The organism is Nocardia sp. CC227C, from assembly GCF_030767025.1.
In the GTDB taxonomy this organism is placed as follows: Bacteria; Actinomycetota; Actinomycetes; order Mycobacteriales; family Mycobacteriaceae; genus Nocardia.
Genome location: NZ_JASITE010000017.1, coordinates 1 through 57671 on the forward strand (window position 1 = coordinate 1; position 57671 = coordinate 57671).

55 protein-coding genes are annotated in these 57671 nt (G+C 68.6%); 36 read left to right on the forward strand and 19 right to left on the reverse strand.

Annotated elements, in window-relative coordinates; all coding sequences use genetic code 11:
• Positions 1-2261: transglycosylase domain-containing protein (locus QMO76_RS28420; RefSeq protein WP_372342110.1), on the forward strand; the 2261-nt coding region annotated here is incomplete at its 5' end.
• 93 nt (positions 2262-2354) lie between these two features.
• Entirely contained in the window at positions 2355-3983 is a 1629-nt protein-coding gene (locus QMO76_RS28425) for a glycosyltransferase family 87 protein (protein ID WP_306364544.1), read from the forward strand.
• Positions 3984-4058: 75 nt separating this feature from the next.
• Here QMO76_RS28425 and QMO76_RS28430 read toward each other — a convergent pair whose 3' ends face one another.
• The gene (locus tag QMO76_RS28430; RefSeq protein WP_306364417.1) at positions 4059-5531 is read right to left on the reverse strand and encodes a TerD family protein; all 1473 of its coding nucleotides are present in this window, start codon (positions 5529-5531) and stop codon (positions 4059-4061) included.
• A 126-nt stretch (positions 5532-5657) separates the two neighbouring features.
• Here QMO76_RS28430 and QMO76_RS28435 point away from each other — a divergent pair, with 126 nt between their 5' ends.
• The 7 genes from QMO76_RS28435 (at position 5658) to QMO76_RS28465 (ending at position 11333) form a co-directional block, all read left to right on the forward strand.
• Positions 5658-6281 carry an AIM24 family protein gene (locus tag QMO76_RS28435; protein WP_306364418.1) on the forward strand — a complete coding sequence of 208 codons (624 nt, stop codon included), beginning with the start codon at positions 5658-5660 and terminating at the stop codon, positions 6279-6281.
• A 13-nt stretch (positions 6282-6294) separates the two neighbouring features.
• Positions 6295-6996, forward strand: a complete 702-nt coding sequence (locus tag QMO76_RS28440; RefSeq protein WP_306364419.1) for an AIM24 family protein — start codon at positions 6295-6297, stop codon at positions 6994-6996.
• 160 nt (positions 6997-7156) lie between these two features.
• A complete protein-coding gene (locus QMO76_RS28445; RefSeq protein WP_306364545.1) occupies positions 7157-7909 on the forward strand; it encodes an AIM24 family protein in 753 nt (250 codons plus the stop codon).
• A 96-nt stretch (positions 7910-8005) separates the two neighbouring features.
• A complete protein-coding gene (locus QMO76_RS28450; RefSeq protein ID WP_306364420.1) occupies positions 8006-8824 on the forward strand; it encodes a hypothetical protein in 819 nt (272 codons plus the stop codon).
• 76 nt (positions 8825-8900) lie between these two features.
• Complete coding sequence (gene dhaK / locus QMO76_RS28455; protein ID WP_306364421.1) at positions 8901-9902, forward strand: dihydroxyacetone kinase subunit DhaK; 1002 nt, start codon at positions 8901-8903, stop codon at positions 9900-9902.
• Positions 9902-10519, forward strand: coding sequence for a dihydroxyacetone kinase subunit DhaL (dhaL, locus tag QMO76_RS28460; RefSeq protein ID WP_306364422.1), 618 nt, complete (start codon positions 9902-9904; stop codon positions 10517-10519). Before dhaK ends, dhaL begins: the two co-directional genes overlap by 1 nt.
• A gap of 58 nt (positions 10520-10577) precedes the next feature.
• Positions 10578-11333: an isocitrate lyase/phosphoenolpyruvate mutase family protein gene (locus tag QMO76_RS28465; RefSeq protein ID WP_306364423.1), complete on the forward strand. Its 756-nt coding sequence runs from the start codon at positions 10578-10580 to the stop codon at positions 11331-11333.
• 4 nt (positions 11334-11337) lie between these two features.
• On the opposite strand, the gene QMO76_RS28470 is transcribed toward QMO76_RS28465, so the two are convergent.
• From QMO76_RS28470 to QMO76_RS28485, 4 genes are all read right to left on the reverse strand, one after another.
• Complete coding sequence (locus QMO76_RS28470; RefSeq protein ID WP_306364424.1) at positions 11338-12183, reverse strand: HAD family hydrolase; 846 nt, start codon at positions 12181-12183, stop codon at positions 11338-11340.
• On the reverse strand, positions 12183-14873 hold the full coding sequence (locus QMO76_RS28475) for a phosphoribosyltransferase domain-containing protein (protein ID WP_306364425.1): 2691 nt from the start codon (positions 14871-14873) through the stop codon (positions 12183-12185). The genes QMO76_RS28470 and QMO76_RS28475 overlap by 1 nt, the downstream gene beginning before the upstream one ends.
• Positions 14870-16027, reverse strand: a complete 1158-nt coding sequence (locus QMO76_RS28480; protein ID WP_306364546.1) for an HpcH/HpaI aldolase/citrate lyase family protein — start codon at positions 16025-16027, stop codon at positions 14870-14872. Before QMO76_RS28480 ends, QMO76_RS28475 begins: the two co-directional genes overlap by 4 nt.
• Before the next feature lie 95 nt (positions 16028-16122).
• On the reverse strand, positions 16123-17322 hold the full coding sequence (locus QMO76_RS28485) for a hypothetical protein (protein ID WP_306364426.1): 1200 nt from the start codon (positions 17320-17322) through the stop codon (positions 16123-16125).
• Positions 17323-17524: 202 nt separating this feature from the next.
• On the opposite strand from QMO76_RS28485, the gene QMO76_RS28490 reads away from it, so the two are divergent.
• The 3 genes from QMO76_RS28490 (at position 17525) to QMO76_RS28500 (ending at position 19996) form a co-directional block, all read left to right on the forward strand.
• Entirely contained in the window at positions 17525-18100 is a 576-nt protein-coding gene (locus QMO76_RS28490; RefSeq protein WP_306364427.1) for a TerD family protein, read from the forward strand.
• 94 nt (positions 18101-18194) lie between these two features.
• Positions 18195-19304, forward strand: a complete 1110-nt coding sequence (locus QMO76_RS28495; protein WP_306364428.1) for a DUF475 domain-containing protein — start codon at positions 18195-18197, stop codon at positions 19302-19304.
• A gap of 92 nt (positions 19305-19396) precedes the next feature.
• Positions 19397-19996 carry a Tellurium resistance gene (locus QMO76_RS28500; protein WP_306364429.1) on the forward strand — a complete coding sequence of 200 codons (600 nt, stop codon included), beginning with the start codon at positions 19397-19399 and terminating at the stop codon, positions 19994-19996.
• Between the two features lie 26 nt (positions 19997-20022).
• Here QMO76_RS28500 and QMO76_RS28505 read toward each other — a convergent pair whose 3' ends face one another.
• Positions 20023-21336 carry a glycosyltransferase family 87 protein gene (locus QMO76_RS28505; RefSeq protein WP_306364547.1) on the reverse strand — a complete coding sequence of 438 codons (1314 nt, stop codon included), beginning with the start codon at positions 21334-21336 and terminating at the stop codon, positions 20023-20025.
• A gap of 267 nt (positions 21337-21603) precedes the next feature.
• Between QMO76_RS28505 and rpsF the strand changes: the two genes are divergently transcribed.
• The 9 genes from rpsF to QMO76_RS28550 all read left to right on the forward strand — a co-directional run bounded on the left by rpsF (position 21604) and on the right by QMO76_RS28550 (position 29406).
• The gene (gene rpsF / locus QMO76_RS28510) at positions 21604-21894 is read left to right on the forward strand and encodes a 30S ribosomal protein S6 (RefSeq protein WP_306364430.1); all 291 of its coding nucleotides are present in this window, start codon (positions 21604-21606) and stop codon (positions 21892-21894) included.
• 102 nt (positions 21895-21996) lie between these two features.
• Positions 21997-22557 carry a single-stranded DNA-binding protein gene (locus QMO76_RS28515; protein WP_306364431.1) on the forward strand — a complete coding sequence of 187 codons (561 nt, stop codon included), beginning with the start codon at positions 21997-21999 and terminating at the stop codon, positions 22555-22557.
• A 58-nt stretch (positions 22558-22615) separates the two neighbouring features.
• On the forward strand, positions 22616-22867 hold the full coding sequence (gene rpsR / locus QMO76_RS28520; RefSeq protein WP_306364548.1) for a 30S ribosomal protein S18: 252 nt from the start codon (positions 22616-22618) through the stop codon (positions 22865-22867).
• Between the two features lie 17 nt (positions 22868-22884).
• Positions 22885-23349: a 50S ribosomal protein L9 gene (gene rplI, locus QMO76_RS28525; protein WP_306364432.1), complete on the forward strand. Its 465-nt coding sequence runs from the start codon at positions 22885-22887 to the stop codon at positions 23347-23349.
• A gap of 690 nt (positions 23350-24039) precedes the next feature.
• Positions 24040-26703: a replicative DNA helicase gene (locus tag QMO76_RS28530; protein ID WP_306364433.1), complete on the forward strand. Its 2664-nt coding sequence runs from the start codon at positions 24040-24042 to the stop codon at positions 26701-26703.
• A gap of 80 nt (positions 26704-26783) precedes the next feature.
• Positions 26784-27974 (forward strand): NAD(P)/FAD-dependent oxidoreductase, encoded by a 1191-nt coding sequence (locus tag QMO76_RS28535; protein ID WP_306364549.1) that lies wholly within the window; start codon positions 26784-26786, stop codon positions 27972-27974.
• Positions 27971-28888, forward strand: a complete 918-nt coding sequence (gene sigJ, locus QMO76_RS28540) for an RNA polymerase sigma factor SigJ (protein ID WP_306364434.1) — start codon at positions 27971-27973, stop codon at positions 28886-28888. The genes QMO76_RS28535 and sigJ overlap by 4 nt, the downstream gene beginning before the upstream one ends.
• Positions 28889-28944: 56 nt before the next feature.
• A complete protein-coding gene (locus tag QMO76_RS28545; RefSeq protein WP_306364435.1) occupies positions 28945-29118 on the forward strand; it encodes a hypothetical protein in 174 nt (57 codons plus the stop codon).
• A gap of 90 nt (positions 29119-29208) precedes the next feature.
• On the forward strand, positions 29209-29406 hold the full coding sequence (locus tag QMO76_RS28550; RefSeq protein WP_306364436.1) for a hypothetical protein: 198 nt from the start codon (positions 29209-29211) through the stop codon (positions 29404-29406).
• 56 nt (positions 29407-29462) lie between these two features.
• Here QMO76_RS28550 and QMO76_RS28555 read toward each other — a convergent pair whose 3' ends face one another.
• Complete coding sequence (locus QMO76_RS28555; protein ID WP_306364437.1) at positions 29463-29873, reverse strand: RidA family protein; 411 nt, start codon at positions 29871-29873, stop codon at positions 29463-29465.
• 78 nt (positions 29874-29951) lie between these two features.
• Here QMO76_RS28555 and QMO76_RS28560 point away from each other — a divergent pair, with 78 nt between their 5' ends.
• The 3 genes from QMO76_RS28560 (at position 29952) to QMO76_RS28570 (ending at position 32148) form a co-directional block, all read left to right on the forward strand.
• Entirely contained in the window at positions 29952-30362 is a 411-nt protein-coding gene (locus QMO76_RS28560) for a helix-turn-helix domain-containing protein (protein WP_306364438.1), read from the forward strand.
• A gap of 393 nt (positions 30363-30755) precedes the next feature.
• On the forward strand, positions 30756-31178 hold the full coding sequence (locus QMO76_RS28565) for an Hsp20/alpha crystallin family protein (RefSeq protein WP_306364439.1): 423 nt from the start codon (positions 30756-30758) through the stop codon (positions 31176-31178).
• 622 nt (positions 31179-31800) lie between these two features.
• Complete coding sequence (locus tag QMO76_RS28570; RefSeq protein ID WP_306364440.1) at positions 31801-32148, forward strand: DUF1330 domain-containing protein; 348 nt, start codon at positions 31801-31803, stop codon at positions 32146-32148.
• 94 nt (positions 32149-32242) lie between these two features.
• Here QMO76_RS28570 and QMO76_RS28575 read toward each other — a convergent pair whose 3' ends face one another.
• The gene (locus tag QMO76_RS28575) at positions 32243-32449 is read right to left on the reverse strand and encodes a CsbD family protein (RefSeq protein ID WP_306364441.1); all 207 of its coding nucleotides are present in this window, start codon (positions 32447-32449) and stop codon (positions 32243-32245) included.
• A 165-nt stretch (positions 32450-32614) separates the two neighbouring features.
• On the opposite strand from QMO76_RS28575, the gene QMO76_RS28580 reads away from it, so the two are divergent.
• The 9 genes from QMO76_RS28580 to QMO76_RS28620 all read left to right on the forward strand — a co-directional run bounded on the left by QMO76_RS28580 (position 32615) and on the right by QMO76_RS28620 (position 36692).
• On the forward strand, positions 32615-33181 hold the full coding sequence (locus QMO76_RS28580; protein WP_306364442.1) for an RNA polymerase sigma factor: 567 nt from the start codon (positions 32615-32617) through the stop codon (positions 33179-33181).
• A complete protein-coding gene (locus tag QMO76_RS28585) occupies positions 33172-33765 on the forward strand; it encodes an Asp23/Gls24 family envelope stress response protein (RefSeq protein ID WP_306364443.1) in 594 nt (197 codons plus the stop codon). Before QMO76_RS28580 ends, QMO76_RS28585 begins: the two co-directional genes overlap by 10 nt.
• Positions 33762-34133: an Asp23/Gls24 family envelope stress response protein gene (locus QMO76_RS28590; RefSeq protein ID WP_306364444.1), complete on the forward strand. Its 372-nt coding sequence runs from the start codon at positions 33762-33764 to the stop codon at positions 34131-34133. Before QMO76_RS28585 ends, QMO76_RS28590 begins: the two co-directional genes overlap by 4 nt.
• Positions 34130-34447, forward strand: a complete 318-nt coding sequence (locus QMO76_RS28595) for a hypothetical protein (RefSeq protein ID WP_306364445.1) — start codon at positions 34130-34132, stop codon at positions 34445-34447. Before QMO76_RS28590 ends, QMO76_RS28595 begins: the two co-directional genes overlap by 4 nt.
• A 97-nt stretch (positions 34448-34544) precedes the next feature.
• On the forward strand, positions 34545-35033 hold the full coding sequence (locus QMO76_RS28600) for an Asp23/Gls24 family envelope stress response protein (RefSeq protein WP_306364446.1): 489 nt from the start codon (positions 34545-34547) through the stop codon (positions 35031-35033).
• Positions 35034-35063: 30 nt separating this feature from the next.
• A complete protein-coding gene (locus QMO76_RS28605; RefSeq protein ID WP_306364447.1) occupies positions 35064-35252 on the forward strand; it encodes a hypothetical protein in 189 nt (62 codons plus the stop codon).
• Positions 35249-35590 carry an Asp23/Gls24 family envelope stress response protein gene (locus QMO76_RS28610; RefSeq protein WP_306364448.1) on the forward strand — a complete coding sequence of 114 codons (342 nt, stop codon included), beginning with the start codon at positions 35249-35251 and terminating at the stop codon, positions 35588-35590. The genes QMO76_RS28605 and QMO76_RS28610 overlap by 4 nt, the downstream gene beginning before the upstream one ends.
• On the forward strand, positions 35587-36126 hold the full coding sequence (locus tag QMO76_RS28615; RefSeq protein ID WP_306364449.1) for a DUF6286 domain-containing protein: 540 nt from the start codon (positions 35587-35589) through the stop codon (positions 36124-36126). The genes QMO76_RS28610 and QMO76_RS28615 overlap by 4 nt, the downstream gene beginning before the upstream one ends.
• Positions 36123-36692 (forward strand): alkaline shock response membrane anchor protein AmaP, encoded by a 570-nt coding sequence (locus tag QMO76_RS28620; protein WP_306364450.1) that lies wholly within the window; start codon positions 36123-36125, stop codon positions 36690-36692. The genes QMO76_RS28615 and QMO76_RS28620 overlap by 4 nt, the downstream gene beginning before the upstream one ends.
• Positions 36693-36743: 51 nt before the next feature.
• Here QMO76_RS28620 and QMO76_RS28625 read toward each other — a convergent pair whose 3' ends face one another.
• The 6 genes from QMO76_RS28625 to QMO76_RS28650 all read right to left on the reverse strand — a co-directional run bounded on the left by QMO76_RS28625 (position 36744) and on the right by QMO76_RS28650 (position 47402).
• Positions 36744-40133, reverse strand: coding sequence for a DNA-directed RNA polymerase subunit beta (locus QMO76_RS28625; RefSeq protein ID WP_306364550.1), 3390 nt, complete (start codon positions 40131-40133; stop codon positions 36744-36746).
• A gap of 222 nt (positions 40134-40355) precedes the next feature.
• Positions 40356-43133 (reverse strand): DUF5682 family protein, encoded by a 2778-nt coding sequence (locus QMO76_RS28630; protein ID WP_306364451.1) that lies wholly within the window; start codon positions 43131-43133, stop codon positions 40356-40358.
• Positions 43130-44242, reverse strand: a complete 1113-nt coding sequence (locus QMO76_RS28635; protein WP_306364452.1) for an AAA family ATPase — start codon at positions 44240-44242, stop codon at positions 43130-43132. Before QMO76_RS28635 ends, QMO76_RS28630 begins: the two co-directional genes overlap by 4 nt.
• A gap of 9 nt (positions 44243-44251) precedes the next feature.
• The gene (locus QMO76_RS28640; RefSeq protein ID WP_306364453.1) at positions 44252-45562 is read right to left on the reverse strand and encodes a VWA domain-containing protein; all 1311 of its coding nucleotides are present in this window, start codon (positions 45560-45562) and stop codon (positions 44252-44254) included.
• The gene (locus QMO76_RS28645; RefSeq protein WP_306364454.1) at positions 45559-46938 is read right to left on the reverse strand and encodes a hypothetical protein; all 1380 of its coding nucleotides are present in this window, start codon (positions 46936-46938) and stop codon (positions 45559-45561) included. The genes QMO76_RS28640 and QMO76_RS28645 overlap by 4 nt, the downstream gene beginning before the upstream one ends.
• Positions 46938-47402, reverse strand: coding sequence for a hypothetical protein (locus QMO76_RS28650; protein WP_306364455.1), 465 nt, complete (start codon positions 47400-47402; stop codon positions 46938-46940). The genes QMO76_RS28645 and QMO76_RS28650 overlap by 1 nt, the downstream gene beginning before the upstream one ends.
• 149 nt (positions 47403-47551) lie before the next feature.
• On the opposite strand from QMO76_RS28650, the gene QMO76_RS28655 reads away from it, so the two are divergent.
• Together QMO76_RS28655 and QMO76_RS28660 are read left to right on the forward strand one after the other, a co-directional pair.
• Positions 47552-48169, forward strand: a complete 618-nt coding sequence (locus QMO76_RS28655) for a class I SAM-dependent methyltransferase (RefSeq protein WP_306364456.1) — start codon at positions 47552-47554, stop codon at positions 48167-48169.
• 59 nt (positions 48170-48228) lie between these two features.
• On the forward strand, positions 48229-49788 hold the full coding sequence (locus tag QMO76_RS28660; protein WP_306364457.1) for an NAD(P)/FAD-dependent oxidoreductase: 1560 nt from the start codon (positions 48229-48231) through the stop codon (positions 49786-49788).
• A gap of 126 nt (positions 49789-49914) precedes the next feature.
• Here the strand turns inward: QMO76_RS28660 and QMO76_RS28665 are convergent, their stop codons facing one another.
• From QMO76_RS28665 to QMO76_RS28675, 3 genes are all read right to left on the reverse strand, one after another.
• Positions 49915-50835: a LysR family transcriptional regulator gene (locus tag QMO76_RS28665; RefSeq protein WP_306364458.1), complete on the reverse strand. Its 921-nt coding sequence runs from the start codon at positions 50833-50835 to the stop codon at positions 49915-49917.
• Positions 50836-50942: 107 nt separating this feature from the next.
• Entirely contained in the window at positions 50943-51500 is a 558-nt protein-coding gene (locus QMO76_RS28670) for a dihydrofolate reductase family protein (protein ID WP_306364459.1), read from the reverse strand.
• 137 nt (positions 51501-51637) lie between these two features.
• On the reverse strand, positions 51638-52228 hold the full coding sequence (locus tag QMO76_RS28675; protein WP_306364460.1) for a GDSL-type esterase/lipase family protein: 591 nt from the start codon (positions 52226-52228) through the stop codon (positions 51638-51640).
• Positions 52229-52470: 242 nt separating this feature from the next.
• Here QMO76_RS28675 and QMO76_RS28680 point away from each other — a divergent pair, with 242 nt between their 5' ends.
• Positions 52471-55089, forward strand: a complete 2619-nt coding sequence (locus tag QMO76_RS28680; RefSeq protein WP_306364461.1) for a lysylphosphatidylglycerol synthase transmembrane domain-containing protein — start codon at positions 52471-52473, stop codon at positions 55087-55089.
• A gap of 8 nt (positions 55090-55097) precedes the next feature.
• Here the strand turns inward: QMO76_RS28680 and QMO76_RS28685 are convergent, their stop codons facing one another.
• On the reverse strand, positions 55098-55715 hold the full coding sequence (locus QMO76_RS28685) for a cysteine hydrolase (RefSeq protein ID WP_306364462.1): 618 nt from the start codon (positions 55713-55715) through the stop codon (positions 55098-55100).
• An 89-nt stretch (positions 55716-55804) separates the two neighbouring features.
• Positions 55805-57370 carry a fatty-acid--CoA ligase FadD5 gene (fadD5, locus tag QMO76_RS28690; protein ID WP_306364463.1) on the reverse strand — a complete coding sequence of 522 codons (1566 nt, stop codon included), beginning with the start codon at positions 57368-57370 and terminating at the stop codon, positions 55805-55807.
• Positions 57371-57671 lie beyond the last annotated feature (301 nt).

Here is a 57671-nt window from a genome sequence, read left to right on the forward strand (position 1 = left end):
GCCGACCCGGTGGCGGCAGCGGCGGCAGCGGCAGCGGCGGTTCCCGCCCTGGCGCGGGCCGTAAGCGCTCGCCGTGGAAGATCGTGCGCCGCACCCTCTACGTGCTGCTGGCGCTGGGCATCATCCTGCCCAGCACGGTCTTCCTGCTCGCCTACTCGACCGCGTCGGTGCCGCGTCCTGGCGATCTGAAGAACAACCAGGTCGCCCTGATCTACGCCAATGACGGCAGTACGGTGCTGTCCAAGGTCGTTCCGCCCGAGGGCAACCGCACCGACGTCACCATCGACCAGATCCCGCCGCACGTGCGCAATGCCGTGATGGCGGCCGAGGACCGCGACTTCTACACCAATCCGGGCTTCTCCTTCAGCGGTTTCGCCCGCGCGCTGCGCGACAACCTGATGGGCAAGGACACCGCGGGCGGTGGCTCCACCATTACGCAGCAGTATGTGAAGAACGCGCTGGTCGGCAACGAGCGCTCGCTCACCCGCAAGATGCGCGAGCTGGTCATCTCGGTCAAGATGGCGCAGGAGTGGTCCAAGGACGACATTCTCACCGCTTACCTGAACACCATCTACTTCGGGCGCGGCGCGTACGGCATCGACGCGGCGGCCAAGGCGTACTTCGGCAAACCGGTGCAGGAGTTGACCGTTTCCGAGGGCGCGGTGCTGGCGGCGACCATTCAGCAGCCGTCCAACCTGGACCCGGAGAAGAATCCGACGGGCGCCGAGGAGCGCTGGAAGTACGTGCTCGACGGCATGGTCTCCAGTGGCAAGCTGCCGGCCGCCGAACGCGCGAACATTCAGTTCCCGCAGGTGGTCCCGATCGCCTCGCTGGGTGACAAGAGTCTGGACCAGGGCCCGGAGGGCCTGATCAAATCCAAGGTGCTGGAGGAGCTGAGCGCCGCCGGCATCAGCGAACAGCAGCTCAATACCGAGGGACTGCAGATCACCACCACCATCGACCCGCAGGCGCAGCAGGCCGCCGTGGACGCGGTGACCTCGAATATGCAGGGCGAGCCGGAGAATCTGCGCACCGCCGTGGTGTCGGTGGATCCGCAGACCGGCGCCGTGCGCGCGTACTACGGCGGCGACAACGGCGCGGGCTTCGACTTCGCCAGCGCGGGCCTGCCCGCCGGTTCCGCGTTCAAGGTATTCGGCCTGGCGCAGAACCTCGAGATGGGCAAGCCGCTGTCCACGCTGTACGACAGCTCCCCGGTCTCCGTGAACGGCATAAAGATCACCAATGTCGAGGGCGAGCAGTGCGGTACGTGCACCATCGCCGAGGCGTTGAAACGCTCGCTCAACACCAGCTTCTACCGCATGATGCTGGACATGCCGGGCAACGGCCCGCAGAAGATCGCCGATATGGCGCACAAGCTGGGCATTCCGGACAGCATCCCGGGCGTGGGCGATACGCTCACCGAGCCGGGCGGCGTCGGCCCGAACAACGGCATCGTCCTGGGCCAGTACCAGGTGCGGGTGCTGGATATGGCCTCGGCGTACGCCACCCTGGCCGCCTCCGGCGTCTACCACGCGCCGCACTTCGTGCAGAAGGTCGTCGCCTCCGACGGCACCGTCCTGCTCGATCGCGGTGAGGTGGCCGGTGAGCAGCGCGTCTCGTCCGCGGTGGCCGACAATGTGTCCGCCGCCATGGAGCCCATCGCCGCGTACTCGCGCAACCACGGCTTGGCGGGCGGCCGGGTGTCCGCTTCCAAGACCGGCACCCACCAGCTCGGCGACACCGGCGAGAACCGCGACGCGTGGATGGTCGGCTACACCCCGCAGCTGTCCACCGCGGTGTGGGTCGGCACCGAGCAGGGTGATCCACTGCGCGGTGCGAGCGGCATGATCTACGGCTCCGGGCTGCCGTCCGACATCTGGAAGGACACCATGGACGGCGCGCTCGAGGGCCAGCCGAAGGTGAAGTTCCCGAAGCCGGGCGCCATCGGCGGCCAGGCCGGTGTGCCATCGTGGTCGGCCCCGTACACCGCGCCGTCGTCCGAGGCCCCGGCGGAGCCGCCGGTGGTCATCACCCAGAGCCCGGTGCAGGTGGGGCCGTTCACGCTGAATATTCCGGGGCTGGCGCCGAATCCGCAGCAACAGACCCCGCAGAACATGCCGCAGAATCAGAGCCCCTCCGATGACGGACCGCTGCCCGGCCAGCCGGTCGCGCCGTCGGACGGCACACCGCTGACGACCGCGCCCGCGCCCACACCGCGGTCGGACAATGGCAACGGCTACGGGTCACCGAACAACCGGTAGCCTCTTGCCGTGATCGAGCAGGAGTTGGTGCGCGCGCCGCTGGCCGACGAGCACTCGTCGGCCGGCGGCGCGGACACGGGCGGGGGACGGCCGATGCGCGAAATATCGGGGCGGTACGCCGCACCCGCGCCGCTGGCGTGGGATCTGCGCTCCGCCGATGATCGGGACAAGCCCAGTCGCAACGACTCCCTGGTCGCCCAACTGAGCACCCTCACCGGTGGTCCGGTCGGCGATCACGCGCTGATCGGGCGGGTGCGGTTCTGGACGCCCATGCGGGTGCTGTTCGCCTTCGCGGTGATCTTCCTGGCGCTCGGCTGGGGCAGCAAGGCCCCGTGCATTCAGCAGACCGTCGACGACAACGGGGTCATCGGCCTGGACTGGAACGACGGCCGCCAGTACATCGCCATGTGCTATTCGGATACGGTGCCGCTCTACGGGGCCGAGCGCCTGAACGAGGGCGCGTTCCCGTACAAGAAGCAGTGGACCGAGACCGGACCGGACGGCGAACCGCAGGTGCGGTACATGGAGTATCCGGTGCTGTCGGGCCTGTACCAGTACGGATCCATGCAGGTCGCCAAGACCTGGGACGCCGCCTCCCAGCTGTGGGGCCTGCCGGGCGCGCTGCAGGTGGTCATCTACTTCAATGTGGTGGCGCTGGGGCTGGCCATGGCGTGGCTGGTGACGGTGTGGGCAACCGCGCTGCTGGCCGGTCGCCGCGTCTGGGATGCGGCGCTGGTGGCGTGCTCGCCGCTGGTGCTGGTGCACGCGTTCACCAATTTCGACGCTCTCGCAACGGCTTTCGCGGCCGGTGGCCTGCTGGCGTGGGCGCGGCGGCGACCGGTGCTGGCGGGGGTGCTGCTGGGCCTGGGTGGTGCGGCCAAGCTGTATCCGCTGCTGCTGCTCGGACCGATCCTGGTGCTGTGCCTGCGCGCCGAGCGGCTCGGGGACGAGGGTTACGGCACCTCGCTGTCCTGGCATCGGCTGGGCCCCATGCGTTCCGGGCTGACGGCCGTCGCCGCCGCGGCCGGTACCTGGGTGGCGGTGAATCTGCCCATCGCGGTGCTGTACCCCAACGGCTGGTGGGAGTTCTTCCGGCTCAACACCGAACGGCACGCGGATCCGGATTCGGTGTACAACGTCATCACCTCCTTCACCGGCTGGGCCGGATTCGACGGCTACCTGAATTCCGGTGAGACGCCGTCGATCCTGAATCTGGTGTCGCTGCTGCTGTTCCTGGCCGCCTGTGCGGGCATCGCCTGGGTCGCGCTGACGGCGGCGCGGCGACCGCGCCTGGCGCAGCTGGCCTTCCTGGTGGTGGCGGCCTTCCTGCTCACCAACAAGGTATGGAGTCCGCAGTACTCGCTGTGGCTGGTGCCGCTGGCGGTGCTGGCGCTGCCGCATCGGCGAATCCTGTTGGCGTGGATGACCGTCGACGCACTGGTGTGGGTGCCGCGGATGTACTACTACCTCGGCGAGGACCGCAAGGGCGTACCGGAGCAATGGTTCACCGGCACGGTGATCCTGCGCGATATCGCGGTGGTCGCGTTGTGCGTCCTGATAGTTCGGCAGATCTACCGCCCCGCCGAGGATCTCGTGCGCCGGGACGGAGCCGACGATCCGGTGGGCGGCGTACTCGACCACACGGCGGATCCGGTTTTCCCGTGGCTGCCGCGCCCACTGCGGCCGCGGCCGGGCCGGGTCGCCGCGGCCGCCCACCGGTGACCGGTCCGCGAATACCACGGCGCCCGCGAACCACTCCGGTTCGCGGGCACCCGCTCTCGTCCTTGCCGGCGCGGCTCAGCCGCCGATGAAGCGGGCCAGCTGCGGGACCGCCTCGCCCGGATGCTTGGCCTGGAAGCCCTCGCCGATGGCCTCCATCTTCCAGTCCGATCCGGACTTGGACAGCTTCGCCATCGCCATGGCGGTGAAGGGCATGCCGCCCGCCAGGGTGAAGCGCGCCAGCTCCCTGTCGCCATTGGCGTCCACCAGTCGGCAGAAGGCATTGGTGACCTGCTCGAAGGTGTGCCCCTTGTAGGAGGTCACGATGAACAGCATGGTGGTGACCGGAGCGGGAACCCGGGTGAGGTCCACCATGATCTGCTCGTCGTCGCCCGCGCCCTCACCGGTGAGGTTGTCACCGGAGTGGCGGATGGAGCCGTCCTTGGAGGTCAGGCTGCCGTAGTAGACGACATCCATCACGTTCATGCCCGCGAACAGGATCACCGAGGCGTCCAGGTCGATATCCACGGCCCGGCTGCCGAACATGCCGCCGCGCTTGACCGGATCCCAGCCCAGACCCATCCGCACATAGGTCAGCGCCTGGCCGCCCTCCTTGCGGAGGTTGACGCGCTGACCCTTGACCAGGCTGACCGCGCCGCCGGACTGCGGCAGGTCGCGATCGGGTGCGGGGCCGGACGGTGGGAAGCCGGGTGCGGCACCGCCGGGAGCACCCTGCCCCGGCGGCGGATAACCACCGGGACCGCCCGGCGGGAAGCCGCCCTGCGGCGCGTAATCCGGTGCGGGCGGCGGGTAGCCCTGTCCCGGCGGCGGATAGCCCTGACCGGGCGGCGGGTAGCCACCCTGCCCCGGCGGTGGATAGCCACTCTGTCCCGGGGGCGGGTAACCGCCCTGTCCGGGCGGCGGGTAGCCACCGGCGGGCGGGTAGTCCGGCACGGGCGGCGGGTACTGACCCGGCGGCGGGGTGGCCGGGGTCGGCGGGACGGGCGCCTGCGGCTGCGGCGGCGGTGCCTGCTGTTGTCCGGCCGGTTCGTTCACCTGCACACCGTGATCGGTGACCAGCGCGGCGAAACCACCGGCGTAGCCCTGCCCGACGGCGCGCACCTTCCAACCGCCCTGGCGCCGATACAGTTCCAGCGCGATCACGATGGATTCGCTGCTGAGCCCCTCGATCCGGTACTCGAACAACGGGTTCCCGGACTGGTCGGACACGTAGGCGACGGGCGCGGGAATCTGCCCGAAGCTGCCGCCGGGCGTGTCGAGCGTGATGACGGCCCGGATCTGCGCGATGTCGGCGGGCACCGCCGACAGCGACACCGCCAGCGCGGCGGGCTGCCCCGACGACGCGGGTTGCAGGTTCACGCCGGGACCGCTGGGCTGGTTGAAGAAGACGAAATCGGCGTCGGAGCGGACCTTTCCGTTCTCGGTGACCAGCAGTGCGGACACATCCGCGGGCGCGCCGATCTGAACCGAGATCACGACGTCGTTGACGGCCAGCGGACCGTTCTGGCCCTTAACCAGTGTTGCGGACAAGATCGACCCTTCGCTTGTCGGTGCGTTCGTCAGCCACTCTACGAGAAACACGCCGTACCTGCGCCGAGGGTTTTCGGTTAGGGTTGCGGCGACAGTCCGAGTACCCCCGGGGGACATGAACCACCCATGGCGCAGTTGTTCGAAAAATCGAAGAGGGTCATCGAGGCGCAGCTCGCCGGGGGCAGTATCCGGGCGATCTCCGGGTCGATGGTGGCCTATGAGGGAAACATCCAGTTCAAGAGCGCCGGTTTCGGCGGCGGCGACGGCGTGCTGGCGGGCCTGAAGCGCCGTGCCACCGGCGAATCGCTCTCACTCATGGAGTGTTCGGGCAACGGGCGGGTCTTCTTCGCCGTGAACGGCCAGGACGTCACCGTGGTGAACCTGAACAACGACACGCTCCAGGTGGAGTCGCAGCAGCTGCTGGCCTTCGCCGGAAATCTGCGCACCGACGTGACCTTCGCGGGCCTGCGCGGCGGAGCCACGGGCGCGGGCCTGTTCACCACCAAGGTGACCGGCCAAGGTCAGGTGGCGCTGCTGTCGGCGGGCGGCCCGCTCATTCATCTGGAGGTGTCGCCGCAGTATCCGCTGGTGGTGGATCCGGATGCGTTCGTGGCGGCACGCGGCAATCTGAATCAGTCCTTCGTGACCGATGTTTCGTGGCGGTCGGTCATGGGCCAGGGTGGCGGGGAGGCGTTCTCGCTGCGCTGGGAAGGGCAGGGCGTGGTGTCGATCCAGCCCGCCGAGCGGTGAGAGGGCGCACGCGATGTTCGAGAAAGTGAACAGCAAGGTCGTCAAGGTCCACGCGGGCCAGGCGGGCGGCGTGGTCGCGCGCACCGGCGCGATGCTCTTCTACCAGGGCGATATCTCCTTCTCCCCGCACCAGATCCCCGGCGCGAGCCAGCTGGGCGGCATGGGCGGTCTGATGGGCATGGCCGGGCGCATGATGACGGGCGAGCACGAGCGCACCATGCTGGCCCAGGGCAACGGCGAGGTGCACTACGGGTTCGCGGGTCTGGAGGTGCATGTGGTGCACATGCAGCCCGGCGCGACCCTGCGCGTGGAGGCGTCGCGGCTGCTGGCCAACACCGCCGGGTTGCAGAGTTCGGTTGTGTCGGTGGCGGGTTCGGGCGGCCAGGGCGGTCGCGGCGGCGGCCTGATGGGCGCGCTGCGCGGCGCGGCGGCCGGAGTGCTGACCGGGCAGGGCCTGTTCACCACCCAGCTGTCCGGTCAGGGCGCGGCGGTGCTGCTCGGCCACGGCGGATTCATCGAATTACAGGTCGGCGGACCGAATCCGGTGGTGGTGGACCCGCAGGCGTTCGTGGCGGCCTACGGCAACGTGCAGACGGAACTGAAGGCGGCGATGAGCTGGCGCGACGCGGTCGGGCGCGGTTCGGGCGAGGCGATGCAGCTGCACTGCGTCGGCCAAGGCGTCGTATACGTGCAGGCATCCGAAGAGAAGCTGTGAAGCGATGAGTTACCAGAATCCTCAGGGCGGCTACCCGAATCAGCCTGGCGGCTACCAGCCCGGCTACCAGCAGCCCGGCGGATACCCCAATCAGCAAGGGGGATACCAGGATCCGGGTCAGCAGCAGTTCGCGGGCGGGCATCAGGGCCAGCAGCCGCAGATGCTGAGCCCGATGAATCTCGGTGAGAGCGACAATCTTCCGGGCAACCACTACGCCTTCTGCATCGATCTCACCCAACCCTGGTTCATGCGCAAGGGCGCGATGATCGCCTACTACGGCGATATGCGGTTCCAGTCGCTCGCGCACGGCTTGCAGGGCAATCTCATGCACATGGTGTCGCAGCAGTTCTCGGCGCCGCTGTTCACCGGCGACTACGTGGTGGCGGAGGGCCACGGGAAGCTGATCATCGGCGACCGCGGCTACGACATCAACTCCTACGACCTCGACGACGGCAACCTGACCGTGCGCGCCGCGAATCTGCTGGCCTTCGAGCCCGGCCTGTCGCTGAACCAGTCGATCGTGCCCGGCTTCCTCACCCTCATCGGCACCGGCAAGTTCCTGGCCTCCTCCAACGGCCCGGTCATGTTCGCCGAACCGCCGCTGCGGGTGGATCCGGAGGCGCTGGTGGGCTGGGCGGACTGCCCCTCGCCGAGCCATCACTACGACGAGCGCTGGATCTCCAGCTTCCTGGCGGCCGGGGCGGCGCGCTTCGGCGTGAATTCCGGTGAGGAGCGGCAGTTCGACTTCACCGGCGCGGGCACCGTGCTCATCCAGTCGTCGGAGAAGGTGCTCGACGATTCCCACCTGGTCCGGACCCTCGAGGGCCAGCTCCAGAGCGGGATCACGCCGAGCGGTCTGCAACGCCTGCACAGTGTGATCATGCAGCAGTTGAACGCCCAGCAGCAGCACTGATCGGCGACACCGCCGAGTACCGCCACCCACCGGGGCACGCCGGATGTGGGCTGTCGGTGCCCCGCCGGGAGGTCCCGCCGTGGCAGTATCGGCTGGGTGAGCGACGGTGGAGTCGATCCGGCGGCCGGACAGCGGCCGACCGGGCGCGGCGATCCGGCGGTAACGCACGAACAGTATCTGCGGGCGTTCCGGCACCCCGGCGTGTCCCGCGAACAACTGCACGACCTGCTCGACGCGGTGAACAGTTTCCTCGACACGGTCACCCCGCGCGTCGGCGAGTACGTGCCGCCGGGCGGGTGGGCCCCCGAATCCACGGCCCTGGCCTTCCGGATCGGCCGCGCGGCGGAGCAGGTGCTCGCCGAACGCGACGAAGCCGACCGCGAGCGGCGGCGAAGACGCGAGATCCGCGATCGGCTGGTCACCGCGTTGGACGCCGTGCTCGACTGTCTGCGCGTCCTCCCGGATCTCGCCGAAACCGAGGTGACTCTCGGCACCACCGCCATCAACGAGGGTTTCCAGGTGTTCGAGGACGGGTCGGTGCGCACCACGCGGGCGCAGGAGCGGGGCGCGGATATGGGCGCGCTGGAGCTGCGCCGCGCCGAACTCGACGAACTGATGACCGATGCGGTGGCCCGGCGCACCGGGTTCATGAACGAGACCGCCGACGTGCTGCGGGAACGACTCGGCGTCGCGCCCGACGGCGTCGGCATTCCGTGGGTGATCACGGCGGCCGCCCGGGGCGGGCTCGACATCGCCGAACCCTTCGAATTCGCCGCCCACCACCTGCCGACCTCACCGCTGCGTGAACTGGTGGTGCAGCTGGTGGCCGACATCGAACTCGCCCGCACCCTCGAGGACGAGACACCGCTGCTCGGCGGCGACGCGGTCACCGGCGACGACGCGAACGCGGAATAGCCGCGAATCCGACGCACGCGGGCGGCCGTGATGGGAGCCTGAATTCGGACCGGCTTTCGCCAGAAGGAGCGTTCGGGTGAAAAAGCTCATCAATCGTCCGGGGGATGTGGTCGAAACGGCGCTCGCCGGAATGGCCGCCGCCCATCCGGAATTGCGCATCGACACCAAGCAACGACTGATCGTGCGCGCGGACGCACCGGTACCGGGCAAGGTGGGCCTGGTATCCGGCGGCGGATCCGGGCACGAGCCGCTGCACGGCGGATTCGTCGGGCCCGGCATGCTCGATGCGGCATGTCCGGGGGAGATCTTCACCTCCCCGGTCCCGGACCAGATCCTCGCCGCCACCGCGGCCGTCGAGGCCGGGGCGGGCGTGCTGCACATCGTGAAGAACTACACCGGCGACGTCATGAACTTCGAGATGGCCGCCGAACTGGCCGAGGCCGAATCCGGCGGCGAGGTACGGGCGGTGGTGGTGAACGACGATGTGGCCGTGCAGGACAGCACGTACACGGCCGGGCGACGCGGCGTCGGGGCCACCGTGGTGCTGGAGAAGATGGCCGGGGCGGCGGCCGCGGCGGGCCGGCCGCTCGAGGAGGTGCTGCGGGTGGCCGAAACAGTGAACGCCCGCTCGCGCAGCATGGGGATGGCCCTGACCTCGTGCACGGTGCCCACGGCCGGGCACCCGACCTTCGAACTCGGTGACGACGAGATGGAGATCGGCATCGGTATCCACGGGGAGCCGGGACGGGAGCGGATGCCGCTCGCGCCCGCCCGCGAGACAGCCGCCGTGCTGGTCGAGCCGCTGCTCGCGGATCTGCCGTTCACCAGCGGCGATTCGGTGCTCTGCTTTGTGAACGGGATGGGCGCGACGCCGCTCATCGAGCTGTACGTCATGTTCGACGAGGTGGCGCGGATCCTGCGCGGGCAGGGCATCGACATCGCCCGGTCGCTGGTGGGGCCGTACATCACCGCGCTGGATATGGCCGGCTGCTCGGTGACCCTGACTCGACTCGACGACGATCTGGTTTCGCTGTGGGATGCGCCCGTGCGCACCCCGGCCCTGCGATGGGGGATGTGATGGCAAAACTGAACGCGGCCGCCTGGGTGCGGTCCTACGCGGCGCTGATCGATCAGCGCGCCGCCGAACTCACCGCGCTGGACGCGGCCATCGGCGACGCCGACCACGGCATCAATATGCAGCGCGGCACGGCCGCGGCGGTGGCGGCCCTGGCGGGCGCGCCCGGGGCGAGCGCCACCGAAGTGTGCAAGCAGACCGGGACGATCCTGGTGCAGACGGTGGGCGGTGCCAGCGGCCCGCTGTACGGCACCTTCTTCCTACGGGTGGCGGACGGCCTCGAATCCGCCACCGACGTAGCGACTTTCGCCAAGGCGTTCCGCGCCGGGCTGGAGGCCGTGATGGCGCGCGGCAAGGCCGAACGCGGCGACAAGACCATGGTCGACGCGCTCGCCCCGGCCGCTGACTGCCTCGACCGGCAGTTGGCCGTGGGTTCCGGCCCGGCTACCGCGCTGGAGGCGGCGGTCGCCGCCGCCGAGGCGGGCCGCAGGGCGACCGCGCCCATGCGGGCCCGCAAGGGGCGCGCGTCGTATCTGGGCGAACGCAGTATCGGACATATCGATCCCGGCGCGACGAGCGCCATGCTGCTGGTGCGCGCGGCCCGGCAGGCGCTGCGGTGAGCCGATCGGTGGGCGTTCCCCCATAGCGTCCGGCGGTTCGATGGCGCAGGATCGAGGGATGATCGAGCTGAAGGACAAGGCGGCGGCCTTTCTCGCCCTGCATCGCCCCGGCGATCCGGTGATCCTGCCGACCGTATGGGACGCCTGGTCGGCAACCCTGGTGCGGGAAGCGGGATTTCCGGCGCTCACCGTCGGCAGCCATCCACTCGCGGACGCCATGGGCAAGAGCGACCACGAGGGGATGGCGTTCACCGACGTGATCGCCCGGGTCCGCGAAATCGCCGGCGCCGTGGATATTCCGGTCTCGGTGGATATCGAATCCGGCTACGGGCTCGACGCCGAGCGCCTGGTGGAGGGGCTGCTGGAGGCGGGAGCGGTGGGCCTGAACATCGAGGACACCGTGCACAGCGAGGGCGGCCGGCTGCGCGACCCGGCCGAACACGCCGACCGGGTCGGCGCGCTGCGCCAGAGCGCCGATGCCACCGGCGTCCACCTGGTGGTCAACGCCCGCACCGACGTCTTCGTGCGACCCGCCGCCGACGCTCCGACCGACCGCTTCGACAGTGCCGTCACCCGGCTGAAACTCGCCGCCGAGGCCGGCGCCGACGTGCTCTATCCGGTCGGTCGCCACGACCCCGACGTGCTGCGCCGCCTGTGCCGCGAACTCCCGCTGCCGGTCAATGCCATCGCCGCGCCGGAGTCCGGGGAGCCTGCGGTCTTCGCCAAGGCGGGAGCGGCGCGGGTGAGCTTCGGACCGTTCCTGCAGCACGCCCTCGCCACCGAGGCCGGGCGGCTGCTGGACCGGTGGCGCTGAACGCTCAGCGGGTTTCGGAGCGGTCGAGCATCCAGTCGATCATTTCCTCACCGGCCAGAATGCCGGTGCTGCGGGTGACGGTGAGGTTGGGGTGGGTCCACGCGAGCTGCTCCAGCTCACCGTGACGGGGGCGGATGGCCGAGTCGGCGGCGCGCAGCATCTCGGCGTCGAGCGCGCCGTCCCCGGCTGCGAGCAGGCGAGCACCGGCGTGCAGCTCCCCGGCGGCGGTGAGGCGGCGGCGCACCTCGGCGACGGCCCGGCTCTTGCAGACCGCCGTGGGCATGCTGTAGATCTTGCGGCCCTGCTGGGAGGCCGACCAGCCGCGCTCCCGGCACCAGGCGTCCCAGTCGGCGAGGAAACCGTCGGGCACGAGCTTGGGTTTGACCACCAGGTAGCAGAAGAGATGGTCGGCCACCCGGAACTTGGTGGCCCAGGAGTCGTCGATGCGGGCGCGCAGTTCGGCGCTGACCTCGGAAAGCGTTGCGCTGGTGGCGCGCACCTCGGCGTCGAGGTCGATGCGCCAGCGCATATCGGGGATGCCGTTGACCAGGATATTGCCCCCGTTGCTGGTGATGGCGAATCTCCAGGGGGCACCGGGTAGTCGAATCCGGTTGAACTGCTTGATGGTTCGGGTGGTGGTCGGGATCACCGCGGCCGGGGCGGTGAGCGACGCCATGCGCTGCGCGGCGATGACGGTCATGAACGACAGCGGAGCGCCCTCCAGGTGCTCCACGCAGACCGTGCGCAACTCGGGCGTCTCCCCGAAGGCATTGCGCGAGTAGATCATCGTGCGATCGAGATCGGTGGCGATGAGGGTCTTGCGGTTCGGCGAGGGTCTTCGGTCCACCATTACTGCTTCACGTCCTTGATCAATCCCATGCAGGCGTAGGCCAGCTCGGGTACTACTTCCACGGGTACCCCGCGCGCCCGCGCGAGCATGCGGATATGGGCGTGCTCCGGGGCGTCGGCCTCGCGCACCAGCACCTTCCACGGCACTCGCCGCAGCAGCACACGGGTGGTCTCGCCGACGCCGGGTTTCACGAAATTCACGCTGGAGATGCCGTATTCGGCCCGCACCTGCTCGACCGAATCCCAACCCGCCCAGGTGGGGCTGCGGTCGGCGGCGAGGAGAGCGGCGAGACTGTCGGCCACCCGGGGGCGCACCGCCTCGAACCGTGCGCTCACGGTGTCGAGCAGGTGGCCGGACACATCGTCGGCCGCCAGTTCGCGGTAGAACTTCGCCCCGTGGAATTCGCCGGGGCCGATCAGGGTGTCGTTGAGCACGGTACGCGAGACCAGACCGGAGACCGTGGAATTCAGGCAGGCCGAGGCGATGAGGAAGTCGTCGCGGGTGCCGTAGGTGCGCACACAGCCGCCCGGGTCGGCCAGGACCGCCAACTCGTCGTCGAAGCGCGCGCCGCCCGCGGCGTGGTAGGCGTCCAGGGCCGCGGTGAGTTCGCGGGTGATGGCCCCCTTGCCGGTCCATCCGTCCACGAAGACGATCTGCGCCGGATCATGATGCCGGGCGAGGTAATCCAGTGCCACCGCGTCGATACCGCGATCGCGCACGATGGACACCGCGTAGTGCGGCACCTCCAGCGCCGGTGCGCGCCGACGCAGCCAGCGGCGCATGAGAACACCCACCGGCGTCCCGGCCCGCGCCAGCGAGACCAGCACCACCTCGTCTCCACGTTCGGCGACAACGAGTTCGGCCACCGTCGCCACGGCCAGCGCCAGTCGTTCGGCGCTCTCGTCCAGCACCCGGTCGAACAGCTCCCGATACGCGGCGTCGGGCTGATACTCCATCGGCAGCGACTCCGCGTAATGCGCCACCCCGGCCTGAATCCGCCGCTCCCGCTCCGCCACATCGGCTTCCAGATCCGCCCCGGACAAATCCTTGAGCAGCCAGGCCACCTCGTCCGGCGCGTACGACCCGAACTCCGGCCCGCGCAGGGGTTCCGGCAGCGCGCCGAGCGCGGTGCCGACGCCCGCTGTCGCACCGCTCACGGCGGTAACGCCCGCTGCGTCGGCCATGGTCGCGGCGGTCCCGGCTGCCGCCTTCGACGCCGTCCGGCAGTCGGTGCGGGCGGCGGCGAGGGCGCGGGGGTCGGCGTCGGGGACGACGGCGAGCACCACATCGGCTCCGGAGGCGGTCAGGACGTCGACGAGGCCGCCCGGCTCGGTGAGGCGCTCGGTGTCGGCGGGGGTGTCGACGACCACCAGCAGGATCGGGTCGGCCGCGCCCGGCTCGGGCCAGTGGGCGTTGTAGAGGTAGCGGGGGATGTCGTCGGGTTCCGGTGCGGTGAAACGGAATCCGCGCCGCAGTGGGTAGCCCGGCTCATCCAGCACGTACGCCGGTGACCGCGTGGTGGTCTGGTACCGGGCGGGCACGCCAGCGTCCGCCAGCGCCGCCGCCAGCCGCAGCGGCAGATACATGAACTCCTCGTGCCCGAGCACGATCACCGGCCGCACCGCCCCGGCGTGATCCGGTGTGGAACCGTTGGCAGCCTCCACGGCACCCTGGTCGTCCAGCGTCCGCACACCGCCGTGACCGGACGCGGGGTCGGCCACCAGCGCACCCGCCGCGCGGCTGCCCGGTGTTCTCCTGGTGGCGGCCTGATGGCCGGAACGCTCGTCACTCCACCAGGGCAGTGCGTCCAGTTCCCAGCGCAGCCGTTCGGCGGTGGTCGCCAGCGCCGCCTCGAAACCGGCCGCGTCGGCGGCGAGCAGGCCGTGCCGCCCGCCTTCGGGCACATCGTGCGGCCAGGGCAGTTCGATCCGGGCGAACTCGCCACGCCGGGCCGCGACCGGATTGAGCTCCGGATCAGGCAGAGCGGCAACGGATTCGATCAGCCGCTCGGGCAGCAGCGTCTGCCCGGAGGCCAGGCAGACGGTGTCGATGCGCGCGCCCAGCTCGGCGGCGGCCGCGTCGAAGGCCGCCCGGTCCGCGTCGGTGCGCATATCCACCAGCGAGGCCAGCACATAGCGCGGGCGCGGGGTGAATTCGTGCAGTGCGCGGATGGCGTCGATGGCGGTCGCGCCGGTGGAGATCTCGTCGTCGACGAGCACCATGGGCAGGTCGTTGCGGAAGATCTCGGCGGGCATGGGTTGCAGCAGGTGCGAGGTGGCGTGCGAATGGCCCTCCTCGAATCCGGTCAGGGTCTCGGCCGCCGCCACGTCGCGCCGGGTCGAGTGCAGATAGCACTCGGCCCGCATCCGCGCCGCCACGCAGTGGCCCAGACCCGTTGCGGTCTCTGCGAATCCGAGTACGACCGCCGCCACACCGCGTCCCCCGCCACCGGCCTCCCCCAGCATCTCGAGCACCAGGTCGCCCAGCCGGTTGCCCGCGTCGATCACCCGGTGCGGATCGGTGGGCAGATGTTTGCCCAGCACGGTCGAGACCAGCAGGTGCGCCCGCCGTGGATTGCGCCGCAATCCGGGTTCGATCAGCTCGGCGATGCGCCACCGCGACGGCACGAACGAATCCCCGTGCCGCAGTTCCAATCCCAGTTCCCGTGTCGCCCACGGCGCGAAGCTCACGATGCCACCAGTTCCTTCAGCAGGTCCACGAACGACACACCCTTGTTGGTGACGCCGAACACCCGGGCCCGCAGCAGGGTTTGCAAGGCCCAGCTGCGATGCGGGCGCATCTCGTTCATCTTGTTGCGGTACTCCGAGGCGGCGACGCCGCCGACGTCGGCCTCGAGAATGTGCAGCGCGTCGGCGTACTCCTCGTGGGTGACCACCGACAGGGCGTGCACCGCCGCCACGTGCGAGGGATGGATGACCGTCTTGCCCTGAATCCCGTTGGCGCGGTCCAGGGTTATCTCGCGCAGCAGCCCGTCCAGGTCGCGGCTGACCAGATACTGGCGGAAGGGCACCGCATCCGATTCCGCGAACGGCGAGGTGCGCAGCAGCGGCCGGAACATGCGCTCGTGGTCGGCGAAGTACTCCCACACCGGCCCGGTGATGGTGAATCCGGTGCCGTCCACCCGCCCGAGGTAGTTGACGATATCGGCGATCACGTCGGCCACCACTCGCACGTCGTAGATGGTGAGATCGCGGTCGCGGCGGATGCCGAAGTTGGAGCACATGTCCGTGGCACCGATGCGCACCGCGAGCACCCGCTCCCGCTGGGGCGCGAGCAGTTCGCGAATGGTCTGCAGTTCCTCGTCGCGGCTCTGCCGGTGCACCAGCGCCGGCGATTCCAGCACCGGCATGCCGAAGACGTTGCGGCCCAACCGCTCCGAGGCGGTGGTGATGGCGTCGAGGTATTTCGGTCCGCAGAAGCTGTCGAATTTGGGGAAGACGAACCCGATCAGTGCGCTGGCTCCGCCGCCGAGCATGTCCACGATCTCGCCGATGGTGTCGGCGTCGCGCACTCGCACGAACAGCAGCGGATGCGGGTCGGTGCCCGCGGCCAGGGCGTCGAGGGTGGCCACCACCTGGCGCTTGCCCAACTCCAGGTCGTGGTCGGCGACGGCGTCCTCGAGGTCGATGACCATGGAGCAGACGCCGCGTTCGGCACGCCGGGTGATGGTGGCGGTCAGGTCGGCGCGGGTGGCGGGCACGTAGAGGGTCGCGCCGAGGGCCATGGCGAGCAGTTCGCGATCGGTGGAATCGCCGAACGGTTCGGGCGCGCGATGGAACAACCGTCGGATCTCGGGACCGGGTAGTTGCCGGAAGTGGCGCAGCGGCGTGCGCTTGAAGAGCGAGACCGGGACGGCCGCGGCTTCCGGACAGGTGGCACTCGCGGTCATCTGCCCCCGTACTTTCCCTTCGTGTGTGGCTATTTCTCGGCTTTACGCATCCGGTCGACCACCCCGGCGATGAATGCGGCGGCGGCGTCCAGTTCGGACACGTATGCCCAGTAATCAGGATGCCGACCGGTCAGTCCAGCCGTGGCCCGATCGATCCGATCGGATTGAGCATCGAGTACCGAGCCCCATTCGTCGACCAGGTCTCGCTGCACGGCCAGCATCTGCGCGTCACGCAGTTTGAATCGGACGGCTTTCATCTTCTGCTGCGGGTCGGCGCGCACCTGCCGCAGCAGGGTCAGCCGGTCGGTGACGGCGTCGACCCGCGCCTCGGCGGTAGCGAGATGTGCGCGCGCGGATGTGGTCAGTTCAAGGGCGTGCTCCGGGTTGTCGTCCGCCAGCGCTTCCCGGGCTCTGGTGAGTTCGGCGGCGGCTGCGTCGATAGCTTGCTGGCTGTCTCGCTCATTGTTCGCCAAATCCGCCGAACTCGCAGCGTTGAACTCGCGCAGGAGTGTCGAGTAGGCCGTGCCGACGCGTTCCAGGCGATGCCGGGCGGCGGCCAGCCGGGTGCTCGCCGAGGACAGCGCGGTGGTAGCCGAATGTTGTTTGCCGGGAGCGTCTTCCAGCGCTCTGGACAGCGCCTTGGTACGGGCCTCCAGTGCGGTGGCGGCCTCCCGCACCTCCCCCACCGGGGCCCCCGCCACCGCCGCGTCGAGTGTGACGAGTCCCTCATCCACAGCGGTCGCGCTCCGGCGCACGGAGGGGTATCGCGCGTACGCGGACTCGTTCGCCGCCTGCCGCACCTGCTCGGCCGCCGTGCGCACCTGCAACACCAGCTGCGGCACCGCCCCCATGACCGCCACCGCATGCTCGATCTGGGCCTGATTGCCGCGGTAGAAATCGTCCACCCCGCGTGCCGCGTCGGCGAGGCGGCGCACCACCATGTCGATCTCCTGCTGCGGCACCCGGAAACCCTCGCGTTCGGCCCGGTCCAGCCGCTCGGTGAGGGCGAGATACGCGGTCGCGGCGTCGTAGCACCGCGCCCGCACCGGCTCCCAGCGCGCCTCCAGACCCCGTTCCGGCTGTAGCTGCGTGGACGCGGTGGCCCCCGCCTCGGCGATGCTCTGCCGGTGATCCATGTCCAGGAACGCGGACGTCAGCAACTGCCGGGCCCGCCCCACCCACTCGTCGTCCCGGGACGACCGGAACCATCCGCGTCTACGCCCTGCCACGACCCCGATGGTAGGTGGTGACCGATGTGTCCGGCCCGCGCGTTTACGGGCTCGGCGAGCCCCGCGATTCACATCATGGCCTCAGCTTGTTCGTCACCAAGTCCCCGGAAAACGATTAGTGTCGTAGACGCAGACCCGGCGATTCGGACATTGCCGGGTTGACCACTAACGACACAAGACTTTCCAACGGAAGGATTCCCGCATGGGTGTCAGTTTGTCCAAGGGCGGCAATGTTTCGCTGACGAAGCAGGCGCCGAACCTGACCGCCGTCGCGGTCGGCCTCGGCTGGGATGTGCGGACCACCACCGGGACCGACTTCGACCTGGACGCCAGCGCCATCGGGCTGAGCACGGAGAAGAAGGCCGTGTCGGACGGCCACTTCGTGTTCTTCAACAACCTGAAGTCGCCCGAGGGCACCATCGAGCACGCGGGCGACAACCGCACCGGCGAGGGCGAGGGCGACGACGAGGTCATCAACGTCGACCTGGCCAATACGCCGCCCACCGTCGACAGCATCGTCTTCCCGGTCTCCATCTACGAAGCCGAATCGCGCGGGCAGAGTTTCGGCCAGGTCCGCAACGCCTACATCCGCGTGGTGGACCGGTCCAACGGCACCGAGCTGGCCCGCTACGACCTCTCCGAGGACGCCTCCACCGAGACCGCCATGGTCTTCGGTGAGCTGTACCGCAACGGTGCGGAGTGGAAGTTCCGCGCCATCGGCCAGGGCTACGCCTCCGGTCTGTCGGGCATCGCCCGCGATTTCGGTGTGAACGTCTAGCGCTGACGCTCACGGTCGAAGGGGCTCGGGAGATCCGAGCCCCTTCGGCGTATATCCTCGCGCCCCGACCAACTTTCCAGAAAGGCCACAGCCGGTGCGAATATTCGGCCTCTCCATTCTCGTCACGATCCTCTCGCTGATCGTGGCGTTTGTGTACGGCGGACCGACCGCCCTGGCGCTGTGCGCCATCCTGGGCATCCTCGAGGTGTCGCTGTCCTTCGACAACGCGGTCATCAACGCCACCGTTCTCCAGCGGATGAGTGAGTTCTGGCAGAAGATCTTCCTCACCATCGGCATCCTCATCGCCGTCTTCGGCATGCGCCTGGTGTTCCCGCTGGCGATCGTCTGGATCACCGCGGGTCTGAGCCCGGTGCAGGCGTTCGACCTAGCGCTGAATCCGCCCGCCGACGGCGCGCTCACCTTCGCCGACGGCAGCCCCAGCTACGAGAAGCTGCTCACCGACGCGCATCCGCAGATCGCCTCCTTCGGCGGCGCGTTCCTGCTCATGCTGTTCCTGAACTTCATCCTCGCCGAGCGCGAGATCACCTGGCTGAGCTGGCTGGAGCGGCCGCTGGCCCGCCTCGGCAAGCTCGACATGCTGGCCGTGGTGCTGGCGCTGGTCGGCGTGGTGGTGACCGCGGAGTTCGTCTCCGACGAAGCGCACCGTTCGACCGTGCTGCTGGGCGGCATCCTCGGCATCGTGACCTACGTCGTGGTGGACGGCCTCGGTTCGATGTTCCACACCGACGAGATGGTCGAGGAGGCCGAGCGCTCCGCCGGACCGTCCGGGCTGGCCAAGGCCACCGGCAAGGCGGGCTTCTTCCTGTTCCTCTACCTGGAGGTCCTGGACGCGTCGTTCTCCTTCGACGGCGTCATCGGCGCGTTCGCCATCACCTCGGATCCGATCATCATCGCGCTGGGCCTGGGCCTGATCGGCGCCATGTTCGTCCGCTCCATCACCGTGTACCTGGTGCGCAAGGGCACCCTGTCGGAGTACGTGTACCTGGAGCACGGCGCGCACTGGGCCATCGGTGCGCTGGCGTTCATCCTGCTGATCTCGATCGGCGTGCACGTCAACGAGATCATCACCGGTCTCGTCGGTGTCGCCTTCATCGGCGCGGCCTTCATCACCAGCGTTATGCGCAACCGGCGTGAGGCCGAGCCCGAATCAGTGGGTGACAAGGAAGTCACACCGGTAGGCTGAGTCTCGCCTAGCCATCGACTTCCCGCACCCGCCAACCACATTCGGCGTGGCGGGTGCGGGAAGGTCATCAAATCCCTGAGGGGGGATGCGGTGTGAACCAGTCCAAGGTCACGCTATCCAAGGCCACGCCGTCGGTGAACCTCACCAAGCCCGGCGACAGCCAGGGCGCCATGCGCGTCAACCTCAACTGGTCGCAGGGCCGCAAGCGGGGGCTGTTCAAGCGTTCCAGCGCAATCGATCTCGACCTCGGCTGCCTCTACGAACTGGCCGACGGCACCAAGGGGGTGGTGCAGGCCATCGGCAACAACTTCGGATCGCTGGACGCCGCCCCGTACATCAGGCTCGACAGCGACGATCGCACCGGCGCTGCCACCGGCGGTGAGACCATGCACATCAATCTGGCGCGGCCCGAGGTGTTCCGGCGCGTCCTGATCTTCGCCTTCATCTACGAGGGCGTGCCGAACTGGGCCGCGGCCGACGGGGTGGTCACCCTCTACCCGACCGACGGCCGCGAGATCGAGGTGCGGCTGGACTCCCCGGTCGACGGCGCCCGATCCTGTGCGGTGGCGCTGCTGGACAGCAGCGGCGGCGGGCTGACCGTGCACCGGGAAGTCAACTACGTCAACGGGAATCAGAGCGCAGTCGACCGCGCCTACGGGTGGGGTATGGACTGGCAGCCCGCCCGCAAGTAGGCGCGCGGCGTACACCGCGCGCCGGGTCAGTGCGAGACGGGCACCAGGTCGCGCCGCTCACCGGCGAAGGGATCGGGTACGGCGCGCCTGCCGCGCGGGGCGGCCCGCAGGAAGGCGAAGAAGAAGACCACCAGCAGGGCGGCGCGACCCCAGACGCCGAACTGCACGATGTTCTCCTCCACCTCCGCGGTGTAGCCGGAGCCCAGGGCGTAGAAGTACCGGAAGACGCCGATGCCGATGGCGGCGTCGGCCAGCAGGTAGCCCGCGACCGCCGTCCACGGCACCTCGAGCAGCACCAGGAACGGGATCAACCACAGGGTGTACTGCGGTGAATGCACCTTGTGGAACAACAGGAATCCGCACAGCATGGCGCCGCTCACGCCGATCCACGGATACCGGCCCGCGGTGGCGTGCCGCCGCCAGCCCAGCCACATGGCCAGCGCGAAAGAGGCCAGCACCAGGGCGGGCGAGGCCAGCGAGACCACGTCCTGGAAGCCGCGTTCGGCCTCCGTGCCGGGCTCGAACAGCGGCCGCAGCCCCCAGTACCAGATGGAATTGGTGGTGATGTCGGCCTGACGCAGCTGCTGGAAGGTGATCGAGGCCCGCCAGCCTTCGTAGCCGGCCAGGGCGAAGGGCAGATTCACCGCCACCACCGTGCCGACGGCCGCCGCGAAGACCGCGAACGCGCCGCGCACGTCGTACCCGCGCAGGCTCCGCCCGGTGACCAGGACGTAGACGGCCAAGGGCAGCACGAAGATGCCCGGATACAGCTTCAGGCAGAACCCGAGCCCCAGCAGCACCGCCGCCGCGATGCCCCGGGTCCGCACCGAATACCGCGTCGGCACCGTCATGACGTAGACCGCGGCCACGGCGGTGCAGACCACGGGCAGTTCCCAGTTGTGGAAGGCGTAGAGCACCAGCGGCGGTCCGGCGGACCACAGCAGCGCGGCCGGACCGGACAGTCGGCCCAGCATCCAGGCGGTCAGCAGGGCGAACGGGGCCAGCAGCAGCGCGGAGTGCAGCAGGAAGGCCGCGTCGTCGTGCGCGCCGAGCGCGCCGAGCCACATCAGCAGCCCGCTCAGCACCGGATATTCGACCGCACCGCCGGTCAGCATGCCGTCGGCGGTGATCCCGCCCGAGACGTACGGGAACACGTGCTCGTTGATATCGCGTCCCAACCAGAGGAACTGGATATCGGAGTAGCAGACGTCGGAGTCCTTGATCGTGTCGAACACGGTGCTGCGGCCGTCACCGGTGAACGGGCCGCCGGCGCAGCGCGCCTTGTTCAGATACGCCAGCACCAGGGTGACCCCGCACACCAGTACCGAGGTCAGCGCCATGCCCAGTCTGCCCGCGCCCCCGAGACGGCCGACGGTGCTCTGGTCGGCGACCGGCTCGATGGCGGCGGGTCGGTTCGGCATGGCACCCACCCTAGGCCGCGTATCCTCGACCGACCGCCTCATCCCACCGGAACTTTCGCCGAATCCGCCCCCCGCACGGTGCCCGAGCCGAACCCATGTACCCTTGTCGGGTTGCTGACGCAACGAACCCTCCTGCCCACGGACCGTCCGTGGGCCGTTCCTAGTCCACAGGAGGTGATGAGGTCCGTGCGTCATTATGAATTGATGGTCATTCTCGATCCGAGCCTGGACGAGCGCACCGTCGGCCCGAACCTGAACAGCATGCTCAATGTTGTGACGGCCGAGGGCGGCAAGGTCGACAACGTCGACATCTGGGGTCGCCGCCGCCTGGCTTACGAGATCGCGAAGCAGAGCGAAGGCATCTACGCGGTGGTCAATCTGACCGCCAACTCGGACACCGTGAGCGAGCTCGATCGTCAGCTGGGTCTGAACGAATCGGTGCTGCGCACCAAGGTGCTGCGCCTCGACAAGAAGTAAGTCCAGTCCTCCAGCAAGTGTGCTCGTAACTGTCTGTGCCCGCCTCTAGGCTGTGCGCAACAGCGAGTGCATTGCGGACTGCACCGGAGAGCAGGAGGAATAATGGCCCAAGGCGACACGGTCATCACCGTCATCGGAAACCTGACGGCTGACCCGGAACTTCGATTCACGCCCGCGGGCGCGGCCGTCGCGAACTTCACCGTCGCGTCGACCCCCCGTATGTTCGACCGTAATACCAATGAATGGAAAGACGGCGAAGCGCTTTTCCTGCGCTGCAATATCTGGCGTGAAGCTGCGGAGAATGTCGCCGAGAGTCTGACCCGGGGCTCGCGAGTGATCGTGAGCGGACGACTGAAGCAGCGCTCCTACGAAACCCGCGAGGGTGAGAAGCGCACGGTCGTCGAACTCGAGGTCGACGAGGTCGGTCCCTCGCTGCGGTATGCCACCGCGAAAGTCAACAAGACCACCCGAGGCGGTGGCGGTGGGGGCGGCTTCGGCGGCTCCGGCGGTGGCGGGAACTTCAACAACTCCGGTGGTGGCGGTGGTGGTCGAGGCGGCCAGCAGCAGAGCTCTGGCGGCTCCGGCGGCGACGACCCTTGGGGTAGCGCGCCCGCGGCCGGCTCCTTCGGGGGCGGGCGTATGGACGATGAACCGCCGTTCTAGACAACGGCATTGGAGCCTCCTCCGATGAGAGGCTCCCGAAATTACGGAGTAGATGACCATGGCCAAAGCACCGGCGCGTGAAAAGGTGCTGAAGAAGAAGGCTTGCTCCTTCTGCAAGGAGAGCAAGTCCGGCATCGTCAAGATCGATTACAAGGACACGACGATGCTCCGCAAGTATGTCTCCGACCGCGGCAAGATCCGCGCGCGTCGGGTGACCGGCAACTGCGTGCAGCACCAGCGCGATGTCGCTGTCGCCGTCAAGAACTCCCGTGAGGTGGCGCTGCTGCCTTACGTGTCCACGGCTCGCTGAGAAGGGAAGGCACAGCAATGAAGTTGATTCTTACTGCTGATGTGGACAACCTCGGTGCGCCCGGCGACACCGTGGAGGTCAAGGACGGTTACGGCCGCAATTACCTGCTGCCGCGCGGTCTGGCGATCGTCGCCACCCGTGGCGCCGAGAAGCAGGTCGCGGGCATCCGCCGGGCGCAGGACGCCCGCAAGGTGCGCGACCTCGACCACGCCAACGAGCTGAAGCAGGCCATCGAGGGCTTGGAGTCGGTTTCCCTGTCGGTGAAGACCGCGGGCACCGGCAAGCTGTTCGGCTCGGTCACCACCTCCGACGTCGCCGCCGCCATCAAGGCCGCCGGCGGGCCGGTCGTGGACAAGCGCAGCATCGAGCTGCCGAAGGCGCACATCAAGAACATCGGCAAGCACGGCGTCGTGGTGCACCTGCACCCGTCCGTGGTCGCCAAGTTCGACCTCCAGGTCTCCCCCGCCTCTCCGAGTCTTTAGCGCACAGCTGAGAGCCGTGGACCGTCGCGCACGCGTGCCGGCGGTCGGGTGCCGACCCGATTTCGGGCGTACCCGGTGAGTTACCCGGGCCTCACGAGATCAGTAGTCACGTTCGCGATCTCGTGAGGCCCGCACCTGTTTGCTCGACGATGGCTTTTGGGCGTCGACGGTGCTCGTCGGATCGGTGTGCCATTTGCCGATCCACAGCGGTTGCCGCCCTGGGGACTACTGGATGAAACCAACCTCTCCCGTTGTGTCACAGGCCACATTGCGGTCGGATGCCGTTCACTCAACACGCCCGAATGTTCATGTCCAGCGACACGCCGTACCGGTTTGATCCACAGTTGCGCACCGTGCGAATTACATCGCTACCTGGGGATTGATCTATCCGGCCCCGGTTTCTCCCCAAGCAATCCACAGGGGGTGCACAACAGCTGGTGAACAATGCCCACGTTATCCCCAGATCCGCGCACAACTCGGTTTGGCGGGTGCCCCCGCGCTCGCCTACGTTCGCTTGGGTGTCGTGCCCGGGGCCCGGCGACGACGTGATCTCACGTATCCGAGCGCTCGGCACCACGAGTTTGCCGACGCGCACTCGCAACGCCGCGAAGCATCCCGAAACATGTCGGTGCGCAGGCGTACAACGAGTCATCGAAGGTGGTTGGAGATGAGAGAGGACGGTCGAGCCTGATGGCAGTCGTCGACGATCGCGGCCACGAGGAGCAGGGCCCGTCCTACGAACCGCCCGGCGAGGATTTCGGCCGCCAGCCCCCGCACGACATGGCCGCGGAGCAGTCCGTCCTCGGCGGCATGCTGCTGTCCAAGGACGCCATCGCCGACGTGGTCGAGGTGATCCGCCCCGGCGACTTCTACCGCCCCGCCCACCAGGCCGTCTACGACGCCATCCTGGACCTGTACGGCCGCGGCGAACCCGCCGACCCCGTCACCGTCTCCGCCGCCCTCGACCGCCGCGGCGAACTCAAGCGCATCGGCGGCCCCCCGTATCTGGTCACCCTGACCCAAACCGTCCCCACCGCCGCCAACGCCGGCTACTACGCCGAGATCGTGGCCGAGAAGGCCATCCTCCGCCGCCTGGTCGAGGCGGGCACCCGCATCGTCCAGTACGGCTACGCGGGCGCCGACGGCCAGGACGTCGCCGAGGTCGTCGACCGCGCCCAGGCCGAGATCTACGAGGTCACCGAACGCCGCTCCACCGAGGACTTCGCCCCCCTGGAGGAAATCCTCCAGCCCACCATGGACGAGCTCGACTCCATCGCCTCCCGCGGCGGCATCTCCCTCGGCGTACCCACCGGCTTCACCGAACTCGACGAGGTCACCAACGGCCTGCATCCGGGACAGATGATCATCGTCGCGGCCCGTCCGGGCGTGGGCAAATCGACCCTGGGCATGGATTTCATGCGTAGTTGCTCGATTCGGCACGGGTTGGCCAGCGTCATCTTCTCGCTCGAAATGAGCCGCACCGAGATCGTCATGCGTCTGTTGTCCGCCGAGGCGAAGATCAAGCTCGGGGATATGCGTTCGGGGCGGATGAGCGATGACGACTGGGCCAAGCTGGCGCGGCGGATGAGTGAGATCTCCGAATCGCCGTTGTTCGTGGATGATTCGCCGAACCTGACCATGATGGAGATCCGCGCCAAGGCGCGGCGGCTGAAGCAGCGGCACGACCTGCGCCTGGTCGTGGTGGACTACCTCCAGCTGATGACCTCCGGCAAGAAGGTCGAATCCCGCCAGCAGGAAGTCTCGGAATTCTCCCGAAGCCTCAAGCTGCTCGCGAAGGAACTCGAGGTTCCGGTGGTCGCGATCTCCCAGCTGAACCGTGGTCCGGAACAGCGAACGGATAAACGGCCGATGGTGTCCGATTTGCGCGAATCGGGCTGTCTCCCGGCATCGACGCGAATCCTGCGGGCAGACACCGGAAGCGAGGTCACGCTGGGTGAACTGCTCTCCAGCGGTGAACAGCCGCTGGTGTGGTCGCTGGACGAGCGCATGCGCATGGTCGCGCGTCCGATGGTGAAGGTGTTCCCCAGCGGGCGCAAAGAGGTCTTCCGTCTGCGGCTCGCCTCCGGCCGCGAGGTCGAGGCGACCGGCAATCACCCGTTCCTGACCGTGGACGGGTGGATCCCTCTGGAGAAGCTCGCTGTCGGCGATCGCTTGGCGACCCCACGCGTCGTTCCCGAACCGGTGCACACCGAGCGCATGCCGGACGCGGAAGTGATCATGCTCGCGCACATGATCGGCGACGGTTCCTGTGTGAAGCGTCAGCCGATCCGATACGCCAGCATCGACGAGGAGAACCTCGCCGCGGTGAGCACCGCCGCGACCCACTTCGGCATCACGCCCGTCCGGGACGAGTACGCCGCCGCGCGGGTGACCACTCTGCGCCTGCCCGCGCCGAACCGCCTCACCCACGGCAAGCGCAACCCGATCGCCGCATGGCTGGACGAATTGGGTCTCTTCGGCCTTCGCAGCTATGAGAAGTTCATCCCCCAGCGCGTTTTCGCACTGCCGAACGATCAGGTCGCACTGTTCATCCGCCACCTATGGGCAACGGATGGCTCGGTGCGATGGGACGTGAAAGGCCGCCAAGCCCGCATCTACTACACCAGCACCAGCCGTCGGCTCATCGACGGCCTCGCGCAGCTGCTGCTCCGCGTGGGGGTCCACGGACGCATCAAGGAGGTTCACAAGCCGGGCTACCGCGCCTGTTGGCACCTCACCATCGACGGCGCGGACAACCAGACGATCTTCCTGAAGAACGTTGGCGTCCACGGTGCCCGGGGAACAGCCGCTGAGGCGGCGCTGCTCGAACTCGAGCCGATGACTCGAAACACCAACGTGGACACCGTGCCCAAGGACGTATGGAGCAAGGTTCGAACCCTCCTCGCCACCAAGGAGATTTCCCACCGTGAGTTCCAGGCCGCCCTAGGCTCCCGCTACTGCGGTTCAGCCCTCTGGAAGCACGCCCCGAGTCGCTCTCGCCTCGCCCGCGTCGCCGCCGTCCTCGACGACGCCGATATCGAGATGTTCGCGACGAACGACGTCTTCTGGGACCGCATCGTCGAGATCACCAGCCTCGGCGAGCAGGACGTCTACGACGGCACCGTTCCCGGCACACACAACTTCGTGGCCCAGGGGATCGCCGTCCACAACAGCCTCGAGCAGGACGCCGACATGGTCATCCTGCTGCATCGCCCCGACGCCTTCGAACGAGACGATCCGCGCGGCGGCGAGGCGGACCTCATTCTCGGCAAGCACCGAAACGGTCCTACCGCGACCATCACCGTCGCGCACCAGCTGCATCTGAGCCGGTTCGTGGATATGGCGCGCGGCTGACGCTTTCCTCCGGTAGGTCCTCGAAAGTGATGCGCGTCACATCGTGTTACGTCCGGAGGGGTCCGCGGTGTCTCGAGGGCATGACTGAAAACAGCAACACCGTCAAGGTCGTCGTCATTGGCGGCGGGTACGCCGGCACTGTGGCGGCCAACCGTCTGCGGCAGCGCGCCGACATCGATATCACCCTGATCAATCCGCGGCCGCATCTGGTCGAGCGAATTCGGCTGCACCAGTATGTGGCCGGTACCAGCGAGGCTGTCGTGGACTATGGCAGCCTGCTCGGTGACGGCGTGCGGCTTGTCATCGACAGCGTCGACCGCATCGACACGGCCGCGCGCACCGTGGCTCTGGCATCCGGTGGTGAACTGGGCTACGACTACCTGATCTACGCGGTCGGCAGCACCGCGACGATCCCCGCGTCGGTGCCCGGCGCGGTCGAGTTCGCCTACCCCATCGGGGAATGGGAACACGCGCAGCGTCTGCGTGCAGCGCTCGACGAGCTGCCCCATGATGCGCCGATCACCGTCGTCGGCGCAGGGCCTACCGGCATTGAAACCGCCGCCGAACTGGCCGAACAAGGTCGCGTGGTGACACTCGTGTGTGGTGCGCAGCTGGCCCCGACCTTCTTGGAACCGGCTCGGCGGTCGGTGGCCAAGTGGCTGACCAAGCGAGGCGTCGCGGTATTGGAGAACGCGCATGTGGGCGAGGTCTGGCCGGAACGGGTCGTGTTGACCGACGGCACGGTGCTGCCCGGCCCGGTCGCGATCTGGACCGCCGGATTCGGCGTGCCGGGGCTGGCTGCCGACAGCGGGCTCCGAACCGACGACGCCGGGCGGCTCCTCACCGACGAGACACTGACCAGCATCGACGACGACCGGGTCATCGCCGCAGGCGACTGCGCGGCCCCGTCCGGTCAGCCCTTGCGGATGAGCTGCCAGGCTGCGGGACCGCTCGGCGCCCAAGCCGCCGACACCGTGCTGGCCCGGCTCTCCGGTGCTCGGCCCGCCACTATCGACATCGGCTTCGTCGGCACCGGGATCAGCCTGGGGCGGCGTGCCGCGACTGTGCAGTTCACCCGCCGTGACGACACCGCCCGCAACTTCTACCTCGGTGGTCGACTGGGCGCATCGATCAAAGAGGCGGTGTGCAAGGGCACCGTGTCGGGAATCAGCAAGGAAGCCCGCAAACCCGGATCATTCCCGATGGTCAAGGGGCTCGGCGATCGACCTGCACAGCCGGTGAGCGCACCCGCTAAGGTGCCGAACCTGTGAACAGCACCGACGAGCACACCGAGCGATTCACCTGTTTGCGGCCACTGCTGTTCACGATCGCCTACGAGATCCTCGGGTCCTCCACCGAAGCCGACGACGTATTGCAGGACAGCTACCTGCGATGGGCCGACGTGGACCCGACCACGGTCCGTGACACCAAAGCGTATCTGGCGCAACTGGTGACCCGCCAAGCGCTCAACACGCTCCGGGCCGGTGCGCGGCGCCGCGAGGACTACGTCGGGCCGTGGCTGCCCGAGCCGCTGCTGGTCACCGAGAGTGACGGACTGACCGATGTCGTGCTCGCCGAATCGGTGTCGATGGGCATGCTGGTACTGCTGGAGACTCTGAACCCCGACGAGCGCGCGGTCTTCGTCCTGCACGAAGTCTTCGACTTCGACTACAGCGACATCGCTGCGGCGGTCGGTAAATCCGTGGCCGCGGTGCGCCAGATGGCGCACCGCGCCCGCTCCCACGTCCACGCACGACGACCTCGATTCGCCCCCGTCGACACCGCCAGAACCACCGAACTCACCGAACGGTTCATGACGGCGGCCAGCACCGGCGACATGGACGCCATGCTGTCGATTCTCGCCCCCGATGCCACCTGGACCACCGACAGCGGCGGCAAGGTATCGGCGGCGGCGCTGCGGGCATCGGGCGCCCAGCAGGTGGCCGAGATCCTCATCGGAGTCTTCCGCACGGCCCACCGGATCTCGAACGTGCGAGTCGAACTGGTGACCTTCAACCAGGCGCCCGCGATCGCCATCTTCCGCGGCGACCGTCTAGAGGCCGTCTCCGTACTCGAGATCATCGACGGCAAGATCAGCAACTTCTACGGAATCCGCAACCCCGACAAACTCGCCTCCCTCGAAACCCCGCGCACCATCAGCCGCAGCGACCTGCATTCGCACTGACAGTTACACCATCAGGACGCCGACGACGATGCCGCGAACGGCATCAGGAGAAACTCATGAACCTCGCCCTTCGGATTGTTGCCGGGCTGCTGGCAGCCGCCCTTCTGGTCAGCTCCGCAAAGATCATCATTCCCCGCGAGAAGATGGCCGCCATGCGGGGACTGAGAATCTACATCGGTTTCGCGGGGAATCGAGACCAGGACGCTGACCACCTCGCGCGGAAACCGTAAATGCCTCGTGCGCAATGGAATCGGGTAGGTTCGAGAGGTCGGCCGGGTTGTGTTTCCGGCCGCCGTTTCCCCTTACGCAAGGAGTTTCAGATGCGCGCATTGCGCGGAATCCTCGTCGGCGCTGTCATCGGCGCCGCGACCCTGGTCGGTGCCGGCGCCGCTACCGCGGCCCCGCTGTCGCTCGAACCACACGCTCCGGCACCGACCGAACAGATCGCCGACAGTTGCACCGGCGTGATCCACCCGCTCGCTCGGCTGGGTTGCGTGATCAGCAGCCTGTCCGGCTAGGCACACCGCGGCCGGTTGCCGGGAACCGGCCGCACCCGCTGTCGGTGGACGCGGGGTCAGTCGAGCACGGCGTATGCCTCGACCTCGACGAGTACGTCGGGTTCGAAGAGATAGTCGACGCCGATGGCCGAGACGGGCGGCAGCGGCCGGGGGATGCCGAGCTCGTCGGTGACACGTTCGATGCCCGCGATGAACTCGTCGTACTTGTCGGGAGTCCATCCGGTCACGAAGAAGCGGAGGCGGACCACGTCGGCGAAGGTCGCCCCGGCTCCGGCCAGGCCGCGAGCGGTGTTGCGCAGGGCCTGCACCAGCTGTCCGGCCAGGTCGCCGGGGGCTATCGGATTGCCTTCGGCGTCGCGGGCGATCTGGCCCGCGACATGGATGTGACGCGATCCGGTGGCGACCGAGACATGGTGGTACGGAACGGGTGTGAACATGCCGGGCGGGGTGAGCAGTTGCACTGTCACGGGTGATCCCTTCGCTGTCGGAGTAGGTATCTGATGTCTACCTGGTACTCGAAGGGAACTTCAACGAGACTAGGTGTCATGCTGGAAACCTCCCCCTCCGGTGCGGACGCCCCGCAGCTCACCGCGCAGCACCGTGAGCTGCTCGATCAGATGCTCGACAAGTGGTCGCTGCAAATCCTGGACGCCCTCTGCGGAAATTCACTGCGCTTCAACGAACTTCGCCGCGCCATCCCGGTGGTGACGCAGAAGTCGCTCACCACCGCCCTGCGCCGCCTGGAGCGCAACGGCATGGTCGAGCGCGTGGTGATCGGCACGCGCCCGGTCGCGGTGGAATACCGCATCACACCGCTGGGAAAGTCATTGCAGAGTCTCATCGACGCACTGCTGCACTGGGCCACCGTCACCCTGCCCGATGTCGAACGCGCCCGCGCCCGCTTCGACGCCGACGTGCCGACCGAGCACGAACCGCCGGGCAGCGCTGGGCCGTAGCAGGAAAACGCGAGCGCGGCATATCGATTCATGGAAATCCGGACGATTTCCGGCGGTTTCGGCGGACCAGGTCACCGGTTCGTCGTCGACGATGTCGTACGCCTGCCCCGCGCGGCCGTGCTCCGGAGCGGCGACCGTCGCGGCCGCGGCGTCGTCGCAGCACCGCGGGGCGCTCTGCTGGGCCGGAGCTGGCCGGACGTGTCGCGCGGGAGTCGGCGACCGTGGCCGCACGGCCGCCGGGCCCGCCGACCCCGTTCACCCGCATCGATCCGCCCGGGGGCGCACTCCGAGCCTTGCACTCTCGGTGAGAGAGTGCTAAAAATATCTCTGTCATCAGACACAGATTATCTAACCCAATGAGTATGGGATTGGAGTGAGTGGGAGGTGGCGACCATGCTGATGCGCACGGATCCGTTCCGCGATCTGGACCGGTGGACGCAGCAGGTGCTCGGTACCGCGGCACGTCCGGCGGCGATGCCGATGGACGCCTGGCGCGACGGGGACGAGTTCCTGGTGGAGTTGGACCTGCCGGGTATCGACCCGGACTCGGTGGATCTGGATGTCGAACGCAATGTGGTCACGGTGCGGGCGTCGCGCCCGGAACTGGACTCGGACAGATCGATGATCGCCGCGGAGCGTCCGCGCGGGGTGTTCAGCCGCCAGCTGTTCCTCGGCGAGAGCCTCGACACCGACCGGATTCGCGCCGACTACCGAGACGGTGTGCTGCGGCTGGCCATTCCGGTCGCCGAACAGGCCAAGCCTCGCAAGATCGAGATCACGCACCACAACGGCGAGCGGCAGGCGATCAACGCCTGACCGTTGCCGCCGCACCGGCACCCGTCGATACCGGTGCGAGGTGGCTCGATGACCTCGACGAACGACTGCTCGCGCTCGATCCAGACATCGAGGAGCTGTTCGCCGACGTCGAGGAGATCCTGCGGTCGGCGGCCGCCCGCGTGACCGGTCCCCGACGAGCGCGACCGCCACGTCGACGGCCCGCCACCGCGGCGATCCCGGCCCCGGCCGGACCATCGACGCCGCGCGGGCGACGACCATCCCCACCGGAGCCCACCCAGCGCGGCCCTCCGTACCGCCGCGGGCGCGACCGCGGCCCGCACGCGGCTCCGGTGAGCGAGAAAGCGAGGTGATGCCCGTTTCCGACCGTCCATACCGCCATCCGCGGTCCGGCGAGACGCAGGCCTGCTCCACGGCACCGATCCAGGCACCCGCGGCGATCGGGGAAGGTCCCGTCGACACTGGAGTGCACTGCCCGCGCGGGCACCGCGGGCCACTGCTCGCCGAGACCGCGGCCACGGCACCGATACACGGGCGGCAGCGCCCGGCCGTAGGCGCTGCCATTACCCGAAAGGTAATCGCGTCCAAACCCTTCCGCGTGCCACGATCGCTGGGACGAACATGATCGACCGGAGGGATCCCCATGACCGCCTACGTGATCGCCCATCTGCGCGATGCCGCTCCGCACCCGGATATCGCCGAGTACATCGAGCGGCTGCCCGGGACCTTCGCGGAGTACGGGGGGCGCTACCTCGTGCATATGAAAGAGCACGAGGTGAAGGAGGGGACCTGGCCGGGGAATGTGGTGATGATCGGGTTCCCGGGGATCGAGCAGGCGCGGGCGTGGTGGGATTCGCCCGCGTATCGGGAGATCGCGCCGCTGCGATCGCGGCATATCGAGGGGGACATCATCATGGTGGAGGGGGTGCCCGCGGATTACACGCCGACCGCGGCGGTGCGCGCCCTCCGGGAGAGCCTGGCGGGCGGGTAGCCCGGCCGCGCCCGGCCGCCGGAACCGCCACCGGCCCACGCATCGAGCCCCGCCCGATCGGGCGGGGCTCGATGCTGTTCACCGGGTCGCGGGGTTACTTCCCCAGCGTCCCCTTCACCTTGTCCACGACGTCGCCGACGGCATCCTTGATGTCCTCGGCGGCGTCCTTCAGGCCGGCGGAGAGCTGGTCGGCCTTGCCCTCGCCGCGCAGTTCGTCGTCCCCGGTCACGTCACCGGCGGTTTCCTTGGCCTTGCCGGTGAGGTCCTCGGCCTTGTTGCTGATCTTGTCACTCAGAGACATCGAAACCTCCGTATCGAGTGTTTGTGCCCGGATTCAGGCACCGATATGAGGACACTGGAGAGCACGGAAACTCACTCGGCCGAGGCTGAGACAACGGTCACGGATACTGGAGCGTGACGTTTTCGAGATAGCCGTGTCCTGATTGGTGAACGGTGAGGAGGCGTGGTGACCCCGACGGATGCGGCACATGCGGCAGAACTCGACGATGCCACCCTGGTGAGTCGGGCGCGGGACGGCGATGTTCGTGCATACGAACAGTTGGTCCTGCGCTATCAGGGGCCCATGTTCCGGTTGGCGGCGAAGATGCTGGCGGACCGGAGCGAGGCCGAGGATGTCGTGCAGGAGGTCTTCCTGACGGCGTGGCGACGGATCGGTCAGCTACACGACGATGCCGCGTTCGCGGGGTGGCTGTATCGGGCGACCACGAACCGGTGCCTGAATGCGCTGCGGGCCCGTCAGCCCGCGGCGGACGTGGATCCGGACAGCACCGTGTCACCACGGCACGACATCCGACCCGAGCACGCGGTGCAAGTGAACAGCCAATTGGAGGCGCTGACGGCAGCCCTGCAGCAACTGACCCCGGAGCAACGGGCGTGCTGGCTGCTGCGGGAGGTGCACGGCCGCTCGTACGAGGAGATCGGCGACATCGTCGGTGCGAACGTCACGGCGGTACGCGGGCGCATCGCCCGGGCCCGGGTGCAATTGGCGGAGGTGATGAAGGCATGGCGATGACGGATGTAACCGATACCGACGAGGACTATCTGCTGCCCTGTGGGCGCGGTATGGAACAGGTGTGGCGGCGGCTCGACGCCGTGCAGTCGGGCAACGCGGACGCCCACGAGGCGCGCTGTGCGGACTGCCGGGCGGCACGGGACAGCCTGCTGGCGCTGCGCGAGGCCACCCAGGAGCTGATCGACGAACCGGAACCGACACCGCCGGACCTGTTCGGCCGCATCATGTTCGCGGTGCGCGCGGAGGTGCGGCGCGGACAGACGCTGGAGCTGCCCACCGACCTGCCGGGCAGGGTGGAGGTCAGCGAGCAGGCGGTCGCGGTGGTTATCCGCTACGCCGCCGACAGCGTTCCGGGTGTGCGGGCGCGCCGCTGCCGCATGCGCAGCGTCGGCACCGGACCCGACGGCGCGAATATCGTGCGGGTCACCCTGTCCATCGCGGTGCGCATGCGCGGCGGCAGCCTGGAAGGCATCGTGCCGCTGGTGCGCCAGCGAGTGGCGGCGGCCGTCTCGGCGCGGGCGGGGCTGCTGCTCGGCCGCCTGGATGTCACCGTCGACGACGTCTACCAGGAGCGGGACCGATGACGGTGGACGCGGAACTCGTCGTCTCGGACGCGGTGGTGGCCGCGGTGGCCGCGCGCGCCGCCGCCTCGGTGCCGGGGGTGGCGCGGCTGGAGCCCGGCCTGCGCGGCCTGGTGGTGGGCTGGGCGCGCCTGGGCAAGCAGCTGTTGATCGGCCAGGAGTCGGCGGCCGCGGAGGGGGTGCGCGTGCAGCGCACGGCCATCGGCGGTCTCGCCGTCCAGGTGGACCTGTCGCTGGGGGCCGAAAGTCGTGCCGCGGCCGTGGGCGCCGCGGTGCAGCGGGCGGTGGTCGACGCCGTCCGGGAGCAGACCGGAGTCACCGTCGACGAGGTGTCGGTGACCATTCTCGATATCGAACCGGGGGCGCTGTGACCGCTGCGGCGGAGTTGGTGGAGTCGATCGTCGAGGCGATCGAGGCGACGGACGGGTTGCGCCCCGTCGCGCCGTTCGGTCTCGACGCGGTAGCCTGGCTGCCCCGCGGCGGCCGGGCCTATGCGGTCGATCTGACGAAGGAGGTCGTCGAAATCCGGGTGGCGGCAACCGCTTTGCCGCTGCGCCCGCTGGTGGAGCGGCTGTCCACCGCGGTGACAGCCCTGCTGAAGGACACCGCCTGGGCCGAGGCGAACATCCGCGTGGTGGTCGCCGAGCTCGATGCCGCCGCCTTCGGCGACGAAACGGTTACCTAGATCACGGACATCGGGCGTGAGTTCGGCGGACTCCCGGTGTCGAACCAGTACGGACACTTTTGTTCCGCTGCACGACAACAAAATTCAGGAGGAAGACATGACCGGAACCAGCACCGAGAAGTCGACCGGCAAGACCGCCGCCGATGGACAGATCACGGCCGTTCGCAACAAATCGGCGAATGATGATGCGCTGGTGACCGATCAGGGCACCACCACCATCGGCGACATCGTGGTGCAGAAGATCGCCGGACTCGCCGCCCGCGAGGTGCGCGGCGTCCACGCGCTGGGTGGCGGTGCGGCCCGCGCGTTCGGCGCGATCCGGGACCGGATTCCGGGCGCGTCGGCCAGTGTGGGCCAGGGTGTCTCGGTGGAGGTCGGCGAGAAGCAGGCCGCCGTCGATCTGGAGTTGGTGGTCGAATACGGCGTATCCATCGCGGAACTGGCGCGTGCGGTGCGCCGCAATGTCATCACCGCCATCGAGCAGATGACCGGCCTCGAGGTCGTCGAGGTGAATATCAACGTCAACGACGTCTACATCCCCGGCGACGACGATGACGAGTCGCCCGCATCCAATCGCGTGCAGTAATCCCATCCGCCCGCAGCTGAGGAGACGCAGATGAACGCCACGACGATCAGTCTCGCTGTCGGTATCGCGCTCGGATTCGCCATGGCCTTCGGCGGATTCGGCGCGTTCGCCATCGTATTGGTGTTCGCCGGGCTGGGCCTGCTGGTCGGCCGCTGGCTCGACGGCGAGATCGATCTGGCCGGCCTGATCCGGTCGGCACAGGATCGGAGCCGGCGGTGACCGCCGCGGTCGCGCTCGATCTGCCCGGCACCACCACCGTTTCCGAGCGCGCCGTGCGCCGCCTGGCGGCACACGCGGCCACCGAGGTGGACGGGGTGGGGTCGCGGGTCGGCGTGGACGCCGATGTCACCGCCGATGCCGCCGCCCTGCGGGTGCGCCTGCCGGTGCGGTATCCGCTGCCGGTGGCCCGGGTCGCCGAGTCCTGCCGTACGCACCTGATCGCGCGGGTCGGCGAACTCGCGGGCCTGACGGTCACCGGCGTGGATATCGAGATCTCCGCCATGGAGGTCGAAACAGCCGCTCCCGCTGTCGAATCCGCGCGCCGGAGGGTGCGGTGATCCGGCGGCCGCGGCGAGTGGGCACGGCGGTGGTGGTGGCGCTGGCACTGCTGGCGCTGTCCGTCGCCGTCATCGTGTCGCTCGTCCAGCGGCTCACCGGCACCGGGGAGATCCTCTCCTACGACAGCGTCGCCACCCGGCTGCACGACACCGAATGGGGTGATGTCGTGGTGCTGGCCGTGGGCGCGACGGCGGCGGTGGTCGGGCTGGCGCTCATCGCACTGGCCGCGATTCCCGGCCGCGCGGTGGTACTGCCGCTGCGCACCGTGGACGGCAGCGACGCGGGAATCGAGCGCCGCAGCCTGCGCACCGCACTGCACCGTTCCGCCGCCGGGGTGCCGGGGATCGAGAAGGCGCGGATCAAGGTGCGCGGCAAGGGGGTGCGCGTATCCGCGGCCTCGGACCGCGTGGATATCAGCGAGCTGCCCGATACCGTGCACGCGGCCTTGGCCGACACCCTCGATCGCATTTCCCCGCGGCATCCCACGCGGGTGCGCGCCCGGTTGCGCCCCGCCCGGACCGGAGGTTCCCGATGATCACCGTCAACCGCCCGGCTCGCCTCAATCGGTCGCTCATCGCCCTGGTCGGCGTGCTGCTGCTGGCCGCGGGCGGCTATCTGATCGCGGCCCAGCGCGGCTGGGTCGGCTGGGTGGACCGCTCGCAGCCGCTCACACCCGGCGCCGCCGAACCGCCGACCTGGGTGTTCTACGCGGTCGTCGCGGGCGCCGCGGTGCTGGCGCTGCTGTGTCTGCGCTGGCTGGTGGCGCAGCTGTTCCGCCTGCCGCCGACGGTGACATGGCAGCTGGCGGACGCGAATTCGACCGGTCGGACCACGCTGTCCTCGGCCACGGCGGCGCGGGCGGTGGCCGAGGACATCGAATCCTTCGACACCGTGGATTCGGCCACCGCGTGGCTGTCCGGGCCGGGCCGGGCACCGGAGCTGCACTTGGTGGTCACCGCCACGCCGGAGGCCGACCTCACCGAGCTGCGGCGGCGCATACTCGGCGAGGCCGTGGTCCGGCTGCGGGAGGCGCTGGAGGTGGGCGTGATACCGGTGACCATGGAACTGCGCCTGACCGACGACGAGGCCCGCGTGCGCTGACGTATCGGGTGCCGGTGGGCCGCGCCACGGATTCCGGGCGCGGCCCGCCGCTCAGCCCGGCAGATCGGTGATCGAGGCCGACTCGTTGCGCGACAGCGTGATTCCGAGACTGGCCGCGGTGCGGTCGATCTCGTCGTCGTCACCGGAGTGCATGGCGATGGCGGCGCCGTCGGAGGACAGCACCTCCACGTTCAGGCACAGCGACTGGAGTTCCTTGAGCAGCACCTTGAACGACTCCGGCACGCCGGGCTCGGGGATGTTGTCGCCCTTGACGATCGCCTCGTAGACCTTCACGCGGCCCACGACGTCGTCGGACTTGATGGTGAGCAGTTCCTGCAGCGTGTAGGCCGCGCCGTAGGCCTGCATGGCCCAACATTCCATCTCACCGAAGCGCTGACCACCGAACTGCGCCTTACCGCCCAGCGGCTGCTGGGTGATCATCGAGTACGGGCCGGTCGAACGCGCGTGGATCTTGTCGTCCACCAGGTGGTGCAGCTTCAGGATGTACATGTAGCCCACCGCCACGGGATGCGGGAACGGCTCACCGGAGCGGCCGTCGAACAGCGTCGCCTTGCCGTCCGGTCCGACCACGGCGTCGCCGTCGCGGTTGGGCCGGGTCGAGGCGAGCAGTCCGGCGAGTTCGTCCTCGCGCACACCGTCGAAGACCGGGGTCGCGAGCGTGGTGTCCGGATCCGCCGACAGCAGTTCCTCGGGCAGGCGCCGCGCCCAGTCGGGCCGGGTGCCGTCGACGGCCCGGATGTTCCAGCCCGCCTTGCCCACCCAGCCGAGATGCGTCTCGAAGATCTGGCCGATGTTCATCCGACGCGGCACACCGTGGGTATTGAGGATGATGTCCACCGGCGTGCCATCGGGCAGGAACGGCATGTCCTCGACGGGCAGAATCTTGCCGATCACACCCTTGTTACCGTGCCGACCCGCGAGCTTGTCACCATCCTGGATCTTGCGCTTCTGCGCCACATACACCCGCACCAACTCGTTGACACCCGGCGGCAGATCATCATCGTCATCACGGGAGAACACCCGCACACCGATGACCTTGCCCGACTCACCATGGGGCACCTTGAGCGACGTGTCACGCACCTCACGCGCCTTCTCACCGAAGATCGCACGTAGCAACCGCTCCTCCGGCGTCAACTCGGTCTCACCCTTCGGGGTCACCTTGCCCACCAGAATGTCACCGTCACGCACCTCGGCACCGATCCGCACGATACCCCGCTCGTCCAGATCCGCGAGGACCTCGTCGGAGACGTTGGGGATATCGCGGGTGATCTCCTCGGCACCGAGCTTGGTGTCGCGAGCGTCGATCTCGTGCTCCTCGATATGGATCGAGGTCAGCACGTCCTCTTCCACGAGACGCTGCGACAGGATGATCGCGTCCTCGTAGTTGTGGCCCTCCCACGGCATGATCGCCACCAACAGGTTCTTACCCAGGGCCATCTCACCGTTCTCGGTGCACGGACCATCGGCGAGCACATGCCCGGCCTCCACCCGCTGACCCTCGTCCACGATCGGACGCTGATTCGCGCAGGTGCCCTGGTTGGAGCGCTCGAACTTCCGCAACCGGTACGAGCGACGAGTCCCGTCATCGTGCATCACGGTGACGAAATCAGCCGAAACCTCCTCCACCACACCGGCTTTATCGGCGAGGATGACGTCGCCGGAGTCGATCGCCGCCCGCGCCTCCATACCGGTGCCCACCAGCGGGGCCTCCGAACGCAGCAGCGGCACGGCCTGCTTCTGCATGTTCGCGCCCATGAGGGCGCGGTTGGCGTCGTCGTGCTCGAGGAACGGAATCATGGCGGTCGCCACCGACACCATCTGGCGCGGCGACACATCCATGTAGTCGACCTCGGCGGTGTCGACCAGTTCGACCTCGGAGTTCTTCCGCCGCACCACGACTCGATCGGCGAGGAAGCGCCCGTCCGCGTCGAGTCGTTCATTGGCCTGCGCGACGACGTGCCGATCCTCCCGGTCGGCGGTCAGGTAGTCGACCTCGTCGGTCACCCTGCCGTTCACCACTTTTCGGTACGGCGTTTCGATGAAGCCGAACGGGTTCACCCGCGCGTACACCGAGAGATAGCCCATCAGACCGATATTGGGCCCCTCGGGCGTCTCGATCGGGCACATGCGGCCGTAGTGGCTGTAGTGCACGTCGCGGACCTCGAGACTGGCGCGGTCACGGGACAGGCCGCCCGGACCCAGCGCCGACAGCCGACGTTTGTGGGTCAGGCTGGCGAGCGGATTGCGGTGGTCCAGGAACTGCGACATCTGCGAGGTGCCGAAGAACTCCCGGAGACCGGCCACGACGGGGCGGATGTTGATCAGGGACTGCGGCGTGATGGCCTCGACGTCCTGGGTGGTCATGCGCTCACGCACGACGCGCTCCATGCGCGACAGGCCGACGCGGAACTGGTTCTGAATCAGCTCGCCGACGGTGCGCAGGCGGCGGTTGCCGAAGTGGTCGATATCGTCGACCTCGACCGGCACCTCCACGCCGCCCGGTCCGGTCATGACCTTGTCGCCCCGGTGCAGTCGCAGCAGATACTCGATGATCGCGGCGATATCGACGTCGGTGAGCACCCCCGGGCCCCGGTCCGAGTCGGCGCGGATGCCGAGCTTCTTGTCCACCTTGTAGCGGCCGACCCGGGCCAGGTCGTAGCGCTTCTCCCGAAAGAACAGGTTCTCCAGCAAGTTCTGCGCGGACTCCTTGGTCGGCGGCTCGCCCGGACGCAGTTTGCGGTGGATGTCGAGCAGCGCCTCGTCCGTGCCCGCCATGCCGTCCTTCGCCAGCGAGGTCATCATGATCTCGGCGAAGCCGAACCGTTCCTCGATGCGCTCGCTGGTCCACCCGAGGGCTTTGAGCAGCACGGTCACCGGCTGCCGGCGCTTGCGGTCGATGCGCACGCCGACGGTGTCGCGCTTGTCCACGTCGAACTCCAGCCACGCGCCGCGCGAGGGGATGACCCGGACGCTGTGCAGCGTCTTCTCGCTCGTCTTGTCGATGGTCTCGTCGAAGTAGACACCGGGGGATCGGACCAGCTGCGAGATGACGACGCGTTCGGTGCCGTTGATGACGAACGTGCCCTGGTCGGTCATCAGCGGAAAATCGCCCATGAACACGGTCTGGGACTTGATCTCTCCGGTGCTGTTGTTGATGAACTCCGCGGTCACGAACAGCGGCGCCGCGTAGGTCATATCCTTGTCTTTGCATTCCTCGACGGAGGTCTTGACCTCCTCGAAGCGTGGCTCGGAGAGCGTCAGCGACATTGTCGCTGCGAAGTCCTCGATCGGGCTGATCTCCTCGAGTACCTCCGCTAAACCACTCGTGACCAGCCACTCGAATGAATCGGTCTGGATACCCAACAGATCCGGAACCGCCAGCGGCTCACGGATTTCGGCGAACGATACTCGACTCGACATTACATCCCCACAGTCGTTCGGTTTTCGAGATCTGGACGGTTCTTCCCCGGAAACGAAGTCCAAAATTACACCCGAAAACGACGAATGTCGAGGGCACGAACAAATAGACATCCGAATTATCGGCGTCTTTCCCATTTCAATATTTACAGTGGCGGCGGCGATTCGTCAAGTAATCGGCGACATGCGCCGGGGCCCGGTCCGGGGGACCGGACCCCCGGCGGGTCAGCCGATTCCGAGGTCGGCGGCCAGCGCCGCCGCCGTCGCCGGATACCGGTCGAGCAGGTCGGTGACCGCGGTATCGGTGGCCGCCGACGGCTCCTGCCAGACCGGATCGTGGCCGAACAACGCCGCCAGCGCATCGCACGCGGCCGGATGCGCCGCGAGCAGGTCGGTGGCGGGGCCGCGGGGGGCGGAGGCCGCGGACGTCGGCGCGGCGGCCGTCTCGGACCACGGTGGCACCCAGCTGTCCACCGCGGGCAGCGCGCCCGGGAAGGTGCGGCCCGCCTCCCGGACCAGCGCGGGCACCACCTCGCCCACCTGTTTGCGCAGCGTGGTGATGAGGGTGGGCAGCCACGGCAGCAGCACCCGATCGGGCAGCCGACCGAAGGCTTTCGACAGCAGTTCCACCACAAAGGGTTTCAGCGCCGGAGCCGGATCGATGGCATGCACGAAACCGGTGAGATAGCGCGGGAAGGACGGCAGCACCAGGGGATTGACCAACATGTCGTCGCAGCGCTCGCGCAGTTCGGCCAGCGGCAGCAACCCGAGTTGGAAACGCGCGGCCCACAGCAGCGCCACCTTGTCGGGAGCCTCCGGATGCGATTGCAGCACGGCCAGTTCCAGCTGGGTGTGGTCGCAGCCCAGCGACAGGGCGAGGCTTTCCATCCCGAACAGGAAGCCGAGCATGGCGGCCACCTGACCCGCGCCGGTGTCGTCCGCGGCGAAGGCCGTCGGCAGCAGCGTGCAGTAGTGCGCGTACCCCGCGGTCACGAACCGCTCGCACCACTCCGGCAGCCCGTCACCGGATGAGCGGAAGTGGTTGAGCAGCAGCCGAATACGGCGCAGCACGGCGGGTGCGTCGTCCACCGTGCGCTCGGCGGCGAGCAGTTCCACCGCGCGGGAGCCGATCTCGTCGGCCAGCCGCGCCGAGCCCAGATACACCAGCGCGTCCTCGACCGCGGCCAGGGCCGCGGCGGCCGTGGCGTCGGGGTCGTCGACCGCCCGGCGCAGGCGCTGTTCGAAGACCTGCTCGACCGTGACGCCCTCGTAGCCGAGTTCCACCAGGGAGCGCTGATACTTGCCGAGCCCCAGATCCCAGCTCTCCTGAATGGCCTGCTCGCCCAGACCGCGCGAGCCCATGATGGGCCGGACGGCGTCGGCGGGAATCAGCTTGCGCAGTAGCCACAGCAGATCCGAGCACGGCCGCAGGTGCGGGTCGGTGCGCAGGTCCAGCAGCGCCCGTTGCAGGGTGCGCTTGGACAGGTCCAGGCCCAGCGGCGCCAGCCGGTCCAGCACATCGCGGGCCAGCGGCGGCAGTGCCGAGTAGCCGACCTGACCGATCCGGTCCCCGCCGAGCAGGATCTCGCACAGCCGCCGCACATCGCGGCGGCCGGGCACGGTGTCCTTCTCGATGCAGGTGATGGCGGCGTCCTGGAAGTCGTACGGCGTCGGACGCGTCCGATTGCGCAGGCCCGCCAGCAGCATCGAGTGTTCGAAGATGGCGATGGCGTCGGCGGTGCTGGCCAGATAACCATTGCGGCGCGCCAGCCGGACGATGTCGACCGACCACTCCAGCAGTTCGGATTCGTCCAGCGGATCCAGGGCCGGTGCGCTGGTCAGGAAGCCGGACAGGTGATCCGCCACGGCCGCGGCGGGTTTCGCGGCGGGCAGCGGCTTCCGCACGGCCCGACCCCGCGCCCCCGGCTGCCCGGCCAGCCGGAACGCCTGCGTCTTGGCACGCCGCAGGCCCTTCGCCCAGGTGGCGGCGGCGATGGAGACCGCGCCACCGGCCAGCCCGAACTGCTCCTCGATGGCGGAGTGGCTGGACGGGATGAGCCCGTAATGCCAGGTGGTGGCGGTGCGCGGGGAAATCTCGTAGGGCGCGGTGGAATCCAGCCCGAACTGCTCCACCCGGCTGGCGGCATGGGCCGCGCCGCAGATGTACAGCGCGCGTTCGGGCTCGGCTCCGGTGGCGGCGAGGTGTTCGCGCATGCGCGTCCACATGTACCGCTCGCGGTCCTCGTCCACCTCGGTGCTGCCGCGCCGCAGCCGCCGGAACAGGCTGCCGATCATCACCATGACCTGCCGGTAGGTGTCGTAGTCGGCGTCGGCCAGCGGCTGTTCGACGTACTGGTCCCACCACTCCGACCAGTGCCGCACCTTGCCGTGGTGCAGCAGGTACTGCTCGAGTTCCGCGAAACGCGGTCGCATATCGCCGATCTCGATGCCGACGGCTTCGCCGTGCAGGCCGCCGTCGGCCGCCGGTGCGTCGGCGGATTCGTCCTCGCGCGGCGACCATTGGAAGACGTGATCGGTGGAGCGGTCCACCAGCACCAGTTCGACGCCCGGGGTCTCGAGCGCGTAGGCGATGGCCTGATACTCGGCCGACGATTCGGTGATGGGGGCGACGATCGAGAGCGGGGCCCAGGAAGCCGGGAAGCCGTCCACCGCACTCGCGAACGCCTGCAGCGCCACCGGCAGGCGGCAGTTGCGCAGCTCGTCCAGCAGCGGCCGCAGGTCCTCGCACAGCTCCATGTAGATGACGGTGGGCTGCTTCTCGCGCAGGCGGCGCACCATGGCCAGTCCGGAGGCGGGCGAGTGGTGGCAGACCGGGAAGATCTCCAGCCGCTCCGACAGTGCCCGGTCGACATCGTCGACCATGCCCGCCAGGATGTCGCCCGCCGCACCGGGATCACCGGCGAACGCGGCGGCCGCATCCGCCAACTGGTCTCGCAGTGTGGCGAACAGCGATGTGGTAGTGCGGATCTCGGATGCGGTCACGACAGCCTCGCGATCGCCGCGCGGCCGCCCTCGAGGAACTCGCCCCAGGCTCCACCCTGATCCTTGCTGCGCGGCTCGACCACGCCGTGCAGGTACTTGTTCAGAATGGCGAGGTCCTCCGGCGCCCGCCGCGCCAGCGAACCGACCAGCGACCCGGCGAGGGTTTCAGCACGCAGTTCCCGCTCGCCGAAGAACTGGCTGTGCAGAATGGCGTCCTCGAGCACGCCGATCTGCTCCGCGGTCGACAGCGCCGATTCCAGCTTGTCGTCGTCGCTGGTGGCCGCCGCGGCGGCGGCGCGCAGGTCGGCGAAGCTCTCCAGCAGGATATCCAGCAGCGTCGGCGGCAACTCCAGCTCGATCCGGTGGCGGCGCAACAGCTCCTGGGTGCGGAACCGGACGATCTCGGCCTCGCTGCGTTTGTTCGACACCACCGGAATCCGCACGAAATTGAAGCGCCGCTTGAGCGCCGAGGACAGGTCGTTCACGCCGCGATCACGACTGTTGGCGGTGGCGATGATGGAGAAACCGGGCTGGGCGAACACCACATTGTCGTCGTCGAGTTCGGGAATCGAGACGTACTTCTCCGACAGGATGGAGATGAGCGCGTCCTGCACATCGCTGGTGGAGCGGGTCAGCTCCTCGAAGCGGCCGATCACGCCCTGCTCCATGGCGGTCATGATGGGCGAGGGGATCATGGATTCACGCGACTGACCCTTGGCGATGACCATGGAGATATTCCACGAGTACTTGATGTGGTCCTCGGTGGTGCCCGCGGTGCCCTGCACCACCAGGGTGGAGTTGCGGCTGATGGCCGCGGACAGCAGTTCGGCCAGCCAGCTCTTGCCGGTGCCCGGATCGCCGATGAGCAGCAGCCCGCGGTCCGAGGCCAGGGTGACGATGCTGCGTTCGACGAAACTCCGGTCGCCGAACCACTTCTGCTCCACGGTGCGGTCCAGGCCGTCGGCGCGTTCGGAGCCGAGAATGAACAGCCGCACCATCTTCGGGCTCAGTCGCCAGGCGAAGGGCTTGGGGCCGTCGTCGATGGACTCCAGCCAGTCGAGTTCTTCGGCGTACTTGACTTCGGCGGGAGCGCGCAGGACTTCGGACATGGGGGTCTCCTAGTCGAGAAAGTTCTTGAGTTCGTTGACGAGTTTTTGAATGCGTCCCGAAATCACCGGGGTGCCGAGGGTTTTGAACCTTTCGCGGAACCACGGGTTGACGCTCTGCTGGCCGGAGCTGTTGACCGATCCCACCGGGATGAGTTTCACGCCGGAGCGGTGCACCGCCGCCATGCTCTCGAACAGCGGTTGCGATCGGTCGAATTCGTAGAAGTCCGAAATCCACACCAGCACGGTGTTCTTCGGATCGGCGATCTTGGGCTGCGCCATGGCCATGGCGACCGGGCCGTCGTTGCCGCCGCCGAGATTGGTGCGCAACAGCACCTCGAACGGATCGTGCACCCACGGGGTGAGATCCAGCGCCCGGGTGTCGTAGGCGATGAGGTGCACGTCCACCTTGGGCAGACCGGCGAAGATGGATGCCAGGATGGTGCAGTTGACCATGGAGTCGGTCATGGAACCCGACTGGTCGACCACCACGATCATGCGGGCGGGCACGGTGCGTTTCGCGGTCGGCTTGTAGAACAGCCGGTCCACGTAGAGGCGCTCGTCGCGCGGATTCCAGTTGGGCAGGTTCTTCCAGATGGTGCGGTCGATGTCCAGATTGCGCAGGATGCGCTTGGGCGGCACCGACCGGTCGACGGTGCCCGCGCTGCTCTGCCGCACCTGGGTGCGCAGCACCTCCGCGACCTCGTCCACGTACCGCCGGATCAGGGCCTTGGCATTGGCCAGCGCGACGCCGGACAGATTGTGCTTGTCCCGCAACAGCTGTTCGACCAGCGACATGCTCGGGGTCAGCTGGGCGGCCAGCTTCGGGTCGGCCAGCACCTCGCGCAGCCGCATCCGGGACACCAGATCGCCCTCCAGTTCGGCGAGCACGCCGCGCACCTCCCCGGCGCGCTGTTCGCCGAGGCCGCGGCGCAGCCAGTTGGCGTCGCTCTGCCAGCCGGAAAGCTGGTCCGCGCTCACCGCACCGCAGCCCGTGGCGAAGATGTTCAGCAGGAGCTTGGACACCAGTGCGGCGGAGCGCACATCGGTGTCGCCGATATCCGCCGACTCCTCGGCGGCCTCGGTCTCGACAGCGGTGCGCTCGGCCGTGAGATCGAGCGCCTCGAATTCGGCGGCGAGTTCCGGAAATCGTTGTACGACATTGTCTATGGAGACGCCGGGATCGAGGACCGCCAGCGGCAGCCCGATGTCCTCGACGATGCTCGCGCTCGCGGATTCCAGGGTGGGCTGCGGATCGCCCCCGAAGACGCCCGCCAGCAGCCGCCAGTACAGGATCTGACGGCGAGTCTCATGATCGGTCATTTCCGCAGCAACCGTCCCGCCCGCTCGCGCAGCACCGTCACCGCGTCACCCGACTTCGCCTGTGCCTTGGCCACCTTGGGATCGGTCGGGCCGCACGCCCAGTCGCCGTTGTGCAGGGCCACGACGGTGGACTTGACCTTGCGCCGCACCGCCAGCGGACGCAGGCTCCAGCGCCCGCCGTCCCAGCGCAGCAGGCCGAGGCAGGCGAAGGAGCCCGATACCGCGGCCGGGGTGAGCGGTCCGCTGGCCGGCAACCGGTCCAGTTCGAGCGGTAACCGCAGGCCGTCCAATTCCATTGCGCCGTCCTTGATTCGGTAGCCCTCGAGCAGCACCGGTTCGGCGATGTGCACCGGGTCGCGGTCCAGCGGTTCGGCGGGCGCGGCCAGCGCGTCGGCCAGTTGCACGGTCGCGGTGGCGAAGGGGTCGGCCGGGTCGCCGACGCTGGCCCGGTCGTCCTGCCACACCAGATCGCCGGTCGCGGTGAGCGGCATATCGGTCAGGGTCAGGGCGCGATGTTCGGCCAGTGCGGTGAGCAGGTGCCGGTGTGCGCCCAGCAGCTGCCAGACCGCCGGTCCGACAATGGTGTCCACCTTGGCGGCCGCCACGCTCACCCGCACCGTGCGCGACGGTGCGCCCGAGGTCTCCAGGATGGCGTGCACCTGCGCCTGGACGGCGGTGCCGTGTTCGTGCACGTCCACGCCGAGGGGCAGCAGGCGACCCGAAACGGTCTCCGGCGCGGTGGCTGCCCCGGTTCGCCAGGTCAGCAACAGGGCGCGGGTCCACAGGTCGGCCCAGCGCCGCGCGGGCAGTACGTCCATGGTCGCGATGGGGGCCGAGGCGCTCAGCTCGGCGCTGAGGCCGTCGAGCAGGACGGCCAGCCGACGCTGGCCCGGCTCGGCGAGCAGGCCCTCCACCGTGCGATCGGCCGCCGAGATCAGGTCGTGGTCCACGCCGCGCCAGCCCGCGATGGCCACCTCGCCCAGCCAAGAACGGCAGCCGACAGCCAGCGGATGCGGGTCGGCGGCGGTCACCGCGGACCGCACCCAGTCGAGCCGGGTTCGGCCCAGGGCGGTGTCGAGTCGCTCCAGCAGGGCGTCGTGCACGGCACCGAGCAGGGCGGCGCGTGCCGCCGCCAGTGCGGTCAGCTGATCCTGGCCGATCGACCCGCCTCCGGTCCGGGCGACGGCCTCGGCCACCGGCACCGCCAGTGGCGATCCGGCCACCGCACCCGCCAGCGCCTGGAGCGCGGCGGACTGCCGCTCGTCCACGCGGGCGAAGCCGTCCACCAGCGCGGTGTCGAATCCGGCAACCACCTCGTGGGCGGATGCGATGCCCTCGGGCGTCTCGCCGAGCAGTTCTTCCCAGCGCACCGACATCAGCGGCTCACCCCCACCGCGGGAAACCACTGGAGCTCGGGAATCGGCGTATTGCCGCCCGCCAGTTCCAGATAGGACAGATGCCGCAGGAACCGGCTGAACACGGTGGCGGCCGGGGCCGGATCACGGGTGCCGTCCAGCGCGTCGGCGAGCCGTCCGCCCTCCGGCACCTCCACCCGCAGGTAGCGGGCGACACGCTCCTGTCCGTACTGGAGCACCGCCTCGGTGATGAGCGCGTCCAGGTGTTTGCAGGTCCAGTTGCCGGACAGGCCGCCGCAGGGGCGGTTGTTGTTGGTGCTGCAACTGAATCCGTGCGTCCCGGCCGTCACCGAGGCCACGTACACCCGGGCGATGTCGGAACCGCTGGACACCACCCCCTGGAGCCGCCCCTCCGCCAGTTCGACGAACGGCACCTTCGCCAGCTTGCGCGGCGCGACGGCGGGCAGCACCCGCACTATCGACATGCGTGTCGAATCTTCCTGTGCGGCTTGATTATTAGAACTCGAGACCATCCTTGCCTCCCACTCGGTCGCGATGGGCATGAAGCTATGGCATGGCACCGACAAGGTTGCCGACAGGTCCACGGCGGGTGGAAGTCGATACAGTCGGGTCCATGGCGGATGACGAAATGCCGGTGGTCGCGGCGGCGTACGACCGGGTCGCGGAACTGTACGCGGCCATGTTCGAACACGCGCTGCGGGATATGCCGTTCGACCGGGCCATGCTGGGCGCGTTCGCCGACCTGGCGTCGGGCCCCGTCCTCGACCTGGGCTGCGGTCCCGGGCGACTCACCGGTCAGCTGCGCGATCTCGGCCTGGACATATTCGGCGTCGACCTCTCGCCGGAGATGGTCCGGCTGGCGCGGGCCGCCCACCCCGGCCTCCGCTTCGAGACGGGTTCCATGACGGCCCTCGACATCCCCGACGCGTCCCTGGGCGGCATCCTCGCGTGGTATTCGATCATCCACATCCATCCCCAGCGGCTGGCACCGGCATTCGCCGAGTTCGCGCGCGTGCTGCGTCCCGATGGCGTCGCACTGCTCGGCTTTCAGGCCACCGATCACGGTGTCGAGGCGTACGACCACAAGGTCACCACCGCCTACCGCTGGTCCCCCGACGCCCTCGCCGAACTGCTGCTCCCGCACGGCCTGCACCCCATCTGCCGCATGGTCCGCGAGCCCCACGAGAACGAACGCGGCGAACAGGGCTGCCTGCTGGTGGTGCGGCGCTGATCGGCGGCCCCACGCGCGGCCTACCGGCGATTGTCGGTGCCCACTTCTAGAGTCGACACATGAACGACAGCGGCTCTCCGGTCCGGGCTCGGTACGACGTCGTCATCGTCGGAGGCGGCCACAACGGCCTCGTCGCGGCGGGCTATCTGGCGCGGGCGGGGCGGTCGGTGCTGGTGCTGGAACGGCAGGCGCACACCGGTGGCGCGGCGGTGTCGGAGCGGGTGTTCGCCGGGGTGGACGCGCGGCTGTCGCGATTCTCGTACCTGGTGAGTCTGTTGCCCGCGAAGATCATTCGGGATCTCGGGGTGCGGTTCGAGACCCGCAAGCGGCGGATCTCCTCGTATACGCCGGTGGGGGACGGCGGGCTGCTCGTGGACGGGGGATCGGCGGCGGCCACGCGGGCGAGCTTCGCGCGGCTCACCGGGTCCGAGCGGGAATTCGACGCCTGGCAGCGGTTCTACGCGGAGACCGGGGAGTTGGCGCGGCGGGTGTTCCCGACGCTCACCGAGCGATTGCCGACGCGGACGGAACTGCGCGGCATCGTGGCCGACGACGCGATGTGGGAGTCGATCTTCGAGCGACCGCTCGGCGAGCTGGTGGAGCGGACCTTCGACGACGACACCGTGCGCGGGGTGGTGCTGACCGATGCGCTGATCGGGACGTTCAGCCATGCGCACGACGGGTCGCTGGCACAGAACCGGTGCTTCCTCTATCACGTGATCGGTGGCGGGACCGGGGATTGGGATGTGCCGGTCGGCGGTATGGGCGCGTTGACCGACGCCCTCGCGACCGCCGCACGGACGGCGGGCGCGGAGATCGTCACCGGCCGCGCCGTGACCGGCATCGACACCGACGGCGACACCGCGGAGGTGCGCTTCGACGGCGGCGCGGCGGGAGCCGACCGTGTGCTGGTCAACACCGCTCCGTACGAGCTGGGACGGCTGCTGGGTGAGCCGCGGGCCAAACCCGAAGGCGCGCAGCTGAAGATCAATATGCTGCTCCGGCGACTACCGGCGCTGCGGGATCCGGCGGTCGACCCGCACGATGCCTTCGCGGGCACATTCCATGTGGGTGAGGCGGGCGCGCAACTGGAACGCGCCTACCGGGAGGCGGCGGCGGGGCTGCTGCCCTCGGAGCCGCCGTCGGAGATCTACTGCCACACCCTCACCGATCCGTCGATCCTGTCACCCGAACTGGCCGCACGGGGGATGCACACCCTCACACTGTTCGGGTTGCACACGCCCGCACGACTTTTCGACAAGGATCCGGAAGGCGCGAAGGCCGAGCTGGTGGCCGCCACGCTCGCGCGACTGGATTCGGTGCTGGCGGAGCCCATTCGCGACTGCCTGGCCCTGGACGCGGACGGCCGCCCCTGCCTGGAGGCCAAGTCACCGCTGGACCTGGAGCACGAGATCGGCATGCCCGGCGGGCACATCTTCCACGGCGATCTGGAATTCCCCTATCGCGCCGACGATTCCGACGACAGCCCGGCCACCCGCTGGGGTGTGGCCACCGGGCACCGCAATATCCATCTGTGCGGTGCGGGCGCGGTGCGCGGCGGCGGGGTCAGCGGCATCGGCGGCCACAACGCGGCCATGGCGGTACTCGACGCCCGCTGATCGCGGCGACGGCGGTACGGATGCCACGGCGGGCGGATGCTACGGCGATACGGATGCCACGGCGATGCGGATGCCACGGCGATGCGGCTACGGCGGTAATGCGATGCGGCCACGACGCTGTTTCGGCTACGACGGACGCCGGTAGCCGTCGGCGGACTGGCCGATCACATCGGAGCAGCAGCGGACGAAATACCGCACCACGGGATCGGTTTCGGAGGCGTCCGGCCACACCACCGCCACGCGGGTCGGCCCGATGCCGTGCACCGGCCGGAACACCACCCCGGGCCGGGCATGGGTGTGCGAGGTGGACGCGGGGGTGAAGCTGACCCCGTAGCCGCCCGCGATGGCGGTCAGCCACTCGTCGGTACTGCGCGCGATGGCGCCGACGATGGCGGTGTCGCGGGGCCGGGCGTCCAGCCCCATCCAGTAGTCGCGCCACCAGCCGGTGTCCGCGGGCGAGGCCACATAGGGCTCGTCCCACAGCTCGCGGAAGGCGATGTCCTCGCGCTCGGCCAGTGGATGGTCCTCCGGCAGCGCGATCCAGCGGGGTTCGGTGAACAGCTCGCGGAGGTGGTACTCGTCCTGACCCGGGAACGGCAGCCGCAGGATGGCGACGTCGACATCGCCCTCGTCGAGTCCGGCGGTCGGATCGGTCCACCCGCCCTGCCGCAGATCGACCTCCCAGTCCGGATGCAGCCGGTGGAAGACCCGGATGATCTCGGGAATATGCCCGTCGGCCGCGCTGGGCACCGCACCGAGACGCAGCACGCAGGCGGTACGGCTGGCATCGCTCTTGGTCTCGCGCAGAATGCGGTCCCATCCGGCCAGTAATCCCGGCACCTGCTTTGCCAGCACCTTGCCCGGCGCGGTGAGCGTCATCCCCGCCCGGGACCGGATGAACAGTTCCACTCCAAGCTGGTTTTCCAGCTGTTTTATCTGTGTGGCCAGCGCGGGCTGCGCGACATGGAGTCGCTGCGCGGCCCGCGCCAAATTCTCGGTTTCCGCGACCGCCATGAAGTAACGCAGCAGTCGCGTATCGATGTCCACGCCACAAGGTTACGAACGCACGTACCGGTAGGCATATCCCGGCGTCGACCGGCACGACGGAAGTTCGTGATGCTATTCGCGATTCCGGCGGCTGCGAGACGCCCGATTCACCCGAAACTGGGACGGGTGACGGTGGGGTCGCCGACCCGGTAGGTGGCCAGGACGACACCGTTGTCGAGCGCGGTGGTCTCGACCGCCTCCAGGGTCGCCTCGGCGTCGACATCCACCCACAGCCGATCGCCCTTACCGAGCAGTACCGGGTAGATGACCAGGCGGTATTCGTCCACCAGGCCGTTCGCCTCCAGGAAATGGACCAGCTTGGAGCTGCCGAAGACCAGCAGATTCTGTTCGGCGCGCAGCTTGGCGACGGAGTCGGCCAGATCGCCCTCGATGCGGTGGCCGTTCCATTCCAGATCCGACCGGGAGCTGGCCACATGCTTGGGCATGGCGTTCATCTTGTCCTTGTACTCACCCTCCTCCGGGTGGTTCGGCCAGGCCGCGGCGAACGCCTCGTGCGTGACGCGGCCGAGCAGCAGCGCGTCGGCCTCCCGCATCTCGGCGCTCTTGTAGTCGGCGATGTCGTCGTTCCAGAACGGCACGGTCCAGGCCGGATTCTCGATAACGCCGTCCAGCGAAACGAATTCGGCGACAACGATCTTGCCCATGATTTTCTCACTCTCGGTGTGGGGTTCTTCCGCCGCGGCACGGCCGAGCGGACTCGAACATGCAGACGGAAAGCCCGCCGAAAACTCATCGGTGCCCCTCGGACGTCCGTTGTGCCCCTCGGACATCCGTCGGTGCGCTAGGAGATCGTGATGCCCAGCCACCGCAGCCAGTACGGGGCCGACAGCTCGGCGAATTCGTCGTATCCGGCCGCACCCGGATGCGCGCCGTCTCCGGCGGCGACCTCGGCCATCCACACGCGGTTGTCCCGCAGGGCTGTGTGCACCCGCAGGTACGGGACGCCGACCGCGTCGCAGTGCGTCGCGAAGCGCTCGTCCAGGGCGGCGATGCGGTCGGTGTGCGCGGCGTCCGCGACGGGCGGCGGCGCGACCACCAGGACGGACCACTCCCGGGCGCGCGCGGTGTCCAGCACGCCCGCGAGATTCGCCACCGATTCCTCGAGCGGGACGCGCGGCCGCCCGTTCTCGTGCATGGTGTCGTTCACGCCCGTCGACAGCACCAGCCGGCCGTCGCAGCCCGCCGGTAGCCGCGGCGCGCATTCGGCGAGCCAGCGGGCGTGCAACCGGGTGGAGGTTTCCCGGCGCACGCCGAGGTTGTAGTAGGTGAGTGGTTGTCCGGCCGCGATCGCCCGCACCGCCAGGCGGCCCGCCCAGCCGAGACATTGCTGATCTCCGACCCCCGCGACGAACGATTCACCGACGAAACACACGCGAAGATCCTCGAGCACGGGTCGATACTTCCAGGTGCGCCCGGCGGTTGCCAGGACATATCGGGAGCGCCGGGGCGGACACGCCGGACACACTGGGAGATGGGCTCGTCCCGCCGGACCGGCGCGACGGGTTACCGTAACCGGCGGGTAGGTGTGCGGGTTCGCCTGTTCATCCGCCCGCCAGACACCGAGCCGACCATGGGACCGAGGCCGTTCCCACGATCCGAAAGCGCCGATAGGACATGCGAGTCGACGGACGGGAAATACCCGTCGCCGGCAGCCTGCTGCAGCCACGGCTCCGGCGTACCAGCGACATTCTGCGGGTGGTGCTGTCCGCGCTGCTGGTCGCCGTCGTCATCGTGGGCTCGCTCATCACCCGGCCGCAGTGGGAGGCGCTGGAGAGGTCGCTGTCCGACATCATCGGCTTCCTGACGCCGGAGCAGTCCAACGCGGTCTACATCGGGTACGGGATCGCGATCCTGGCGCTGCCGTTCGCCATCTTCCTGCGCCTGATCTGGCGGGGGCAATGGAAACTGCTGGGCGGCTACCTGTCCGCCGGCCTGATCGCCCTGCTGGCGTTCTCCTTCACCGGCACCGGATTCGCCGCCCCCAGCTGGCATCTGTCGGAACCGCAGCAGGTGAACACCTTCCTGTCGCAATTCCTCGACGATCCGCGCTGGATCGCCATGTTGGCCGCCACCCTGACCGTCGCCAGTCCGTGGCTGCCCGCCCGCGCCCGGCGCTGGTGGTGGACGCTGCTGCTGGCCTTCGTCCCGATTCACCTGGTGGTGAGTTTGGTGGTGCCCGCGCGCGCCCTGCTCGGCCTGGCCATCGGCTGGTTCGTGGGCGCGGTGATCGTGCTGGTGGTCGGCACGCCCGCGCTGGAGGTGCCGCTGGACGCGGCGGTGCGGGTGCTCGCCCGGCGCGGATACCAGGTGAACGCCTTCACGGTGCTGCGCCCGGGTGGGCGGGGTCCGCTGGTGCTCTCGGCCAGCACCACGCCGCGAACGGGAGTCGGCCCGGTGACCACGCCCGGAATGGCGGCGGTCATCGCCTCGGGATCGGTCGCCGGGCGCGGTTCGACGAACACGGCGGCGCGCGCCGCCGCCGGTGGCGGTACCACGACCACCGCCGTCGCGACCACCGAGAAGACGGAGCGCGACATCGGCGCGCCGCCGGACTCGGTCGCGCCCGCGCGGAACCAGGCCGACGGCCGTGCCGCCGCCCTCGATTCCATCCGGCATACGCCCGCCGAGGACGAGGTGGTCGTGGAACTCTACGGAGCCAACCAGCGCAGTCGCAGCGCGTTGCACGCCCTGCGACGGTGGCTGACGATCCGCAGCGGGGAGTACCCGGCGCTGTTCGCCTCCATGCGGCGGGCGGTGGAGCACCGGGCGCTCATGGGCATCGCCATCGGGGATCTCGGACTGGGCAGCAACAAACCGCTCACCGTGGCCGCGCTGGACCGCGGCTGGATGCTGTACGCGCACACCGTGTCCGCTGGGGATCCGCTGGCCGAAACACACGTAGAACAGCTGGGCGATGTGTGGCGGGCGCTGGACACCATGCACAGGGCGCAGATCTCGCACGGCGAACTGCGCGCCGACGATGTCCGCGTCGCGGGCGGCGACGTGCTGTTCGGCGGATTCACCCAATCCGAGTTCGGGGCGTACGACGCACGGTTCCAGTCGGATGTGGCGCAGCTGCTGGTCACCACGGCCGATGTGTTCGGCCCGGAGACCGCCGTGCGAACGGCGCTCGAGGTGCTGGGCCCGCAGCGGGTGCTGACCGCCTCCCGTCGGCTCACCAAGGTCGCCATCCCGGTGCAGGTGCGCAAGTCGGTACCGGAGTTCAAGGACGTGCTCGAGGCCACCCGCGATCAGGTGGCGCACCAGACCGGGCAGGACCGCATCGAGGCCGCGCAGATCACCCGGTTCTCCCGCAATCAGATCATCCAGCTGGTGCTGCTCATCGGCCTGGTGTACGTGGCCTACCCGTACATCAGCGCGGTGCCCACCTTCACCTCCGAACTCAGCAACGCCAACTGGTGGTGGGCGCTGCTCGGCCTGCTCGTCTCGGTGCTCAAGTACATCGGCGCGGCCATGGCGCTGTGGGCGTGCGCCGGGGCGGCGGTGAACCTGCGCAATCTGATGCTCATGCAGGTGGCGAACACCTTCGCCGCCACCACGACTCCAGCGGGTGTCGGCGGTCTGGCACTGAGCGTGCGCTTCCTGCAGAAGAGCGGATTGGGCGCGGTGCGGGCCACGGCCGCGGTGGCCATGCAGCAGTCGGTGCAGGTGGTCACGCACATCGTGCTGCTCATCTTCTTCAGTGTGGCGGCGGGTGTTTCGGCGGATCTGTCGCACATCTTCCCCAATGCCACGGTGCTGTACCTGGTGGGCGGTGTGCTGCTGGGCCTGCTGGGCGTGTCCATCTTCCTGCCGACCGTGCGGCGGTGGCTGCGCACCGAGGTGCGGCCACAGCTGGCGGAGGTGGTGAGTTCGCTGCACGAGCTGGTGCGCAGTCCGCTGCGGCTGGTGATGATAGTGGGCGGTTGCGCGGCGACCACGCTCGGCGCGGCGCTGGCGCTGTGGACCAGCATCGAAGCCTTCGGCGGCAGTACGACTTTCGTGACGGTCACGGTGGTGACCATGATCGGCGGCACGCTGGCCTCGGCCGCGCCGACACCCGGCGGCGTCGGCGCGGTGGAGGCGGCGCTCATCGGCGGTCTGGCGGCGTTCGGCGTGCCCGCGAGTATCGCGGTGCCGGCGGTGCTGCTCTACCGGGTGCTCACCTGCTGGCTGCCGGTGGCCGTCGGCTGGCCGATCATGCGGTGGCTCACCTCGAACGACAAGATCTGAGCTCGGGCTCAGCGACGGGCACCGTGCAGGTGTTCGAGCACTTGATCGACGGAAAGGCAACCGGCCGTGGTCAATTCGAGGTCGGCCAGGGAAGATGCATGGGTTTCGGCCGTCGCGGCGGCCACGCAGTCGGCCACCGGGTGCAGGTAGAAACCGAGATCCGTGCCGTGCCGGGCGGTCTGCTCGACCGTGAGGTTGGTGGCGACGCCGGTGACGAGCAGGGTGTCGATGCCGCGGGCGGCGAGCCAGTCCGGCAGGGCGCTGCCCGCCAGGCCGGACAGCTTCTGATTGTCGAAGACCGCACCCGCGCGCGCCTGCGCCGACATCTCCGGAATGATCTGCGTGCCAGGAGAATTCGGGCGGAACTCGGTCTGCGCGGCGGCGACCGAGCGCATGAATCCGGTATTGCGCACCAACGCGCCCTCGCCGACGGGAATGGTGAAGCGGGTGAACACGAGCGGAAGGCCCGCCGCGGCGGCGGCATTGTGGAACTCGACCGCCCGGTCCACCACCCCGCTCTCCGCGATCGGTTCCGCCAGCATGGGACCGAAGAACCCTTCGGGCCGAATCACATTCACCTGCCAGTGCAGAGCGAGCACCGCGGTGCGCCCAGGTTCGAGCATCATGACCCCATAGTGCGCCATGCGGGGGCCGCGGCGCGCCGGAATGGCGGTACAGCGCGCCGCGGCGGCACTCGGTTACCCGAGCAGTCGGTTCATGAGAAGTCCTTGCGCAGTGCGACTTTGACGACCTTGCCGCTCGCGTTGCGGGGCAGCTCCGGCACGATCACCAGATCCTTGGGGTGCTTGTAGCGAGCCAGGTTCTCGTTGAGGAAGGGCTCGAGCTCCGCCAGGGTCAGATCGGTGTCGGGCAACAGCGCCACCACCGCCACCGGCACCTCGCCCCACTTCTCGTGCGGGCGGGCGATCACCGCCGCCTCGCGGATCTTGGGATGGGCGAACAGCACGTTCTCCACCTCGGCGCAGTAGATGTTCTCACCGCCGGAGATGATCATGTCCTTCTTGCGGTCCACCACCCAGACGAAACCCTCCTCGTCCTGCCGCACCAGGTCGCCGGAGTGGAACCAGCCGCCCGCGAAGGCTTCCGCGGTGGCCTCGGGCTTGTTCCAGTAGCCCTGCATGAGAGTCGGTCCGCGATAGACGATCTCACCCACCTCGCCGGGGGCCACATCGTTCATCTCGTCGTCGACCACGCGGGCCTGGATGGTGGGGATGGGCCTGCCGACCGAGCCGAGCTTGCGCAGCGCGTCCTTGCCCTCCAGCACACAGGTGATGGGCGACATCTCGGTCTGGCCGAACACCGCGACGTTGAACGCCTCCGGGAAGCGGTCCGCCATGGCCCGCAACACCGTGTCGGAGGCCGGGGCCGCACCCCAGCACAGCGAGCGCAGCGCCAGCTTGCGCTGCTCGATCGTCGGGTCCTCGCAGATCATCTGCCACTGGGCGGGGACGCAGAAGGCGGTGGTGGCCTGCTCCGCCTCCACGGCGTCGAGCCACTGACCGGCGTCGAAAGCGCCCAACGGGTGCAGGATCGTCTTGCCGCCCAGCATGAAGTACGGGGTCAGCGATCCCAGGCCCGCGATGTGGAACAGCGGGGAGGTGCAGAAGCCGATGGACTCCTCGGTGATCTCCATGGCCCGGATACAGGTGAGCCCCTGCGCGGTCATGTTCGCGTGGGTGAGCACCGCGCCCTTGGGGCTGCCGGTGGTGCCCGAGGTGTACATGATCAGGCAGGGCGTGTCCTCGGGGATGTCCAGCGGCGCGTGCGGTTCGCCCGCCTCCGCGATGAAGTCGTCGTAGCCGATCACGCCGTCGCCGGTCTGCCCGTTGATGACCACGCAGGTCTCCAGCGCGGGGACCTGGCCCACCATGGCGGTGGCGAGCGGCTGCAACGGCGCGTCGGTGACGATGGCCTTCGCGCCGGAATCGCCCACGATGTAGGCCACCTCGGGCGGGGTGAGACGGAAGTTCACCGGCACCGCGATGGCCCCGAGGGCATTGATGCCCATGACGGCCTCGATGTACTCGGTGTAGTTGAGCGCCAGGATGAGCACGCGATCGCCGAACCCGACCCCTCGACGGGCGAGCGCGTCGGCGAACTTCTCCGAACGCTCGTGCAGCTGCCGCCACGTGGTGTCCACGCCCTGGAAGCGGAATGCCACCCGGTCGGGCCGCATGGCCGCATGGGTCGCGATCTGGTTGACCCAGTGGTTGCGCCGCGACCGAAGGGGCTCATCGAGCGGCTGGATACCGGCGGTCATACTGCTTCCTCTCACACGGGGAGTGAACAGTCGCGAGAATAGCAACTAACTTTCTGGCGTGACAAGGGTTACAGAGAAGGTTCTGGCGAAAATTTCTCATTCGATCATTCAGCAGCTCAAAGGCGTTGTTTTTGCTACTTCACATCGCCGAGCGCTGACCGTTTATCCACAGGATGGCCGCAGACCGCTGATTCAGAGTGCAAACGATCGCTCACATGAGGGTTGTCCCCCCATATGCAACTATGCGACTATCGGGCCAGTCCGGGCGTGTGTGCGACCCGCGAGAGGCTAGGAGGACAGC

Bases quoted from the DNA above. Each gene is read 5' to 3' on its own strand.
- QMO76_RS28425 (WP_306364544.1), top strand. From the start codon at position 2,355: ATGCGCGAAATATCGGGGCGGTACGCCGCACCCGCGCCGCTGGCGTGG.
- QMO76_RS28435 (WP_306364418.1), top strand. From the start codon at position 5,658: ATGGCGCAGTTGTTCGAAAAATCGAAGAGGGTCATCGAGGCGCAGCTC.
- QMO76_RS28440 (WP_306364419.1), top strand. From the start codon at position 6,295: ATGTTCGAGAAAGTGAACAGCAAGGTCGTCAAGGTCCACGCGGGCCAG.
- QMO76_RS28445 (WP_306364545.1), top strand. From the start codon at position 7,157: ATGCTGAGCCCGATGAATCTCGGTGAGAGCGACAATCTTCCGGGCAAC.
- dhaL (WP_306364422.1), top strand. From the start codon at position 9,902: ATGGCAAAACTGAACGCGGCCGCCTGGGTGCGGTCCTACGCGGCGCTG.
- QMO76_RS28465 (WP_306364423.1), top strand. From the start codon at position 10,578: ATGATCGAGCTGAAGGACAAGGCGGCGGCCTTTCTCGCCCTGCATCGC.
- QMO76_RS28470 (WP_306364424.1), bottom strand. From the start codon at position 12,183: ATGGTGGACCGAAGACCCTCGCCGAACCGCAAGACCCTCATCGCCACC.
- QMO76_RS28490 (WP_306364427.1), top strand. From the start codon at position 17,525: ATGGGTGTCAGTTTGTCCAAGGGCGGCAATGTTTCGCTGACGAAGCAG.
- QMO76_RS28505 (WP_306364547.1), bottom strand. From the start codon at position 21,336: ATGGCGCTGACCTCGGTACTGGTGTGCGGGGTCACCCTGGTGCTGGCG.
- QMO76_RS28515 (WP_306364431.1), top strand. From the start codon at position 21,997: ATGGCCCAAGGCGACACGGTCATCACCGTCATCGGAAACCTGACGGCT.
- rpsR (WP_306364548.1), top strand. From the start codon at position 22,616: ATGGCCAAAGCACCGGCGCGTGAAAAGGTGCTGAAGAAGAAGGCTTGC.
- rplI (WP_306364432.1), top strand. From the start codon at position 22,885: ATGAAGTTGATTCTTACTGCTGATGTGGACAACCTCGGTGCGCCCGGC.
- QMO76_RS28530 (WP_306364433.1), top strand. From the start codon at position 24,040: ATGGCAGTCGTCGACGATCGCGGCCACGAGGAGCAGGGCCCGTCCTAC.
- QMO76_RS28535 (WP_306364549.1), top strand. From the start codon at position 26,784: ATGACTGAAAACAGCAACACCGTCAAGGTCGTCGTCATTGGCGGCGGG.
- QMO76_RS28545 (WP_306364435.1), top strand. From the start codon at position 28,945: ATGAACCTCGCCCTTCGGATTGTTGCCGGGCTGCTGGCAGCCGCCCTT.
- QMO76_RS28550 (WP_306364436.1), top strand. From the start codon at position 29,209: ATGCGCGCATTGCGCGGAATCCTCGTCGGCGCTGTCATCGGCGCCGCG.
- QMO76_RS28560 (WP_306364438.1), top strand. From the start codon at position 29,952: ATGCTGGAAACCTCCCCCTCCGGTGCGGACGCCCCGCAGCTCACCGCG.
- QMO76_RS28565 (WP_306364439.1), top strand. From the start codon at position 30,756: ATGCTGATGCGCACGGATCCGTTCCGCGATCTGGACCGGTGGACGCAG.
- QMO76_RS28570 (WP_306364440.1), top strand. From the start codon at position 31,801: ATGACCGCCTACGTGATCGCCCATCTGCGCGATGCCGCTCCGCACCCG.
- QMO76_RS28575 (WP_306364441.1), bottom strand. From the start codon at position 32,449: ATGTCTCTGAGTGACAAGATCAGCAACAAGGCCGAGGACCTCACCGGC.
- QMO76_RS28585 (WP_306364443.1), top strand. From the start codon at position 33,172: ATGGCGATGACGGATGTAACCGATACCGACGAGGACTATCTGCTGCCC.
- QMO76_RS28590 (WP_306364444.1), top strand. From the start codon at position 33,762: ATGACGGTGGACGCGGAACTCGTCGTCTCGGACGCGGTGGTGGCCGCG.
- QMO76_RS28600 (WP_306364446.1), top strand. From the start codon at position 34,545: ATGACCGGAACCAGCACCGAGAAGTCGACCGGCAAGACCGCCGCCGAT.
- QMO76_RS28605 (WP_306364447.1), top strand. From the start codon at position 35,064: ATGAACGCCACGACGATCAGTCTCGCTGTCGGTATCGCGCTCGGATTC.
- QMO76_RS28620 (WP_306364450.1), top strand. From the start codon at position 36,123: ATGATCACCGTCAACCGCCCGGCTCGCCTCAATCGGTCGCTCATCGCC.
- QMO76_RS28625 (WP_306364550.1), bottom strand. From the start codon at position 40,133: ATGTCGAGTCGAGTATCGTTCGCCGAAATCCGTGAGCCGCTGGCGGTT.
- QMO76_RS28635 (WP_306364452.1), bottom strand. From the start codon at position 44,242: ATGTCCGAAGTCCTGCGCGCTCCCGCCGAAGTCAAGTACGCCGAAGAA.
- QMO76_RS28640 (WP_306364453.1), bottom strand. From the start codon at position 45,562: ATGACCGATCATGAGACTCGCCGTCAGATCCTGTACTGGCGGCTGCTG.
- QMO76_RS28645 (WP_306364454.1), bottom strand. From the start codon at position 46,938: ATGTCGGTGCGCTGGGAAGAACTGCTCGGCGAGACGCCCGAGGGCATC.
- QMO76_RS28650 (WP_306364455.1), bottom strand. From the start codon at position 47,402: ATGTCGATAGTGCGGGTGCTGCCCGCCGTCGCGCCGCGCAAGCTGGCG.
- QMO76_RS28655 (WP_306364456.1), top strand. From the start codon at position 47,552: ATGGCGGATGACGAAATGCCGGTGGTCGCGGCGGCGTACGACCGGGTC.
- QMO76_RS28660 (WP_306364457.1), top strand. From the start codon at position 48,229: ATGAACGACAGCGGCTCTCCGGTCCGGGCTCGGTACGACGTCGTCATC.
- QMO76_RS28670 (WP_306364459.1), bottom strand. From the start codon at position 51,500: ATGGGCAAGATCGTTGTCGCCGAATTCGTTTCGCTGGACGGCGTTATC.
- QMO76_RS28680 (WP_306364461.1), top strand. From the start codon at position 52,471: ATGCGAGTCGACGGACGGGAAATACCCGTCGCCGGCAGCCTGCTGCAG.
- QMO76_RS28685 (WP_306364462.1), bottom strand. From the start codon at position 55,715: ATGATGCTCGAACCTGGGCGCACCGCGGTGCTCGCTCTGCACTGGCAG.
- fadD5 (WP_306364463.1), bottom strand. From the start codon at position 57,370: ATGACCGCCGGTATCCAGCCGCTCGATGAGCCCCTTCGGTCGCGGCGC.